The sequence below is a fragment of the Sulfitobacter noctilucae genome (assembly GCF_000622365.1).
GTDB lineage: Bacteria > Pseudomonadota > Alphaproteobacteria > Rhodobacterales > Rhodobacteraceae > Sulfitobacter > Sulfitobacter noctilucae.
On the sequence record NZ_JASC01000013.1, the window covers coordinates 394,400 to 452,070 of the forward strand.

General features: G+C 56.6%; 50 protein-coding genes and 1 tRNA gene (1 of these 51 cut by a window edge). 34 read left to right on the top strand and 17 right to left on the bottom strand.

Annotation, left to right across the window (positions count from 1 at the left end; translation table 11 throughout):
* The first annotated feature begins 782 nt into the window (after positions 1–782).
* From Z945_RS0108670 to Z945_RS20945, 9 genes are all read left to right on the top strand, one after another.
* Entirely contained in the window at positions 783–1,367 is a 585-nt protein-coding gene (locus tag Z945_RS0108670; protein WP_025051711.1) for a recombinase family protein, read from the top strand.
* 492 nt (positions 1,368–1,859) lie between these two features.
* Positions 1,860–3,440: a DUF4214 domain-containing protein gene (locus Z945_RS0108675; protein ID WP_152541094.1), complete on the top strand. Its 1,581-nt coding sequence runs from the start codon at positions 1,860–1,862 to the stop codon at positions 3,438–3,440.
* Between the two features lie 787 nt (positions 3,441–4,227).
* Entirely contained in the window at positions 4,228–5,388 is a 1,161-nt protein-coding gene (locus tag Z945_RS0108680; RefSeq protein ID WP_025051713.1) for a TAXI family TRAP transporter solute-binding subunit, read from the top strand.
* Positions 5,389–5,476: 88 nt separating this feature from the next.
* Positions 5,477–7,477 (top strand): TRAP transporter permease, encoded by a 2,001-nt coding sequence (locus Z945_RS0108685; protein ID WP_025051714.1) that lies wholly within the window; start codon positions 5,477–5,479, stop codon positions 7,475–7,477.
* Positions 7,478–7,502: 25 nt separating this feature from the next.
* Positions 7,503–8,894: an L-seryl-tRNA(Sec) selenium transferase gene (gene selA / locus Z945_RS0108690; RefSeq protein WP_025051715.1), complete on the top strand. Its 1,392-nt coding sequence runs from the start codon at positions 7,503–7,505 to the stop codon at positions 8,892–8,894.
* Positions 8,891–10,759 carry a selenocysteine-specific translation elongation factor gene (gene selB, locus Z945_RS0108695; protein WP_025051716.1) on the top strand — a complete coding sequence of 623 codons (1,869 nt, stop codon included), beginning with the start codon at positions 8,891–8,893 and terminating at the stop codon, positions 10,757–10,759. Before selA ends, selB begins: the two co-directional genes overlap by 4 nt.
* A gap of 42 nt (positions 10,760–10,801) precedes the next feature.
* Positions 10,802–10,893 (top strand) — tRNA-Sec (locus Z945_RS20475).
* A 70-nt stretch (positions 10,894–10,963) separates the two neighbouring features.
* Positions 10,964–12,553, top strand: coding sequence for a TlpA family protein disulfide reductase (locus Z945_RS0108700; RefSeq protein ID WP_025051717.1), 1,590 nt, complete (start codon positions 10,964–10,966; stop codon positions 12,551–12,553).
* 24 nt (positions 12,554–12,577) lie between these two features.
* Entirely contained in the window at positions 12,578–13,102 is a 525-nt protein-coding gene (locus tag Z945_RS20945) for a UGSC family (seleno)protein (protein ID WP_273701373.1), read from the top strand.
* 55 nt (positions 13,103–13,157) lie between these two features.
* Here the strand turns inward: Z945_RS20945 and Z945_RS0108715 are convergent, their stop codons facing one another.
* On the bottom strand, positions 13,158–13,928 hold the full coding sequence (locus Z945_RS0108715; protein WP_025051720.1) for an SDR family oxidoreductase: 771 nt from the start codon (positions 13,926–13,928) through the stop codon (positions 13,158–13,160).
* A 198-nt stretch (positions 13,929–14,126) separates the two neighbouring features.
* Between Z945_RS0108715 and Z945_RS0108720 the strand changes: the two genes are divergently transcribed.
* From Z945_RS0108720 to Z945_RS0108805, 17 genes are all read left to right on the top strand, one after another.
* On the top strand, positions 14,127–15,233 hold the full coding sequence (locus Z945_RS0108720; protein WP_025051721.1) for a cupin domain-containing protein: 1,107 nt from the start codon (positions 14,127–14,129) through the stop codon (positions 15,231–15,233).
* A gap of 451 nt (positions 15,234–15,684) precedes the next feature.
* Positions 15,685–16,395, top strand: a complete 711-nt coding sequence (locus Z945_RS0108730) for a hypothetical protein (RefSeq protein ID WP_025051722.1) — start codon at positions 15,685–15,687, stop codon at positions 16,393–16,395.
* 116 nt (positions 16,396–16,511) lie between these two features.
* Complete coding sequence (gene pcaF, locus Z945_RS0108735; RefSeq protein WP_025051723.1) at positions 16,512–17,714, top strand: 3-oxoadipyl-CoA thiolase; 1,203 nt, start codon at positions 16,512–16,514, stop codon at positions 17,712–17,714.
* A 32-nt stretch (positions 17,715–17,746) separates the two neighbouring features.
* A complete protein-coding gene (gene paaA, locus Z945_RS0108740) occupies positions 17,747–18,739 on the top strand; it encodes a 1,2-phenylacetyl-CoA epoxidase subunit PaaA (RefSeq protein WP_025051724.1) in 993 nt (330 codons plus the stop codon).
* A gap of 4 nt (positions 18,740–18,743) precedes the next feature.
* Positions 18,744–19,088: a 1,2-phenylacetyl-CoA epoxidase subunit PaaB gene (gene paaB, locus Z945_RS19550; RefSeq protein ID WP_025051725.1), complete on the top strand. Its 345-nt coding sequence runs from the start codon at positions 18,744–18,746 to the stop codon at positions 19,086–19,088.
* On the top strand, positions 19,085–19,840 hold the full coding sequence (paaC, locus tag Z945_RS0108750; protein WP_037970816.1) for a 1,2-phenylacetyl-CoA epoxidase subunit PaaC: 756 nt from the start codon (positions 19,085–19,087) through the stop codon (positions 19,838–19,840). Before paaB ends, paaC begins: the two co-directional genes overlap by 4 nt.
* Positions 19,834–20,301, top strand: a complete 468-nt coding sequence (gene paaD / locus Z945_RS0108755; protein WP_025051727.1) for a 1,2-phenylacetyl-CoA epoxidase subunit PaaD — start codon at positions 19,834–19,836, stop codon at positions 20,299–20,301. Before paaC ends, paaD begins: the two co-directional genes overlap by 7 nt.
* Positions 20,302–20,308: 7 nt before the next feature.
* Positions 20,309–21,373, top strand: coding sequence for a 2Fe-2S iron-sulfur cluster-binding protein (locus tag Z945_RS0108760; RefSeq protein ID WP_025051728.1), 1,065 nt, complete (start codon positions 20,309–20,311; stop codon positions 21,371–21,373).
* Between the two features lie 9 nt (positions 21,374–21,382).
* Entirely contained in the window at positions 21,383–23,407 is a 2,025-nt protein-coding gene (paaZ, locus tag Z945_RS0108765; protein WP_025051729.1) for a phenylacetic acid degradation bifunctional protein PaaZ, read from the top strand.
* A complete protein-coding gene (locus tag Z945_RS0108770) occupies positions 23,397–24,173 on the top strand; it encodes a PaaX family transcriptional regulator C-terminal domain-containing protein (protein ID WP_025051730.1) in 777 nt (258 codons plus the stop codon). Before paaZ ends, Z945_RS0108770 begins: the two co-directional genes overlap by 11 nt.
* Positions 24,174–24,215: 42 nt before the next feature.
* Complete coding sequence (locus tag Z945_RS0108775) at positions 24,216–24,830, top strand: ribonuclease D (RefSeq protein ID WP_025051731.1); 615 nt, start codon at positions 24,216–24,218, stop codon at positions 24,828–24,830.
* On the top strand, positions 24,827–25,789 hold the full coding sequence (locus tag Z945_RS0108780) for a KpsF/GutQ family sugar-phosphate isomerase (protein WP_025051732.1): 963 nt from the start codon (positions 24,827–24,829) through the stop codon (positions 25,787–25,789). The genes Z945_RS0108775 and Z945_RS0108780 overlap by 4 nt, the downstream gene beginning before the upstream one ends.
* 3 nt (positions 25,790–25,792) lie before the next feature.
* A complete protein-coding gene (gene lptC / locus Z945_RS0108785) occupies positions 25,793–26,401 on the top strand; it encodes an LPS export ABC transporter periplasmic protein LptC (RefSeq protein ID WP_025051733.1) in 609 nt (202 codons plus the stop codon).
* Positions 26,402–26,405: 4 nt separating this feature from the next.
* The gene (gene lptA / locus Z945_RS0108790; RefSeq protein WP_025051734.1) at positions 26,406–26,900 is read left to right on the top strand and encodes a lipopolysaccharide transport periplasmic protein LptA; all 495 of its coding nucleotides are present in this window, start codon (positions 26,406–26,408) and stop codon (positions 26,898–26,900) included.
* Positions 26,900–27,658, top strand: a complete 759-nt coding sequence (gene lptB, locus Z945_RS0108795) for an LPS export ABC transporter ATP-binding protein (protein ID WP_025051735.1) — start codon at positions 26,900–26,902, stop codon at positions 27,656–27,658. Before lptA ends, lptB begins: the two co-directional genes overlap by 1 nt.
* A gap of 247 nt (positions 27,659–27,905) precedes the next feature.
* A complete protein-coding gene (hpf, locus tag Z945_RS0108800) occupies positions 27,906–28,469 on the top strand; it encodes a ribosome hibernation-promoting factor, HPF/YfiA family (protein WP_025051736.1) in 564 nt (187 codons plus the stop codon).
* A 46-nt stretch (positions 28,470–28,515) separates the two neighbouring features.
* Positions 28,516–28,980 carry a PTS sugar transporter subunit IIA gene (locus Z945_RS0108805; RefSeq protein WP_025051737.1) on the top strand — a complete coding sequence of 155 codons (465 nt, stop codon included), beginning with the start codon at positions 28,516–28,518 and terminating at the stop codon, positions 28,978–28,980.
* 4 nt (positions 28,981–28,984) lie between these two features.
* Here Z945_RS0108805 and Z945_RS0108810 read toward each other — a convergent pair whose 3' ends face one another.
* From Z945_RS0108810 to cysQ, 9 genes are all read right to left on the bottom strand, one after another.
* Positions 28,985–30,415 (bottom strand): nodulation protein NodH, encoded by a 1,431-nt coding sequence (locus Z945_RS0108810; RefSeq protein ID WP_025051738.1) that lies wholly within the window; start codon positions 30,413–30,415, stop codon positions 28,985–28,987.
* The gene (locus Z945_RS0108815) at positions 30,416–32,113 is read right to left on the bottom strand and encodes a DUF5927 domain-containing protein (protein ID WP_025051739.1); all 1,698 of its coding nucleotides are present in this window, start codon (positions 32,111–32,113) and stop codon (positions 30,416–30,418) included.
* Positions 32,110–33,120 carry a glycosyltransferase family 2 protein gene (locus Z945_RS0108820; protein WP_037970820.1) on the bottom strand — a complete coding sequence of 337 codons (1,011 nt, stop codon included), beginning with the start codon at positions 33,118–33,120 and terminating at the stop codon, positions 32,110–32,112. The genes Z945_RS0108815 and Z945_RS0108820 overlap by 4 nt, the downstream gene beginning before the upstream one ends.
* A 43-nt stretch (positions 33,121–33,163) precedes the next feature.
* A complete protein-coding gene (locus Z945_RS0108825) occupies positions 33,164–34,204 on the bottom strand; it encodes a glycosyltransferase (protein WP_161634085.1) in 1,041 nt (346 codons plus the stop codon).
* A 159-nt stretch (positions 34,205–34,363) separates the two neighbouring features.
* Positions 34,364–35,347: a UDP-glucose 4-epimerase GalE gene (galE, locus tag Z945_RS0108830; protein WP_025051742.1), complete on the bottom strand. Its 984-nt coding sequence runs from the start codon at positions 35,345–35,347 to the stop codon at positions 34,364–34,366.
* A gap of 29 nt (positions 35,348–35,376) precedes the next feature.
* Positions 35,377–36,264: a UTP--glucose-1-phosphate uridylyltransferase GalU gene (galU, locus tag Z945_RS0108835; RefSeq protein WP_025051743.1), complete on the bottom strand. Its 888-nt coding sequence runs from the start codon at positions 36,262–36,264 to the stop codon at positions 35,377–35,379.
* Positions 36,265–36,338: 74 nt separating this feature from the next.
* Positions 36,339–37,574 carry a glycosyltransferase family 2 protein gene (locus Z945_RS0108840; protein WP_025051744.1) on the bottom strand — a complete coding sequence of 412 codons (1,236 nt, stop codon included), beginning with the start codon at positions 37,572–37,574 and terminating at the stop codon, positions 36,339–36,341.
* Complete coding sequence (locus Z945_RS0108845) at positions 37,571–38,371, bottom strand: 3-deoxy-manno-octulosonate cytidylyltransferase (RefSeq protein ID WP_025051745.1); 801 nt, start codon at positions 38,369–38,371, stop codon at positions 37,571–37,573. The genes Z945_RS0108840 and Z945_RS0108845 overlap by 4 nt, the downstream gene beginning before the upstream one ends.
* Positions 38,371–39,168 (bottom strand): 3'(2'),5'-bisphosphate nucleotidase CysQ, encoded by a 798-nt coding sequence (gene cysQ / locus Z945_RS0108850; protein ID WP_025051746.1) that lies wholly within the window; start codon positions 39,166–39,168, stop codon positions 38,371–38,373. Before cysQ ends, Z945_RS0108845 begins: the two co-directional genes overlap by 1 nt.
* A 115-nt stretch (positions 39,169–39,283) precedes the next feature.
* On the opposite strand from cysQ, the gene Z945_RS0108855 reads away from it, so the two are divergent.
* Positions 39,284–40,108, top strand: a complete 825-nt coding sequence (locus tag Z945_RS0108855; RefSeq protein ID WP_025051747.1) for an ABC transporter permease — start codon at positions 39,284–39,286, stop codon at positions 40,106–40,108.
* 6 nt (positions 40,109–40,114) lie between these two features.
* Here Z945_RS0108855 and Z945_RS0108860 read toward each other — a convergent pair whose 3' ends face one another.
* A complete protein-coding gene (locus Z945_RS0108860) occupies positions 40,115–40,714 on the bottom strand; it encodes an alpha-ketoglutarate-dependent dioxygenase AlkB family protein (protein WP_025051748.1) in 600 nt (199 codons plus the stop codon).
* Positions 40,715–40,927: 213 nt separating this feature from the next.
* Here Z945_RS0108860 and dnaK point away from each other — a divergent pair, with 213 nt between their 5' ends.
* From dnaK to radC, 3 genes are all read left to right on the top strand, one after another.
* Positions 40,928–42,847, top strand: a complete 1,920-nt coding sequence (dnaK, locus tag Z945_RS0108865) for a molecular chaperone DnaK (RefSeq protein ID WP_025051749.1) — start codon at positions 40,928–40,930, stop codon at positions 42,845–42,847.
* A gap of 83 nt (positions 42,848–42,930) precedes the next feature.
* Complete coding sequence (gene dnaJ, locus Z945_RS0108870) at positions 42,931–44,082, top strand: molecular chaperone DnaJ (protein WP_025051750.1); 1,152 nt, start codon at positions 42,931–42,933, stop codon at positions 44,080–44,082.
* Positions 44,083–44,161: 79 nt separating this feature from the next.
* The gene (gene radC, locus Z945_RS0108875) at positions 44,162–44,917 is read left to right on the top strand and encodes a RadC family protein (protein WP_025051751.1); all 756 of its coding nucleotides are present in this window, start codon (positions 44,162–44,164) and stop codon (positions 44,915–44,917) included.
* On the opposite strand, the gene Z945_RS0108880 is transcribed toward radC, so the two are convergent.
* From Z945_RS0108880 to secA, 3 genes are all read right to left on the bottom strand, one after another.
* The gene (locus Z945_RS0108880) at positions 44,914–46,473 is read right to left on the bottom strand and encodes a substrate-binding domain-containing protein (protein ID WP_081780981.1); all 1,560 of its coding nucleotides are present in this window, start codon (positions 46,471–46,473) and stop codon (positions 44,914–44,916) included. The two genes, radC and Z945_RS0108880, sit on opposite strands and share 4 nt — an antisense overlap.
* 17 nt (positions 46,474–46,490) lie before the next feature.
* A complete protein-coding gene (locus tag Z945_RS0108885; protein WP_025051753.1) occupies positions 46,491–47,489 on the bottom strand; it encodes a hypothetical protein in 999 nt (332 codons plus the stop codon).
* A gap of 102 nt (positions 47,490–47,591) precedes the next feature.
* On the bottom strand, positions 47,592–50,294 hold the full coding sequence (gene secA / locus Z945_RS0108890) for a preprotein translocase subunit SecA (protein ID WP_025051754.1): 2,703 nt from the start codon (positions 50,292–50,294) through the stop codon (positions 47,592–47,594).
* A 175-nt stretch (positions 50,295–50,469) separates the two neighbouring features.
* On the opposite strand from secA, the gene Z945_RS0108895 reads away from it, so the two are divergent.
* The 4 genes from Z945_RS0108895 to Z945_RS20950 all read left to right on the top strand — a co-directional run bounded on the left by Z945_RS0108895 (position 50,470) and on the right by Z945_RS20950 (position 53,180).
* Positions 50,470–51,318 (top strand): peptidylprolyl isomerase, encoded by an 849-nt coding sequence (locus Z945_RS0108895; RefSeq protein ID WP_025051755.1) that lies wholly within the window; start codon positions 50,470–50,472, stop codon positions 51,316–51,318.
* A gap of 5 nt (positions 51,319–51,323) precedes the next feature.
* Positions 51,324–52,550 carry a bifunctional glutamate N-acetyltransferase/amino-acid acetyltransferase ArgJ gene (gene argJ / locus Z945_RS0108900; RefSeq protein ID WP_025051756.1) on the top strand — a complete coding sequence of 409 codons (1,227 nt, stop codon included), beginning with the start codon at positions 51,324–51,326 and terminating at the stop codon, positions 52,548–52,550.
* Positions 52,547–52,945 carry a (deoxy)nucleoside triphosphate pyrophosphohydrolase gene (locus tag Z945_RS0108905; RefSeq protein WP_025051757.1) on the top strand — a complete coding sequence of 133 codons (399 nt, stop codon included), beginning with the start codon at positions 52,547–52,549 and terminating at the stop codon, positions 52,943–52,945. Before argJ ends, Z945_RS0108905 begins: the two co-directional genes overlap by 4 nt.
* Before the next feature lie 103 nt (positions 52,946–53,048).
* Entirely contained in the window at positions 53,049–53,180 is a 132-nt protein-coding gene (locus Z945_RS20950; RefSeq protein WP_277618917.1) for a hypothetical protein, read from the top strand.
* Positions 53,181–53,274: 94 nt separating this feature from the next.
* On the opposite strand, the gene infB is transcribed toward Z945_RS20950, so the two are convergent.
* The 3 genes in view from infB to nusA are tightly spaced (at most 22 nt apart) and all read right to left on the bottom strand, a layout consistent with a single transcriptional unit that may run on beyond the window.
* Positions 53,275–55,755, bottom strand: a complete 2,481-nt coding sequence (gene infB, locus Z945_RS0108915) for a translation initiation factor IF-2 (RefSeq protein ID WP_025051758.1) — start codon at positions 55,753–55,755, stop codon at positions 53,275–53,277.
* Between the two features lie 9 nt (positions 55,756–55,764).
* Positions 55,765–56,385, bottom strand: coding sequence for an RNA-binding protein (locus Z945_RS0108920; RefSeq protein ID WP_025051759.1), 621 nt, complete (start codon positions 56,383–56,385; stop codon positions 55,765–55,767).
* Positions 56,386–56,407: 22 nt separating this feature from the next.
* Positions 56,408–57,671, bottom strand: partial view of a transcription termination factor NusA gene (gene nusA, locus Z945_RS0108925; RefSeq protein ID WP_025051760.1) — the 3' portion only. 353 nt of this gene lie beyond the right edge of the window; only the last 1,264 of its 1,617 coding nucleotides appear in the window; its start codon lies beyond the right edge, outside the window; it ends in the stop codon at positions 56,408–56,410.

A 57,671-nucleotide genomic window follows, 5' to 3' on the forward strand; every position in this document is an offset into this window, starting at 1 on the left:
GCCAGAAGATCGCTCCGTCGGGTTCCTTGCTCGGCGCGTTGATACTGCCACATGCAATTTCATCCTCGAGAGTGTTGCATGACCCTTTTGGCCGATCCAGATATCAACTATCTTTGAGCGTCGCTACAGAACGACGGCGCCCGTTCAGCTTGGCAATCGCCCGCTGCCGGAGTTGGCCGAGGAGTTGATCGGAGCTGCGGGTGAAACGTCCGGCCTCGCGCTCGCAGAAAAAACCCTATCTCGGTTCGAGTCCCTTGGCGATGATCAGAAGCGAGAATTCTTCCGACAAATCGCGACTGCGATGGATATCACCCCCATGCCGTGAGGAAAACGCTCGATACATATGAACACGATCCATCGGAAAATACCTATCGAGCTTTACGGCGCTATGGGAAAAAAACTTGGTTAATAGGCACCCGAATGACAGCTTTCAACTTTTCATCAAGGATGACATGCACCCGCAGCGAAAGTCCGCTTTCCGCCCTTCTTTCGTTAGGTCTCCCTGATCAAGCAGATCGCTGACGGTCTTTTCGATGCGAACAACAACACTAACAATAACCCCCGTTTTTTGAAGTGCGTTTTCTCAACCTCGGCCCCCTTTATATGAGAAACTAAAGCTGTCTTGGTCTCGCCCAGCGCCTGACTGCCTGACAATAGGCCTTGGCCATGTGTCATGCCCTGATCTGTGGCGCTTTGTGCTGACTATGAAGTGGGTTTCAGCTTTTGGCAGACACCCTGCCACCACTTCTTAAACGTCAATGTCAGTAACGGAGAACATCACTATGATGATTGGATACGCACGCACTTCAACACTGGAACAGAAGGCGTCCATAGAGGCGCAGAGAGAGGCTCTGAGGGCCATCGGCTGTGAACGTCTGTATGATGAACAAATTTCATCCGTGGCCACCAGAGAGGCTCTCTTGGCCGCTATGGACTACGCACGGGACGGGGACACCATCATCGTGACCAAGCTGGATCGACTAGCCAGATCGGTACGCCATTTGGGAGAGATTGTGGACGAACTGGAAGGCAAGAACGTTGACCTTCGCATTCTTGATCTTGGCTTGGACACATCCAACGCGACGGGAAAGCTGATGCTAAACGTCTTGGGGTCAGTAGCCCAGTTTGAGCGTGAGATGATGCTTGAGCGCCAACGGGAAGGCATCGCCAAGGCAAAGGAAGCTGGGCGATATAAAGGCCGGAAGCCCACAGCGAGGATGCAAGTAGGCGAAATCAGAGGGTTACTTGCTCAGGGATTGACCAAAAGGGCAGTAGCGGCCCAGTTGGGCTTGTCAGAAAGGTCTATCTACAGAGTGGCAAATGGAAAAGGCACACCACATTGTGTCTCTCTAAGAATCAACCACTAGATATAGAAGAAGGTGCAAATTACCTACCTCAGCAAAGTGGTGGAGTGGGTGGTTTCCCAAGCAAGCCCCATCTGGAAACTCTAGAAGCTTACAATGAGGGCTAGCGTGTTCGGTGAGCCCCGCCAAGCAGGCAATAAGGACAACTTTCGGGAACTAAGTCGGAGAATGGTTGTATCCTGATGCATCAAGGACAGGGTTTGGGAGGCCATACATGTGTCCAATTCATTAACCAAAAAGGAAAGAGACTTGGGGGTCCGACTTCGCACTGCCTCAGGCACTACATGAGAGACCGCCTTATGTAGTTGAATACCTTGATAATATGATTGATCAAATTTTAGGGTGGAAACCTGTCGGGGATGTGGTTGTTAACTATGGGCAGGCTGTTCAGGGCAACATTCTTCGCTTGGCAGGTCAATTGTTATATGAAATCAATATCGGGCAGCATCCGCTTGTATCGTCAGTTTGAGCTTACTCCCCCTTTGGAGAATCCCCATGCCAAGTTTAAGTATTACTTTCGAAGATCAATTCGATAGACATCAATCGAAATTCTCTAGGGTATCAGCGGATCCCAATGGTGATGCAAATTTTGATTATTCAGCAGCTGGCATCGAAGAATATATGAGGGACGGTTGGCAGCAATGGTTCGACTTGATGCCAAACGTCCTGTTCGCAGCCGAAGCCGAAATCGATATCCTGGTTGTATACGAGCCCAACGGTGGCTCCAGTGTTGCTTTCATTGACGTGCCAACAACCGAAGGCTCCTCTAACGGAGGACCACGCTATACTGTGGTTTCCAATGAACTGGTAACTGGCATTGATAGTAATATGGATGAATATGATGCCGTCATCTCGGTGGGCCCGGATTTGGGCACTCGTTATGGCGGCATCTCAGGCGTAATGGCACACGAATTTGGGCATGCGTTGGGATTCATCACTTTTGGCGAAACTCTCTTTGATGAGCTGAGTTCAGATGGGCTTTTCTACGGTGAAAATGCTTCAGCGGTGCACGGTGCACCAGTTCCCCTACAAGGAGGCTCTTCACATGTAGCTTCTCCAGCGGTATCGATCATGGGTGGAAACTCCACTGTTGTTTCGGAACTCGATATTGCTTTTCTTGAAGATCTTGGACTGTTTAGAAATGGTGTTGTGACCAATTTTGATGACCGTCTTGAAGGTACAAATTTTGCTGACACGATAAGCGCGCTTGGCGGAAGTGATGTTATTTTTGGTGATGGCGGAAACGATCTTCTTTCAGGTGGCCGAGGTGACGATTTGGTTCTTGGCGGATCTGGAGCCGACACTGCTGTTCTGTCCGGAATGCAGACATCATACTCTTTGCAATTTTCCGCAGACAAAACCATTATTATAGACCGACGTCCTTCACAGGATGGGGCGGATACTCTTGTAGACGTCGAGTATCTACAGTTTGCAGACGGAACTTTCGACATCGACATTCGGTCAGGAGCGACCGGACTTTCTGCTAGCGACTTTGCGGCGATTGTTGAGCTCTACATTGCCTATTTTGATCGTGCTCCAGCGTCCAAAGGATTGCTATATTGGGGAACACGCCTTGACGATGGAATGACCCTTCCAGAGATCGCAAACAGCTTCTTTGTACAGCCAGAAACCCAAAAAACCTATGAGGCTTTCCTGAATGACGATGGCAGCCTGAACAATACCGAAGCCTTTGTATCTGCCGTCTTCAACAATGTCCTTGGGCGTGATCCATCTGGCCCCTACTGGGAGAATGAACTCAACATCAACCCTGATATCACACCAGCCATCTTCATACTTGCAGTGCTCAACGGCGCTAAGGCTGAATCAGGCGGTGCCGCAGACCGAGACTATCTCTCAAGCAAGACGGACATCGGCGTCTACTTCTCGGCAATCAAGGGCTTGTCAGACTATGACGATACAGTTGCTGTAATGAACATCTTTGATGGGAGCGTTGCCAGTGTGAATGCTGCTGTGTCTGCAATTGACCAAATTCATGCGGACGCTTTGGACCCTATCAACGGAGCATTTCTGATGCCTTTGGTTGGCGTGATAGATGATCCCTTTGCTGTAGCCTAAATTGCAGACCATTTTACTTGAACGTCGCAGGGTACTGATTGCGTTTCTCGACAAGCCGGGGGCGAGAGCGTTCAACAGTGTCAACCATTCAAAAATGGGTCCACAATCGGGTCCACATTGACAATTTACATTCTTCTAACCTATTGATATTAATAGCACAGTTATAAGTACTTGCACCTCTCCTGGGCACCAAATTCTCCCTAATAGGTGAATAAACTCCGCCAAGAAGATAGTTTTCCGGCTGCGAATCGCAGTTCGTGGGTTGCGTGTGTCGAACTTTGCAAGCGAAGAGTGGGACGTCGTTACACCCTACTTCCTATCGCAGTTCAGCGACGGGAAACTGACCTTCCTAAAGAAGGTCTACGCGGTGGCGAAGACCAAGACGCCTCTAGTCTCCCAGCGGCCTGCTTTAATCATTTTTCTGTTCTGCTTCATACCCGATTGGCGACAACGTACCATAACCCCATCAGTACATCGTGCTCCCTTATTCCGAACCCGATCTCTTTGATTTCAAAATCACCAAGCACAGCATCTAGACTTAGCGGCGTCCCATCCGAGTTGCGCCGCCCCTCCGCACACTTTCCCCAAATGAATTTTCCGTGAGCGTCAGACTAGACATCCAGCGACACATGCTTGTTCCTCAATAATTTTATTGAACTATGACGCTACGTTAGCCAACTCTCTGATTTGCTGGAATTGACTTCCCACCGCCATCCGCTGTTCACTCACCACATCAATAGGGGCTGCGATCAAAGACAGGCCCGCAATCACCTTGGGAGGAAGAACAATGCGTATTTTCACGTTAACAGCTGCGGCATGTCTCGCGGCAAGTCCGATTCTGGCACAAGAGGTCTCTTTGCCGGATCAGGTCACCTGGACCGCCTATGGCACCGGATCAGCGGGCTACAACCAGTCTGTCGCGATTGGTGCGGCTTTGCAGGAGGCAAGTGGCGTCAACCTGCGGGTTCTGCCTGGCAAGAATGACATTGCCCGCACGGAACCTGTCCGTCAGGGCAAGGTGCAATTTTCCGCAAATGGCGTTGGCGGTTCGTTCATGGCGCAAGAAGGCGTGTTCCAGTTCGGTGCCGAGAACTGGGGTCCACAGCCGGTGCGCGTGCTTTCTGCCAACAACGGCGGCACCGTGGGTCTGTCCTTGGCAGTCGCGGCGGAAGCCTGCGAAAAAGCGGGCAAGCCCGCGTGCGAAGGCTTTGAATATGCCGACCTGAAAGGCATGCGCGTTGCCTTTGTCAAAGGTGCGCCGGCGCTGAACGTCAACAACGAAGCCTATCTCGCCTATGGCGGCCTGACATGGGACGATGTCGAGGTCGTCGAATTCGGCGGCTTTGGTGACAGCTGGGCAGGCATGATCGACGGCAGCGTGGACGCGGCGTTTGCCTCCACCAACTCCGGTCGCGCTTATGAAGCGGCGTCCAGCCCGCGCGGAGTCTACTGGCCTCCGATCGACGCGAACAACGCCGAAGGTCTTGAGCGGATGCAAGCTGTGGCACCTTTCTTCACTCCGATGGTTGCCAAGGTCGGTGCCACGATTGACGGCACAGACGGTTCCCCGACTGCCGGTTACGCCTACCCGGTTCTGATGAGCTATGCCGATCAGGACGAAGAGCTGACCTACAACATGACCAAGGCGATGCATGTCTACTTTGACAGCTACAAAGACAACGCGCCGGGCATCAACGGTTGGGCGCTCGACAAGCAGAACTTCCAGTGGGTTGCGCCCTATCACGAAGGTGCGGTGCGCTATTACAAGGAAATCGGCTCCTGGAGCGACGAAGATCAGGCGCATAACGACAATCTGGTCGCCCGTCAGGCTGCACTGATGGCCGCCTGGGAAGAGCTGAAGGCAGAAGGCCCCGACAACTGGGCAGAAGCATGGGACGCCAAGCGTCGCGAAGCCCTTGAAGCTGGCGGTTTTGACGTCGTTTTCTAAACGAAACGCAAGATATAGCGGGTGGGCCCTCGGGCCTGCCTGAACCCTTTCGCCTGACTTCGGTCGGGTCAATTGCATTGAGAATGACATGACAGAGCAAGACAGCGCAAAAGACCGCGGCAGCTCAGCCCTTGAGGCAGAGCGGATGGTGGAACGGATGACATTCAGCGGCGCTGCGCGTTGGGTGATCATCGTATTCACGCTCATTGCAATCGGCTTTGCCATCAACCAGCTCTTCAATCTGCGGCTGGGCGGGTATTCTTTGCTCGAAGGCATGTATTTATATGTATTGGCTGCCCTCTTTCTTAGCCTCACATTTATCACCTTTCGCGCCTGGGGTCCGCCCTCGTCAAAGGTGCCTTGGTACGACTGGCTGTTGGCGCTCGCCACGCTGGTTGTGGCCGGATATTTCGTTGTCACCGCGGGGGCGAGCCTTGACGGTGGCTGGGAATACGCGCCACCGGACAATGCAATTTGGGCCTCTATCGCGCTTTATGTGCTGATTCTCGAAGGCACGCGGCGGGCCGGTGGTCTGGTTCTGTTCGCTATCGTGTTTGTCTTTTCGCTCTATCCGACTTTCGCCGAACATGTGCCGGATCCGCTCAATGGTTTCACACAGCCCTTTACCGATGTGATTCCCTTCTTCATGATCTCGTCAGAGGCTTCCTTTGGCATCCCGATGAAAGCCTTCGGTAATCTGGTCATCGGCTTCATTCTGTTCGGTGCGGTCCTACAGTTCACCGGTGGTGGCAAATTCTTCAACAACCTCGCCATGTCTCTTGTCGGAGGCTATCGCGGCGGTGCGGCCAAAGTATCGATCTTTGCGTCGGGTTTCATGGGGTCGATGTCCGGTTCTGTCATTTCGAACGTGCTCACCACTGGTGCGGTCTCTATCCCCGCAATGAAAAAGACCGGTTTCTCGTCACGCTATGCAGCTGCGACCGAGGCCTGTGCATCGACAGGTGGCGTTCTGATGCCGCCGATCATGGGGGCTACGGCCTTTGTGATCGCCTCATGGCTCAGCCGTCCCTACGTCGAAATTATGCTCGCTGCGGCGATCCCTTCCCTGCTCTACTTCTTCGGACTTTTTGTTCAGGTCGATTCTTACTCCGCACGGCGCGGCCTCAAGGGCCTGCCCAAAGCGGATCGTCCGGCCGTCCTGCAAACACTGCGCGAAGGCTGGCTATACATCGCGGTCTTCGGCTTGTTGATCTTTCTGATGGTTGCCTTCCGCTGGGAGACGACAGCCCCCTTCTATGCCGTGGCGCTATTGCTGGTGGTGAACCAGTTCAACCGCAATGACCGCGTGTCCTGGGACGGATTTCTGAACATCATCGTCTCGGTCGGGCGCACCCTGTCTGAACTGGTCGCCGTCCTGCTGGGCATCGGTATGATCGTCGGTGCGTTTCAGGCAACGGGCCTGACCGGACCACTCGCCAATGAACTGGTGTTCATGGCGGGCAACTCTGTTCCAATGCTTTTGCTGATGGGTGCTGTGACCTCCTTCATCTTTGGCATGGGGATGACGGTGACCGCGTGTTACATCTTCCTCGCCGTGGTTCTGGCACCGGCATTGGTGCAGGCGGGATTGAACGAGCTCGCTGTGCACCTCTTCATCCTTTACTGGGGCATGGTCAGCTTTATCACGCCACCCGTGGCACTGGGCGCTTTTGCCGCGGCGTCGATGGCGGGGGCCAATGCGTTCAAAACAGGGTTCGAGGCGATGCGCCTTGGTGGCGTGATCTACTTCGTGCCGTTCTTCTTCGTGCTGAACCCTGCGTTGATCGGTCAAGGACCTGCGCTTGAAGTCATCACTGTGCTAATATGCGCCTTGATCGGCGTATGGTTCATTTCTTCCGCGCTGCAAGGCTACGTCAGCTTTGTCGGCCCGCTTCATACAGGCCCCGTTACTCTGGTCATGCGTTTTGTGCTGTTCTTTGCCGGGCTTCTGATCGCGGCGCCGGCGGGCGGTGTGGCGGGACTAAGCCATCTGGCGCTGACCTTGGCTGGCTTCGTGATCGCGATGCTGCCGATGGCAGTGGCGTGGCGGGCGGGCCAGCTTGAGAAGACAGGCGCGGTCCAAGCCTGAACCGCGCCATTGGGGTTGATAACACATGGCCAACATCCTCAGGGATTTGCCGCAAATCCAGTCTCTGCTGGAACGGCCTGCGATTGCGCAGATTGCAGGCCGGTTTTCGCGTGATGAGGCGACCGATGCGTTGCGGCGCATCACGGCCCGTTTGCGGTCCGAATCATTGGCCGCGAAACGCGACAGTCTGCCCAACTTTGACAGTGACGCCTTTGCGCAAGATCTGGTTCGAGAGATTGAAACGGCCCGCAAGCCATCCTTGCGGCCCGTCATCAACGCCACCGGCATCCTGATCCATACCAACCTGGGCCGCGCCCGGCTGGCCCCCTCTGCCCTGGACGCGATGCAGAACATCGGTGGCGGCCCCTCAAATCTGGAACTGACACTGGAGACCGGCAAACGCGGCTCGCGACATGATCATGTCGAAAGACAGATTTGTGATCTGACCGGTGCCGAAGCAGCGGTGGTCGTCAACAATTGTGCCGCTGCCGTTTTGCTGGCGCTAATGGCCACAGCAAACGGGCGCAGCGTGGTGGCATCGCGTGGTGAGTTGATCGAGATCGGCGGTGCCTTTCGCCTGCCCGACGTGATTGCGCAAAGCGGCGCGACCCTGCGCGAAGTGGGTGCCACCAACAAGACCCGGATCAGCGACTACGAGGCTGCGATTGACGCAGACACCGCTGTTCTCCTGAAAAGCCATACCAGCAATTTCCGCATCATCGGCTTTACCGCCGCGGCGGACCGGCGCGATCTGGCAAAGCTGTCTGCAGAGAGACAGGTGATCCTAATGGAAGACCTTGGCAGCGGTGTTTTGATTGACCTGTCTCCTTTCGGACTAGGCGATGAACCTGTTGTCGCGGACATCCTGAAAACCGGGGTCGATCTGGTCATGTTCTCCGGTGATAAACTGCTTGGCGGGCCGCAGGCGGGCATTCTGGCCGGGCGCAAGGACATCATCGCCAGACTGAAATCGCATCCCCTGATGCGGGCAGTGCGCATCGACAAGCTATCGCTTGCAGCTCTGGAAGCGACACTACGTTTGTATACTGCACCACATGACCCTCTGGTCGACGTTCCTGTATTGCGGATGCTGGCAGAGCCGGCAGCGCAGGTGCTACACCGTGCTGAACGCCTCCGCGACAGCTTGCTCGGGATCGGCGTCGCGGATGTCGACGTGCAGCCCTGTGCCGCCTTTGTCGGCGCAGGATCCTTGCCGTTGCAGGATCTGGAAAGTCACGCTGTGACCATCCGGCTGCCGGACCATTCCGCCGATAATCTCTGCACAGCGCTGCGCGAACATGAGACCCCGATCATTGGCAGGATCGAAAAGGACCGCGTGATGCTGGACATGCGTACCGTAGACGAGGATGAGCTGCCGATTATCGAGCGCGCATTTTCACTGCTCTTGAGCCAATGACCACCTGTTGTACGGTTGTGATTGGCCATGTGGACCACGGCAAAACTGCCTTGGTGCGTGCCCTGACCGGCGCTGACACCGACCAATTGGCTGAAGAAAAAGCCCGTGGCCTTTCGATCGTGCCGGGCTTTGCCCATCGCACCTATGCCAGTGGCACGTTAGATTTCATCGACGCTCCCGGACACGCCGATTTTGTGCAAGCCATGATCCGTGCGGCCACCGGAGCGCGCGCAGCTTTGCTCGTCATCTCTGCGACCGAAGGGATCGCGGAACAGACCCGCGAGCATCTGTCGATCGCTGCGCTGCTGGCCATCACCACGGGTGTTATAGCGGTGACAAAGTCCGATCTGCTGGATTCGGCTGACCAAGCCCCCTGCCTTGACGCGCTGCGCAGCCAACTGGCCGAAACCGGATTTGCATCCAGCCCCATGGTCCTGTGTTCCGCGCAATCGGGGGATGGCATTGATCAGCTCCATGCCGCACTTGAGACGCTAATTCAAACGGCTCCGCAAACTGGGCCACAGCACAGCTTCCTTCCCATCGACCGCGCCTTTTCGATGTCCGGTCTGGGCACCATCGTAACCGGCACCTTGCAAGGGGCGGCAATCAGTATTGATGATGCGATGCAGCTTCATCCGTCCGGAAAAGCGACCTCTGTGCGTGGCCTGCAAAGCCGTGGCACCCTACGTCAGCGTATAGAACCCGGTGAGCGTATCGCGGCCAATCTGCGCGGCGTGGCAGTGACCGAGATCGCGAGCGGGGCAGTGCTTTGTTCTCCAACCCATTTTGCGCCATCGCGGTGTGTCGACATTACGCTGACATTGCTGCCCGGCGTCACCGTCAAGCATATGCAAAACCTGCGCGCGCATATCGGCACGACCAGCGAAGTCGCCACACTACGTCTGTTCGGGGGCGGCAAGGCAAACTCCGAGCAGGGTGTTCTGGCGCAACTACGCTTTGGCAAACCTGTCGCGGCGTTCGCTGGCCAACGCGCCATTCTGCGCCAGTTGTCACCTGCAAAAACGCTGGGCGGGGTGACGGTTCTTGACCCGCTCGCAAAACCCACCGTGGCAGGAGACAAAGACCGGCAGCGCGTCCTGAATGGCGCCCTTCAGGGGGATCTTGATCAAATTGCCTTGGCACTTTGTGAGGCAAATGATGGTGTGGCAGACCGGGATGATATCGCCCGCCTATCGCGGCTGACCGAAGGAGATCTCGGCAAAAAGCTGAAGCAGGACTTCCAAGAACTGAGCCCCACCCTGATCGCGCCCCGCAGTCGGATAGCTCTGACCGAGACCGCATTGCTGGCGGGTCTGAAAGCCCACCACGACGCGCATCCTCTCCGCAGTGCGGCACCGGCTTCTGCCCTCAATCTTCCTGCTACGGCCGCCGAATTGATTGCCTTTGTCAAAGCTGACCTGAACAAACGCGGGGTGATCCGGCTTGCCGATAATGCTGCCGCGCTGGTGGATCATGACCCCCTCGCAAACCTTGACGCAAATGGTCACGACCGACTGATACAGATAGAAAGCGCATATCAGCAGGCAGGACTTCAACCAATTACACCGGAAAGCATCATCCAAGACCAACTGGACCGGGATATTTTCGACCTGCTAACTGACCTCGACCGGCTCGTCCCGTTGCGCAATGTCGCTCTTGGCCAGACACTTATCTTTCACACCGACGCGCTGACGGAAGCTGCTGAAATCCTGCGGCAGGGCTTTCCAACAGATGATCCTTTCACAACATCACAAGCACGCACAACTCTGTCTACCAGTCGCCGCATTATTGTGCCCGTCCTCGAATATTTTGACGCACAAGGCTGGACGGGACGCAACGGCAATACGCGCCATTTCGACCGTTAATCGGTTCCCCCACCCACCGCCGCTTGCTAGACTACACCATACGGAGGTGACTGGAGTCTGGTGGCTTCCCTGGTCTTCAAAACCACGGACGCGTCGTTTCGTCGTGTGGTGGGTTCGATTCCCATCCACCTCCGCCCCATGACAGGCTGGACATTACGGTTCAATCCTTCGAAGTATGGGCCATCACGGGGGGAAGAGACCAAAATGAGCGATACACAACCAGCATTTTCACTGACGGACCTGGCAGGCAAAGCGCATGACTTTCCAACCGGTCGTCCGAGCCTGATTTGCTTTGTCAAAGAAGACTGTGAGACCTGCAACACGGCCGCCCCGGTGCTGGATGCCTTCAACAAAGCTTACGGCAGCGAGATTGACGTCCTGTTGATCGCCCAATCGGGGGACGAGAACGCGACCTTCGCTGCGCGCCACAGCCTGTCGATGCCGGTGCTGGACGACACGTCCTGCAAGATTGCCTTTGCATGGGACATCGAGAGCGTTCCTTCCGTCTTCTGGACCGATGCGAAAGGCCAGGCAAAGACAACATTCGAAGGGTTCATCCGCGCGGATTGGGAAGCGCTAAGCGCCGATATCAGCGATCAAACCGGTCAGCCCGCCGCCCAGATTGATTGGGAAAGCCTGCCCGCTTGGCGCCCCGGATGCGGGTCCAAACACCTTGATCCGGCGATCTATGACAAGTTGAAAGCCGAAGCCGAAGACAGCCCGATCCGCGCCAGAAAGATCGACATCGCCAGCAGCGATGATGAGGCGGAGTTCATGTTCGATCAAGGGTTCTCGGACGGACTGCCGCTGGTCCCGCCCACGCCCGAACGGGTGATGCGGATGCTTGCGGGTACCCACCGCGATCCACAGGAACTGGTTGCTACGGTGCCACCGAACATGGGCGAAGCCACCGTCGAGAAGATTGCGATAAACGCCGTCATGGCGGGGTGCAAACCCGAGTACCTGCCCGTTGTCATCGCCGCGGTCGAAGCGGTCTGCACCGACGCATTCAATATTCACGGGGTTACCGCGACAACCATGGGGGCAGCACCCGTGATGATCGTCAACGGACCGATCAGAGCGCAAATCGGCATGAATGCGGGACTTGGTGCCTTGGGTGCCGGCAACCGGGCCAATGCCACGATAGGCCGCGCCTTGCGGCTGGTGGTGCGCAATGTCGGCGGGGCGTCGACCGGCGGGGTCGAACGCTCAACCATGGGCAACCCAATGAAATTCACAATGTGCTTTGCGGAAAACGAAGAGCGCTCGCCCTGGGAACCGCTGCATGTAGAGCGGGGGTTCAAGGCAGAGGATTCGGTTGTGACGGTCTTTGCCATGACAAGCGGCCCTACGCTGATCGTCGACCAGACCTCGCGCACACCGGACGCGATTTCCGGCTCCCTTGGACGGGGGCTTGAGGGGGTATTCCTACCGACCTTCCGCAACCTGCCGGTCGATGCCGTGCTTGTGGTGTGCCCTGAACACCTTGATACGCTCACGCGCGACGGCATGTATTCCAAACAACAACTGCGGGACCGCATCCAAGAAGTTACCGCCGGTACCGGAGGCGAAGTGAAGTCAGACGGTGCTTTGCGACAGGATGCCAAACCAGGTGCCGCGACCGGTACAGGCGTCACTCCCGCCTCTGGACAAAATCCCAAGTTCGCCAGCACCGACTATATTCACATCGTCGTCGCGGGATCGGATGCAGGCAAATTTTCGTCCGCGTTCCACGGCTGGGCAACCGGGGAAGTGGGCTCCATATCCGTTTCCAAAAAGATTGATCTGGGCTAGGCTTAAGCAGAAAGGAGCACCTATATGACAATAATCCTCGACCCGACGGACGAACGCGTCCCGGTGGAGCGGCAAATCACGCCGCGCCCCGATACGCTTTCGGGCGTTGTCGGTCTACTGGACATAAGCAAACCCCGTGGCAGCGTGATGCTGGACGAATTGGAACGCCTGTTGGCCGAACGTGCACCGGGCGTTGATGTTCGGCGCTACAAAAAGCCGACATTCGCCAAACCTTGTCCTGATGCTTTGCGCATCGAGATCCGCGATGCTTGCGATCTGGTTGTTGAAGGGCTGGCTGACTGAGGTTCCTGTACGACGTGCAGTATGCACGACACAGTCTGGTTTGAAATCCAGGGAATCCCGTCAGTTTCCGTCGCCTCCAGCGAGTTTGGCGAAGCTGCCAAAGCACAGCGCAAAGCGCTTGGCATGAACAGCGCACGTTATGTCCTTGTCCCGCATCCCATTCAGGATGCAACGGACGACGAAATGCGCACCAAGGCGGCTGAAGCCTTGGAACAGATCGTCGCCGCGTTGACGAAAGACGATTAGAATACGGCGCAGCCCTCGTTTATCCGGGGGCTGCGCTTTTCTTTGAGCGTCGACGCTACAGCTTCATACCGCCCAGTTCGGCCACACCCACAAAACTGCGGTTCCAGGTCGGGCTGATCAGCACCTCGTTGATACAAACATGTGGCGGCGCTTCGGCGATGTACCGCACCATCGCACCCAGATCATCTGATTGCAGCATCTTGGCCATGTCCTCGGCCGAAGGCGGCTTAGGCCGCGATTTCATGATTGGCGTCGCCACTTCGCCGGGCATCAGCGCGGTGCAGCGGATGCCATTCACACCCTCATCCTGATTGATCGAATGGCTTAGCGCCACAACCGCATGTTTTGACGCGCTATAGGCTGGTCCGGTCAACCGCGAAGGATGCCGCCCCGCCCAGGACGAGGTCAGGATCAGCGTGCCCATCCCCTTGTCCCGCATCTGCGGCAACACGGCGAGGATCCCGTTCATCACGCCGTTCAGGTTGATGTCGACAACCTTTGCGAAATCCGCTGCCGTCACTGCTGCCACCGAACGATTGGGCACATTAATACCGGCATTGGCCAGCATGATATCCACGCCACCCAAGCGGGCCAGCAAATCATCCGCGATGGCCTGTGTCGCCTCTGCATCCACTACATCCAGCTGCGCCACTTCAGCCGCACCACCCGCTTCCGTAATCTCTTGCGCGACGCGCTCGATCTCGGCCAGCCGCCGCCCCGACAGCACCACATGCGCGCCGCTTTGCGACAAGGCCTTGGCCGATGCTTCGCCGATGCCGCCCCCCGCGCCCGTCACCCAGGCTATTTTTCCATTTAGCTGTCCCATAACTCTCTCCCTATTTGTGCAGTTGGCACAAAGGTCCACAGTTCACGTGCAAAGTCTACAGAGCCTGGTGCAGGCAACCATGTTTTGACCCTCACCCAAAGACTGCCATTGATGTGCAACGCGGCAAAGTCCGCGCAACAGTTGATGCGCCCCGTGAAACCGCTACAAGATGTCTGACGAATTGAAGGGACATACCTCATGACACAGACACATGAACCTAGCGATCTGCTGGCCGAAGTTTTGCTGCCCACGCAGGAACTTCGCGAAGATCTCCCCTTCTTTACCAAGGTTCTGGGAATGCGGTTGGACAGCATATTCCCCGCCGATGACCCATCGGTCGCCAGTTTTTCCGGCCACGGTCTGCGCCTGCGCATCGAAAAAGGGGCCGATGTGCCACCGGGCAAGATTCGTATCCTGACCGATCAGCCGATGCAGTTTGCCGAAGGCCAACGCAGCCTGACTGCCCCTAACGGGACGCAGATCGAAGTTGTGCCGCGTACACCAGTTGTCGACCAACCCCAGACACAGCATGAATTTGTTGTACGCCGCCTCGCGGACGAAGCGCCCTGGGTCATAGGTCGGGCGGGCATGCATTACCGTGATCTGATTGCCTCGCGGCTGGGCGGGTCCATTATCGCCAGCCACATCCGCATTCCCGATGGCGGGCCGGTGCCGGATATGGTGCACTACCATACCGTCGGGTTTCAGCTGATCTTTTGCTACAAGGGTTGGGTCGATGTGCTGTACGAGGATCAGGGGGACGTGATCCGCCTGCATGCGGGCGATTGCGTGACCCAGCCGCCGGGCATCCGCCACCGCGTGGTCGAAGCATCGCCGAATATCGAAGTGATCGAGATCGGCGTTCCGGCGGAGCATGTCACCACCATCGACCATGACTTTACCCTGCCGAACGGCACCGGCGATCCGGCCCGCGAATGGGACGGACAACGCTTTGTGCATCACATGAAGGACAAGGCTATCTGGAAGCCCTTCCGCATCCCCGGCTTTACCATGCGTGATACCGGCATCAACGATGGGACGAAAGGCGTGGCCGGTATTCAGGTGGCACGGTTTGACAATGGCACCACGGCACCCGCCAAACATGATGCCGACATCCACTTCACCTTTGTCATGGAAGGCACGATGACCCTGACCGCCGAGGGGCAGGACCCGCGCGAGCTGACAGCGGGAGATGCCTTTGTCATTCCGCCGGGTATGATCTCGCAATATGTCGCCTGTTCGGATGATCTTGAACTGCTCGAAGTCGCTCTGCGCGGTGATTTCTCAACTCAGATTGTGGCGTAGGGCTTCCCAGTTCATCCTGGCATCGACCAAGGGTTTCTTTGGTCTCAAAGCCCATGCCGATCTGTACTTGATCAAGCACGGCGCGGTTTTCCTCGAACGCCTTTCGCTCGTCTTTTGGCATCGTCGCCGAGAGTGCCTCATCCTCGGGGTGTCGGTTGCGGTGCGGGCGCGCATCTTCAAGCGCGACTACCACGCCTGGCGATGTCCGGAACACACAAATTCTCCCAACTAAAACAGCACTTTATTGCAAGCAGTTATGAGCTCGAGACCCCAAGCGGCAACATACCGAGCGTTCTGGCCAGAACAATTCGGCTGCCTTCAGCACTGAGAAATATCAGATTATTCATAAGGTTATCATAAAAGACCGCGTACCCCCTCAAATCGAGGAAGCTCGGCAAAACTTTCTTTACCATTGTTTTCTAGATTTTCCTTTATCAACAAGGATAAATCGATGTTTAACTCTCTTACCAACGGGCAATTAGAAGCGCTTATCGAGCAATTTTTGCTCCCTATGTTTATTATCCAGCGGCGCCGCGCAGGCACTGATTTCGAGATGGTCGGCATGAACAGCGCGTTGGAGCGATTGGCCCGTCAACCGCGTCAGGCGATCATGGGGCAGTCTGTTTCCGATATGGCGATTTCTGGCGTCAACAATGATGCGGGCTTCCATTTTCTCCAATGTGCCACATCTCGGAAACCAGTCCGCTTCACCTATGCCTTCGAACACGACGACCATAAGGATCGGTGGGATATGATTTTGCAATACGGTCAAAGTCCGGAAGGCTACGACCGAATCATTTCAACAGCCAATCAGCTGACACCCGATACCTCCGCTCTCCAGGACAAGGTCGCCTTTGAGGATGTCAGCTATTTTTCTTCTATCGCCGATCTTCAGTTGGAAAACCTCAGCAACGCGTTTTCGAATGTGACGCAGGGCGCGTCGATGACCGTGATGGAAGAGGAAAGAATGATGCGTCTGCATGCGGTATGCCGCACAATCCAACGCAGCGTATCGGACATTAAGGATATTGTCAGGCGTGCGCAGGCACGTCATTGTGAACAGCAACAGCATCCCCACTTCCCAAGCATGAACCCACGCATGGATCGCGCGGGCTGCATGGATACGGTGCGGGCGCTATCGGATGCTTGGGTGGAGCGCTGACCAGCAGCAACGCTCAAAGCGTTACCAACTTTTCTTGAATAAGTACTTTTTGTAACATTAAACTTGTTTTCAGCGTCTCTTTCCCCTAGGATCAACTGATCTATTGGGAGGAATTGATGACTGCTTTTATCTGCGATGCACAACGCACGCCTATTGGACGTTTTGGTGGGGCGCTTGCGAAGGTGCGGGCCGATGATCTGGCCGCGATCCCTATTGCCGCTCTGATGGAACGCAATCCGGATGTGGACTGGTCCCGAGTGGATGATGTGGTGTTTGGATGTGCCAATCAGGCAGGTGAAGACAACCGTAATGTCGCCCGTATGGCTGCGCTTCTGGCCGGGCTGCCGGTTGATGTGCCGGGGGCCACGATCAACCGTTTGTGCGCATCTGGAATGGACGCCCTAGGGGCCGCCGCACGCGCGATCCGCGCCGGTGATATGGATCTGGCAATTGCCGGCGGTGTCGAAAGTATGACACGCGCGCCTTTCGTTATGCCGAAAGCCGACACGGCTTTCTCTCGCAACAATGCAGTCTATGACACCACCATCGGCTGGCGCTTTGTGAACCCTGTGATGAAGTCCAAATACGGCGTCGATTCAATGCCGCAAACCGCCGACAACGTCGCCGCAGACTATGACGTCAGCCGCGCGGATCAGGATGCCTTTGCCCTGCGCAGCCAGGAGCGCTGGGCGGCTGCCGACAAGGCAGGTATCTTTGCCGAAGAGATCACTCCCGTCACCATCCCCCAGCGCAAGGGCGACCCGGTGATCGTGGACCGCGACGAACATCCGCGCCCCGATACACAGGCCGACAAATTGGCCAAGCTGCGCGGCATCAACGGCCCCGATCTGACCGTCACTGCCGGCAATGCCTCCGGTGTGAATGACGGTGCCGCGGCGATGCTGATCGCCTCTGAACAGGGAATGAAGGATCACGGCCTATCACCGATTGCGCGTGTTGTGGCCATGTCCGCCGCCGGGGTCGAGCCGCGTGTGATGGGCATCGGCCCGATTCCCGCCTGCCAGAAGGTGCTGAAACGCGCCGGTCTTACCATCGATCAGATGGATGTGATCGAACTGAACGAAGCCTTTGCGAGCCAGGGTCTCGCGACTTTGCGCGCGCTGGGCGTCGCCGACGATGCGCCTCACGTCAACGCAAACGGCGGTGCCATCGCCATCGGCCATCCTCTCGGTATGTCCGGTGCCCGTCTGGTGATGACGGCCGCGCTGCAACTCAAACGTACCGGCGGACGTTATGCCCTGTGTACGATGTGCGTTGGCGTGGGCCAGGGCGTCGCACTTATTCTAGAGCGCACTTAAACTGAATGCTTGTTCTTGAAAGGACCTGAACGATGTATGCACAGATGATCAAGTCTACCGGTCAAGGCGTGAAATCCCTTGATGAAATGGAACCACAAGAACGGGCTTTTCAAGAACGGATCGATGCCGGTGGCAAGATCGAACCGAAAGACTGGATGCCCGATGGCTACCGCAAGAACCTGATCCGCCAGATCGGGCAGCATGCCCATTCAGAGATTGTTGGCCAACTGCCCGAGGGCAACTGGATCACCCGCGCCCCCACGCTGGAACGCAAGGCCATCTTGCTGGCCAAGGTGCAGGACGAAGCAGGGCATGGGCTTTATCTTTATTGCGCCGCCGAAACGCTTGGCGTGACGCGCGACGACCTGACGCGAGACCTGCTTTCGGGCAAGATGAAGTATTCGTCGATCTTCAATTATCCGACCCTGACATGGGCCGATATGGGTGCTGTGGGCTGGCTGGTTGATGGTGCCGCGATCATGAATCAGGTGCCATTGCAGCGTACATCCTATGGGCCATATGCCCGCGCGATGGTGCGGATCTGCAAAGAAGAGTCCTTTCACCAGCGTCAGGGCTTTGACATCATGATGAAGATGGCGAAAGGCACAGACGCCCAGCGCAAGATGGCGCAGGATGCACTGAACCGGTTCTGGGGTCCGGCACTGATGATGTTCGGCCCATCCGACGCTGAATCGGTACATTCCGCACAGTCGATGGCGTGGAAGATCAAGATGAACAGCAACGACGAACTGCGTCAGAAGTTCGTCGACCAGACCGCACCCCAGGCGGAATACCTTGGCCTCACCATCCCGGACGAAACCTGCAAGCTGAACGAGGAAACCGGTCACTACGATTTTGCCCAGCCGGATTGGGACGAATTCTTTGATGTGCTCAAGGGCAATGGCCCCTGCAACACCGAACGGCTGGAGGCCCGCAACAAAGCCTGGGATGACGGTCGTTGGGTCCGCGAAGGTCTGCTTGCCCATGCCGCCAAGAAACGCAGTGCGAAAATGGCGGCGGAGTAGACCTATGAGCAGCCCTGAATCCAGTCCCTATAAAGCCACCGAAGCCGCAGAGCATACGGAAACCCGCAAGACAGAATGGCCCCTATGGGAAATATTTATCCGCGGTCAACACGGGCTAAGCCACCGTCACGTTGGTAGCCTTCACGCAGCTGACGCAGAGATGGCGATCAAGAACGCCCGCGACGTCTACACCCGCCGGAACGAAGGTGTCAGCATTTGGGCCGTTGAGGCCTCTGCTATTGCGGCCTCTTCGCCCGAGGAAAAAGGCGCGCTTTACGAACCTGCGAACGACAAAGTGTACCGCCATCCGACGTTCTTCGACATCCCTGACGAAGTGGGTGCAATGTGAGCGACCCTTTGTTCGAATACCTGTGCCGCTTGGGCGACAACACTCTGGTTCTGGGGCACCGTGTCTCTGAATGGTGCGGTGTGGCTCCGGTATTAGAAGAAGATATTGCGCTGGCCAATGTGGCGCTTGACCTGATTGGTCAGACCCAGTTGTGGCTGGGATTGGCCGGAGAGGTTGAGGGCGACGGCCGCGATGCCGACCGGCTCGCGTTTCACCGCGACGTCTGGGATTTTCGCAATGTGCTTTTGGTCGAACAGCCGAATGGTGACTTTGGCCAAACAATGATGCGGCAGTTCCTTTTTGACACTTGGCATCTGTCGATGCTCAAGGCGTTGGCAGGGTCATCGCATGAACAGATTGCAGCGATTGCCGAGAAGTCGGTGAAGGAAGTGACCTATCATTTGGAACGTTCTACCGACACGGTGATCGGACTGGGCGATGGTACGGAGGAAAGCCACGATCGCATGCAAAAGGCCCTTGATAGGCTCTATCCTTTTGTGGGCGAAATGTTCTTGTCTGATGACATAGACGCCGCGATGGTGACGCAAGGGATAGCGCCTGATCCCGCAAGCCTTCGCAAGGCCTTCGACGCGCAGCTTGATGCAGTACTGGCAGAAGCAACACTCACTAAACCCGCCGATGATTTCGCCCACAAAGGTGGAAAGACAGGCGCACGGCACACCGAACACCTGGGTCATATGCTGACGCAAATGCAATGGTTGCAACGCGCCTATCCGGATGCATCATGGTAACCGATCAGCCCGCGTTAGAGACTGTTTGGGCATGGCTTTCCGCCGTGCCTGACCCAGAGATACCGGTGATTTCGCTGACCGATCTGGGCATCATCCGTGACGTGGCATGGGACGATGATACGTTAGTTGTCACGGTCACCCCAACCTATTCGGGCTGCCCCGCGACCAGCATCATCAACCTTGATATAGAAACCGCCTTGCGTGCCAAGGGAATCGAAAAACTGTCTCTAAAAAGGCAGTTATCTCCTGCATGGACGACCGATTGGTTGACCGACACGGGTCGCGCCAAACTAGAAGAATACGGCATCGCGCCCCCTCAACCAGCGGGCGGGCCCAAGCAGTGCCCACTTTGCAAATCCACTCAGGTTGAGAAGATCAGCCAATTCGGATCGACCCCCTGCAAGGCGCAATGGCGGTGCCAATCCTGCCTTGAACCCTTCGACTATTTCAAATGTATCTGAGGCCCGCATGAGCCAGTTTCACCCTGTCACAGTGACTGATATCCACCACACGATCCGTGATGCGGTCGTGCTGACGCTACAACCTGAAAATCCAGAAGCTTTCGATTTCAAACAGGGCCAATACCTGACCTTTAAGCAGGATTTCGATGGTACCGAGCTGCGGCGCAACTATTCCATCTGCGCCGGGCTGGACGACGGCAAGTTGCAGGTGGGGATCAAACGTGTCGATGGCGGCGCGTTTTCGACCTTTGCCAATACAGAGTTGCAAGTCGGCGATACACTGCAAGTCATGCCTCCGCAGGGGAAGTTTTTCACTGCATTAGAGCCTGATAAGACGAAGAACTACCTTGGGTTCGCGGGCGGGTCTGGCATTACGCCTGTTCTATCGATCCTCAAAACTGTTCTGAAACGGGAACCGCTGTCCACATTTACACTGGTCTATGCCAATCGTGCTGTGAACACGATCATGTTCCGGGAGGAACTGGAGGATCTCAAGAACCGTTACATGGGGCGACTAACGATCATCCATATGCTTGAATCCGGGCAGGATATTGATTTGTTCACCGGCCGTGTTGATCAGGGGAAATGTGAAGCGCTTTTCAAACAGTGGATCGACGTCAGCGCCATTACGACTGCGTTCATCTGTGGTCCTGAACCCATGATGCTTGCCATCGCTGACAGCCTAAAAACCCACGGTTTAGAGCCTGATCAGATTAAGTTTGAACTGTTCAGCGAAAGCCAGCAAGGTCAGCTTGCCAAGCAAGAGATGGCGAAACGTGCCGAGGGGCAGACCGGGACCAATCTGACGGTGATCATTGAAGGCGCCGAGCGGTCCTTCGAGATGTCGAAGGGGCAATCAGTGCTTGAAGCGGCGCTGGCCAACGGACAGGACGCGCCCTTTGCCTGCAAGGCCGGTGTCTGTTCGACCTGCATGTGCAAGGTGATCGAGGGCGAGGTCGAGATGATCAGCAACCATGCCCTCGAAGATTACGAAGTTGAGCGGGGGTATGTGCTGTCTTGCCAGTCCTATCCGCTGACCGAAAAACTGGTTGTGGATTACGACACCCATTAAGGAGAGCCGATGCTGGACGTATCAAGTTTCGCTGCAGGTCAATGGATCGCGCCCGGCACAGGTGCCCGATCTATAGAAAGCGCCATCACCGGCGAGGCTCTGGCACAGGCTGGCAATGCTGCATTACCCATTCAGGATATGCTGGGCTATGCCCGCGAAATTGGCGGCACAAACCTGCGCAGGATGACGTTTCACGACCGCGCCAAGATGCTTAAGGCGCTGGCGTTGTTTCTGATGGAGCGCAAGCAGACGCTTTACGATCTAAGCTATGATACCGGTGCGACCCTGTCCGATCACAAGATCGACGTGGACGGCGGCATCGGCACAATGCTGGTTTTCGCCGCCAAGGGCCGCCGTGAAATGCCGGATGGGCATGTCTATCTTGACGGACCACCAGAACAATTGGGCAAGACCGGTGCCTTCATGGGGCGGCATATTTGCACGCCGCTGCTAGGTGTCGCCGTTCATATCAATGCGTTCAACTTCCCCGTCTGGGGCGTGCTAGAAAAACTCGCGCCAACTCTTTTAGCGGGCGTGCCTGCAATCGTAAAACCGGCCACGGCGACCTGCTATGTCACAGAGGCCTGCGTGCGCATGATGTTGGACAGCGGGCTGTTACCCGAAGGCGCGGTTCAGTTGGTGACCGGCGGTTTGGGCGATATGCTGGATCATCTGGAATGTCAGGACGCCGTAGCATTCACCGGATCAGCCCAAACCGCACTCAAGCTGCGCGGCACGCCAAACCTCATGGAAAACTCTGTCCGCTTCGCCTCCGAGCAGGACAGCCTGAATGCATCGGTACTCGGGCCGGACGCGGAACCCGGCACGCCGGAGTTCGATCTGTTCGTCAAGGAAGTTCAGCGCGAGATGACCGCCAAGGCCGGGCAAAAGTGCACTGCGATCCGCCGTATCATGGTGCCCCACGCGCATATTGATGCAGTGATAACCGCGATCAGCGACCGGTTGGCGAAGATACAGATTGGCGATCCACGGCTCGAAAGCACTCGGATGGGTGCACTGGTATCCGCAAGTCAGAAACGTGACGTGCTTGAAAAAGCGGCTCTAATACAGGCGGAATCCGAACTTGTATTCGGTGCCCCCGATGCGTTCAGCGTGACAGGCGCAGACAAGGAAAAAGGCGCTTTTGTGCCGCCTATGCTGTTTCACTGCAGCGATCCTGACATCGCCCGCCGCGTCCACGACACCGAAGCTTTCGGTCCCGTCTCAACGATCATGCCCTATCGCGACTTGCCCCATGCCATCGACCTGCTGAACAAGGGCAAGGGGTCGCTGGTGGCTTCTGTCATCACCAATGATGGGGATGTGGCCCGCGACATCACATTGGGCAGTGCGGCCTTCCACGGCAGGCTTTACTTCAACAACCGTACCTCGATGGGCGAAGCCTCAGGTCACGGCGCGCCGCTTCCCCATATGGTACATGGCGGTCCGGGCCGCGCAGGCGGCGGTGAAGAGTTGGGCGGCATACGCGGTGTGATGCATTATATGCAGCGCACCGCCATTCAGGGCAGCCCGGATATTCTGACCGCCATCGGCGAACAATGGGTACCCGGCGGCACGGAAACCACCCATCAGGATCATCCCTTCACGCGGACTTTCTCCCAGATCACGCTGGGCGAGACGTTCAATTCGCCCTCCCGCACCATCACGCTGGAGGATATCGAAACTTTCGCGCATTTCACCGGTGATACGTTCTACGCCCATATGGACGACGCCGCAGCCAAGGCGAACCCGTTCTTTCCGGGGCGCGTTGCGCATGGCTATTTGCTGCTGAGCTTTGCGGCGGGCCTCTTTGTGCAACCAGACCCCGGTCCGGTGCTCGCCAACACGGGTCTGGATAATCTGCGCTTTATGGCACCCGTTGCCGCCGGTGACAGCATTCGCGTGCGGCTGACGGTAAAACACAAGACACCGCGCAATGACGAATACGGCGAAGTGCGTTGGCATGTGACCCTATACAACCAGAATGATGACGTGGCAGCGGAATATGAACTGCTGACGATGAATGGATATTGAGGAGTTTGCATCTCTGACGGCGGGGTTGCGAAGCTTGGGGGGGCAGCGGGTTTGGTCGCTGGTGATCAGCCTTTTTGGTGATCTTGCGCAAGAACCGGGACAGGCGATTGATGGGCCAGTCCTGTCGACCATCATGGCTGGTCTGGACGTAAAACCAGAAGCGGCGCGCGTGGCACTGCACCGTTTGCGCAACGACGGTTGGATCACATCCGAGAAATCGGGGCGCATCAGACGTCACAGTCTGACCGCGCAAGGGCGCAGGGAATCGGCAGCGGCAAGCCCGCGCATCTATGCCGATGCGACCCTAACCAACGGAAAATGGCAGATCGTCCTTACCGAACATGCCGCTGATTTGTCCCAGCTGGGTTTTACGCAGATAACGCCGCGCATCTTTGCAGGCCCCAGGTCAGCCAAGGCACCAGCCGAGGCGATGATCTTGTGCGCCGGCGCAGCGCCCGACTGGCTGCGCGCGCAAATTGCCGACCAAAGGCAGCAAAGCGGGTACGCGGACCTGTTGACGGCTCTGACCGCGTTACGCGGAAATTTGCCGTCACCCACCGAACTACCCGCGCTTCATACCGCTGTGTTGCGGTGCTTGGTCGTTCACAACTGGCGACGCCTTGTGTTGCGTCACCCTACGCTCCCCGCTGCCTTGATCGATCCCGAAGGCGCGCCCCATCGCTGCCACGTCGCTGTCGCTGATTTGCTGGCACGCTATCCGCGCCCCTCAATCACCGAGGTTGAGCAGTCCTGCGCCACTGTGTAACAGCCGCTTTCCCAAAGGCGAGATGCAGGGTATAGCGATGCCATGACAAATTATCTCTATCAGAATGATCTGCCCGACGACCTTGATCTGGGTCCTGAAGTTGCCATTGATTGCGAGACGATGGGCCTGCATCCACACCGCGACCGTCTATGTGTTGTGCAGCTTTCGGGCGGTGATGGGAACGCGCATCTTGTGCAGATCGCCAAAGGCCAGACAGAGGCACCGAACCTGTGCCGCTTGATCGAAAACCCCGATGTGCTCAAGCTGTTTCACTTTGGCCGTTTTGACATTGCCGCGATGCTGAACACTTTTGGCTCTACTACTGCACCCGTCTATTGCACCAAGATCGCGAGCCGTCTGATCCGCACCTATACGGACCGGCACGGATTGGCGAAGCTGCTTCAAGAATTGCTTAGCATCGACATCTCTAAACAGCAGCAATCCAGTGATTGGGGCGCTGCCAAACTGACGCAGGCGCAGATCGACTATGCCGCGTCTGACGTGCTCTACCTCCATCAATTGCGCGACAAGCTGAACGAGATGTTGCAGCGTGAAGGACGGATGGAGATCGCGCAGGCCTGTTTCGATTTCCTGCCCATGCGCGCACGTCTTGATCTGGAAGGCTGGCCGGAAACAGATATCTTTGCCCACGCATGAGCACGCCATACCTTGATACCGCCGCACGGGTGATCCGCGCCGAAGCGGACGCGCTTCATGTCTTGGCGAACGCGCTTGATGATCGGTTCCGTGCCGCCATCGACCTGATGCGCAATACCAAAGGGCGCGTGATCGTATCGGGCATCGGCAAATCCGGCCATATCGCCAATAAAATTGCGGCGACATTGGCCAGCACGGGCACACCTGCCCAATTTGTACATCCGGCAGAGGCAAGTCACGGTGATCTGGGCATGATTACTACCGATGATGTGGTCCTCGCAATTTCCAATTCCGGCGAAGCGCCGGAGTTGGGCAACCTGATCGCCTATTCCCGCCGCTACGATATTCCGCTGATCGGGCTGACCAGCCGTGCGGCAAGCACGTTGGGTCGTCAGTCCGATGTAGTGCTGTTGCTGCCAAAGGTTGCCGAAGCTTGCGGCACCGGGGTCGTGCCCACCACTTCCACCACGATGACCCTTGCCATGGGCGATGCCTTGGCCGTGGCGCTGATGGAAAACCGCGCCTTTACCGCAGAGCATTTTCGCAACTTCCATCCGGGTGGTAAACTTGGTGCACAGCTGAGTCTTGTGCGTGACCTGATGCATACCGGCGAAGCGATGCCATTGGTCACCGAGGATACCGAGATGTCGAAAGTGCTGACCGAGATCGGCAGCAAAGGGTTTGGCGTTGCAGGTGTTACGGACAAGACAGGCAAACTAGCCGGGATCATCACCACCGGCGATCTGGGGCGTCATATGGAAGGGCTTTTCACGATGAAGGCCGCCGACGTGATGACGAAAAACCCCGTGACCATCGCGCCCGATGCCCTTGCAGAAAAGGCCGTTGGCGTGATGAACGCCCGCAAGATCACATGCCTATTGGTGATCGACCCAGCAGCGCCGGACCATCCTGCCGGATTACTGCACATTCATGACTGCCTGCGCGTCGGTCTGGGGTAACCCATGCAAACAGACCGCTATACCCAGCTGGTCGGTTGGCTCAAAGTGGTTCTGCCGCTTCTGGCATTGGGGCTTCTATCGACGCTTTTTCTGATCAGCCGCGCGATTGACCCTGAAACCGCGATTCCCTTTGCCGACAAGGAAATACAGGAGCGGCTGCGTGATCAGCAGGTGACGGGCCCGATCTATTACGCCGTGACGGCCGATGGCGATCAGATTTCGTTTGCTGCCGACAAGCTGACCACGCCCGAAGGTATGACCGGAAGCAATGCGGCTGAATCTGTCGAAGTGACGATGGACCTGATCGGCGGCACGCAAGTCACGCTGAATGCTCTGCACGGGAACTTCAACATCGAGCAAGACAACGCCGATCTGCAAGGCGATGTCGTCATCCGGACCTCGACCGGTTACCGACTTGAAAGCGAACGGATGATTACCCAGATGTCTTCACTGGATGTTACGTCGCCGGGACGGGTGCAGGGCGATGGCCCCGTCGGCACATTGGACGCCGGCGCAATGACGCTGAGCGCAGGCAAACAGGGCGCACCCGCCCAATTGGTTTTCACAAAAGGTGTGAAGCTGGTATATGTCCCGAATATCGAGGAAGAATGACCCTGTGAAAACTCTACGCACCCTTCTTATACCCCTGTTTCTCGGATGTGCCGCCGCCCCTGTTGCGGCGCAAGGCACCAACGTTGCTTTTGGCACGTTACGACAGGACACTACCCTGCCGGTTGAAGTGACCGCCGATAACCTTTCGGTCGATCAAGACACCGGAGTGGCAATTTTCACCGGGAATGTGCTGATCGGTCAGGGTGAGATGCGGCTGTCTGCGCCCCGCGTGCTGGTTGTCTATCGGGAGGAAAACAAGGGCATTGAACGGATGGAGGCGACCGGCGGTGTGACTCTGGTTTCCGGGCCGGATGCAGCCGAATCGGATCGGGCGGATTACACCATTGGTGACGGGGTGATCGTGATGACGGGCAATGTGCTGCTGGACCAAGGACCGAATGCGCTAAGCTCAGACCGCATGACCGTGCAGCTGGAAGACGGTACCGCACAGATGGCGGGACGGGTCAAGACCATCATCCAGACCGGCGATGACAACTAATGACGACACCTGAGTTAAGCATAGCAGGAGGCAGTGCCGGTTTGCGCATTGACCATTTGCGCAAATCCTACCGCAAAAAGACAGTGATCCGCGATTTCTCCATGCATCTGGATCGCGGAGAGGTTGTCGCTCTTTTGGGTCCGAACGGGTCGGGTAAGACCACAACATTCTATGCGGTTGCCGGGCTCGTCACCCCCGAAGGCGGATCCGTGACAGTGGACGGCAAGGATGTGACCTTGCTACCCATGTACCGCCGGGCGCAGCTTGGCATCGGCTATCTGCCGCAGGAAATGAGCATTTTTCGCGGATTGAGCGTTCAGGACAATATCTCGGCCATTCTTGATATTTCCGTACCGATCAGACACCAGCGGCGCGAGCGGCTGGAAGAGCTGCTGTCGGAGTTTTCGATCGAACACCTCCGCCGTGCGCCGGCCCTGGCGCTGTCAGGCGGCGAACGTCGCAGGGTCGAGATTGCACGCTGTTTGGCTGCAAACCCGAACTACCTGCTGCTCGATGAACCCTTTGCAGGGGTCGATCCAATCTCCGTCGGTGACATTCGGCATCTGGTTGCCGATCTGAAGAATCGCGGTATCGGCGTGTTGATCACCGACCATAATGTCCGCGAAACACTAGATATTGTCGATCGCGCCTACATCCTGCACGAAGGCAAGGTATTGATGTCTGGCACACCCGAAGAGGTGGTGCAAAACGAAAACGTGCGCCGTGTCTATCTGGGCGATAATTTTCGCATTTCTTAATATCTGGCAAAGAGCTGCCAGATTTATTTGGCTGTACAGGATGTGCGGACCATTGACTTGCAACGGCTTTTCGCGCCTCATTGTGGCATGGCAACACCGAGTTCCCGTTTGATCCTGCACAGGCCTTATCGCCAAGGCACGGACCTGAACAATCTGAACACGGGGCCACTTACCCGCATCTGATACCGCATTGCTCCCGAATGAATAGGGGGCGGGCGATATGAGATGACACGTACAAGGAGACGATATGCGGTACCAAATCAGCGGCAAACAAATCGACATCGGCGAGGCGCTCCAAACTCATGTAGAGCATGAATTAGGCGCAGCCGTGCAAAAATATGCGGAGCGGCCCACGGACGCTTTGGTCATTTTCTCGAAGTCCGGCCATGAGTTTGTCTGTGAAGCGACCGTTCATCTTTCGACCGGTTTGACCGCCGCCGCCAAGGCCCATAGCACCGAAATTTATGGTGCATTTGATGCCTGTAACGAAAAGATGGAAAAGCAACTGCGCCGCTACAAGCGACGGTTGAAAGATCATCATAAAGACCGTGCAGAACCTGTTGAAATGCTCGGCGCTTCCTCATATATCCTCGCCTCAGATGGCGGAACAGACGAAGTGGAACCCGACAGCCTGCAGCCCATGATCATCGCAGAGATGCAGACCAAGATTGCGACCTTGTCTGTTGGTGAAGCGGTGATGCAAATGGAATTGGCAGGTGCTCCGGTTCTGGTGTTCCGCAAAGAGGGAAAAGAAGGTTTGAATGTCGTGTACCGTCGTGATGATGGTAATATTGGCTGGATCGACCCATAGGACATATCTGCGAGGGTGACCTCGCACAAAAAGCAAAGCAGGCTGGATGCAATTTTCTAAGCTCCTCACACCGGAGGCCGTTAAGGTTTTGACCTCCGCCTCCAGTAAGAAGCGGTTGATGCAAGACATCGCTGATTTGGTGCAGACGGCCTATGGCTTGGATGCGGACGACGTGGTCGATGCGCTTAATACCCGAGAGGCGCTTGGCCCGACGGGTGTCGGCCACGGCGTTGCTTTGCCTCATGCGCGGATCGAAGGCATCAGCCACGTTGTTGGTGCCTTCGTGCTTCTGGACAAGCCGATTGATTTCTCGTCCGTTGACCGCCAGCCCGTCGATCTTGCGTTCGCGCTCTTCGCACCAGACGATGCCGGAGTGGAGCATTTGAAAGCGCTGGCGCTTGTATCGCGCACCCTGCGGAACGCGTCGATTTGCAACAAGTTGCGTGCAAATCTGAACGCGTCAACGCTTTATACGATCCTGACCGAAGACACGGCAGAGCAAGCCGCGTAAGGGCTTACCGCCAGCGACCGAATCCAAAGGTAACGTAGTCGCGCTGGTACGCGGAAGCGGCAAGCTGCTCTATCTCGTCGTCATAGATATCGCTTAAGGCGAAGGGTTGGTCATCCGGCGCGTCGGGCACAGCTGGCACATCTGTTTTACCAACAATTTGGGCCAACTCCGGTAACTCATGCGGCAGGTCGGCTTCGCGGATGATGCGATCAGGCAGACTAATTTCGCCAAATCCCATGATTGCCTGCGCCTGCGTGCACCACGCCGGGTCAACGCGGATTGCCGTCTGACCGGACAGGTTCCCCTTGAGAAACATCAGGAACGCCGCGAATGCCGTGCGATGCGCCGACACATCATAAGTATGATCCGGTCCGTTTTCAGGCAGCGGCATCTTATAGCGCCGGATCATCGTTTTGCGCAGCTGCACATAGCTGCCTTTGTCCACCGGCAGGATATGGCGACAAAACGCATCATGGGCACGCTGAACCGGGTGGCGCAGAACCGTAAAGCTGCGATGACCCACATGCTTGCGCTTCCACTGACGCAGGTCTTTTTGCGTCATCTTGGTCAGCAAATCAGAGCGCGTGCCACCATCCAGATCAGCCAACCAGCGCATAACCTGCGCCTGCGGCCCGCTGCGTAGTGGCAAATACAGCAAAGCAGATGTGGGTGCCGCCACATAAGAAGGTACGTTTGGTCCGCGACGTGGTTCAAAATTTGGCGTTCGCGTCAGATCAAAACGGTCCAGCTGCGCCAAGGATTTTAGCATTTCGTCATAATTGCTGACTTTGGCTGAGACCGGACTGGGGTTTTGTTTTTTCAGGCTCTTGTCCAGCCCGTCCAGTTGTTCATCAACACCCAGATATTTCGCCAGACCGTTCATCACCTCAACGCTTTGCAGGTCTTCATAGGCCACGTAGAAAGCCGTCTGCCCACTAGTCTGCAGCCGGTTCATCAACTCAATCTGGAATGCTTGCAACGCCTCCAGATGCGCGGCGAATTCGCGGGGATCGAATTTAGCCTGCGCCACTTTGTGCGCTTTTACATCGGTCAGTTTCCATTGACCGGTCTCTTGCGCGATTTTCCAACTGACATAGCTTTCGACCGGATTGCGCGTCAAAATTACCTTCGCACAGGTGACATCGTCCATAATAGGGTCGAAAACCCGCGGATCGTGATCATGGAAATAGCGAAACCCGGTAAGCCGCGCGGTGTTGTTCCGGATCGCCGTCAACAGCACCTTAGGATCTGCATCGCGTGTTTTCAGATCAACACCAAGAATCGGGTCACTTTTCGGGTAGCCCATGAAATGCGGATTGAAAGCCTCGCCCGTGCAATTGATCCCTTCGAACGCGTTCAGGTTCGCCTCAAGAAAGTTCGAGCCGGTGCGCATCTCAGCAAAAACAACAAAGCTCTGGAATTTCGTGCTTTTCATCTATTGCACCAGATAAGGTTTGCGCTGTGCTTTAGGGGCATTTTCAACACCACGTTCAACCGGGAAATCACCCATCAGATAGGGATGCATGCCTTGGTTCTTGAGGTTCTGCAGGAACTGACCAAAACCAGACAGATCAACCATTTTGGGCGCTTCGGACAGGCGACGCAGCTTGGTACGCCCAATCTCGTCCAGGATACCTTGCAGCGGCTCCATCGGCGCTTCGATAAACTCGGCCATCGTCCAGATACGCACCCGCGCTTTGGTATAGGGTGAGCGCAGGATATCCATATGTTCGCTTTCGACCTTTTGCAGGTTAGCAGCAATCGCCCTGATCTCGGCGAAATCCAGATTTGACCGGAAGAGCGGCACAGCCCAAGCCCCCGTAATCACCGAAACCTGCGCATTAGGGTCTTTTGCGACACGCCAGCATACATCCTGATTGTCCGCCGGGCCAAACTGGAAGCATTGCCGTTCACCACGTGTGTTCCAAATCAAATTGGTCAGAAACCCCTTACCGTTGTAATCCCGCAGGATCGGACTGTCAGACAGCGCACCGTTGATCGCCGTATGACCATCTGCGTAATGCACACGGTCTTTCGCAAAGATATGACCATGCACCCGCGCACCGGTAGCCGATGCCAGCCAAGGCTCGAAATTCTCGAACAGTTCTGCAAAGCCCTGGAACATGGAATAGGGTGCCGCCGTAACGCCATTCTCCCAATCTTCGTTTGGAAAGCGGCTTTGCATATACAAACCCGACCGGCCCCGCGTCCGACGTTCGACCGCCTTTGAGAAGATACGGTCGATTTTGCCCGGATTAGGCTCTGTTTTCTTCATCGCGCCCGCGGCATCGGTCAAAAACGCCTCGTACAGCCGATCTGCATAGGGCCAGATTTTGCGTGCGACAAAACAATCGGACCGCCGTAGCAATTGCAGGTGGTCGTCGTAGAAAATATGCGGCTTGCCCTGAAAGTCGAACTTGGACAGGGTCAGTGACCGGCTTTCAATCTTGCTGGAGTACTGCCGCGCAAGGGTCTGGAAGTAGGACTCATCGGGAATCCAGACATGGCGGAAGAAACGATCATAGGTCCGTCGCTCCGGATCTTGCAAGATTGCCGAAAGGGTCCGGCGCGAGAGGCACCACCATTGCGACCCCATATGCGGGGTGATCCCGTTTGGCATCTTGCGCTTCATGCCAAAGCGGCGCTGAATGTTCACGAAGAAATCAAAGAGGTAGCGATTACGCTTCCAGGAAACAGGGAAACGCAGGGTAAACCGCTCCGCATCCAGCCCACCCACGGTCCAGGGCACTTCGGAAGTGGTGGCGCTTTCAATGAAATCTGTGTGGGGGCGGTCTTCGAGATAATCCAACAGCTCTTGCACCGGACGCAGCGGCAAACAGGAACCGGAGGCCAAATAAACGTGTCTAATCTTGGGGTATTTGGCCAACATCAGTTCTGATGCGGTTTGGGTTGCCTGCACGATCCCCCAAGTGCCCCACTCACAGCGGAACCTGTTGCTGAAAATTACGTCTGGCAGATCACTCAGCGCGAGGACAAAGGTTTCGTAGGTTTTGCGCGATACCTGGCTGTCGACGTGAATGACAACGGGACAGCCTGCTGCAGACCAATGGCGTGCCACCTGCTCTGCCCGGCCCAGAGCAGTATGGACCAACATGACGATCCCGACGGTCATGCCCAGTTTCCTTTGGACATGAGCCCCAGAATCTCAAGCTGTCGCCAGTTGATGTACCGCTCTGACCACTTGCACCATAGCTGCGGATCGTCTTTCAAACGCTCTGCATAGGCTTTGTATTCAACCGAACCCGCGTAGTGCTGATTGCGCTCTAGCTCCTCGGAAGCTTTGGTGCCAAAGGTATCCAGGAATTTTGCATGCAGCAGCACACCTGATGCTTTTTCGCCGCCCCATTCGTCATAGACCTGATTCAAGCCCCGCGGCAGCAGCATATGGGTGGAGCTGACATAGGCATAACGCCTGTCCCATTTGACCAAGGGCACTTTGTTCAGCGCCGGCGCCTTTTCCGGCGCATCAGCAAAGAACACACGGCTGCGCGGCCCACCTTGGATCCAAAGATTGGTAAACCGATGGTTGCGCGAGATCGTGTAGTTGCCGCTGTCAAACCAACAAGCAATGTCGATCGGGTTCTGGCCTGCCTGATAGGGCTGATCATCCAACCGGCCCTTGGGATACATATCCAAAAGCATCGCGGAAAAGGATTTGATCGAAGACGCATCAAGCCAGTCGGTCAAGGCACGCAGCGGCCTTGTATCGCAGAACGGAAACACCAAAAACTCATCCGGATCAACCGTTAGCGCCCAATGGCCGTGGGCATATTTCATTTGCAGCCAGTTCAGCCAATCCACACCGAAACGCGCACGTTTATAGCTCGACCGTGTGCTCCAAACCGAAACATCAGGTTGGTCGGCCAGATACGCGAGGGAGCCATCGTCGCTATCATTGTCCACAAAAAAGAAATGACCGATGCCCATGCGGCGGTAGTATTCCAGAAAATATGGCAAGCGGATTTTCTCATTGCGCTGGGTACAGAACAGCAAAAGGTCGTCCGAACGGATCTGTCCCGTTCGGTTCGCCACCCGCTTGAGTTCACGTCGCTTACGGAAAGCCCGTATGCGCCAACGCTTCCGTTGGAGCCTCAGCCCATATGACCGAAAAATGCCCAAACACCACCTTCTACCCTAGGGATTACACCGCTCATTATGTGCACTAACAACTTAACCTTAACACGGTCTTGAAGTGAGTAGACCAATCAGGTGCAACGAATTTCTGCTTTTCGTCGATGTTCGGCGGCGTATTTTCCCAGCACTTAATAGTGTTTAGCCAAGTTTCCTTATCAAAAACAGGGGAAAAAGTGCCGTATTCCCTGAGAATCTCGTGCAACACCCGTAAATCGTTGCACAAAACACGCGTTCCCAACATCAGCGCTTCAACAGGAGGCAAACCAAAGCCTTCTGCGTGGCTGGGGAAAAGCAAGCCCGCACTGCCCTTGATAAGCGCATTCAACGCCGGATCTGTTAACCCGGATATCTCTTGAACGGGGCCATCCGGCGGTAAGGCGTCGAGGCGGGCAAAAACTGTTTCGTTGTTCCAGCCGCGGCTGCCACAGATCAGAAGCGGCGGTGCATCTGCCCCCATTTCATCCCATAAATCTAGCAGGAATGCGTGGTTCTTGCGCGGTTCGATTGTACCGACTGTTACGAAATAGGGCCGGTTCGGCAGCAACCCTTCAGGCAAGGCAGAGACATCCGCGACAGGATCGATTGTTCCCAGATGCGCAACAATTGACGGCGGCATCGGCCCCTGCGCCTGTAGCACCGCCTGGGTGCGAACGCGGGTGTCTTCGGAGTTGTAAATGATCCGGTCTGCATAACGCCGTACCCGATCAAGCTTGTCGGCAAACGGCTTCACGGTACCGGGTCTTTGGTACTCAGGAAACTCCAGCGGAATGACATCATGGATCAGGACCTCAACCCGGCCTCCCGCGGCCTTGGTGCTGCGCATCACCCGCTGGGTAAGGTTGCTGTGCCCGACATTGTAGTAGGTAAAACCAGAACCCAGATTTGCCGCCAACATGCGACGCAAACCAATTGGCAAAGACCGGGCGAGGCTCGTTTGCCGTATCTCCGTTTCGGCCTGAGTTAGAGCCTTGTTTCTCCCTCGAGAGACTTTCGAAAGGCGGTCCGGCACCGGCCATTCGCGCAACCCCATGAGCGCGCCACGAAACCCGCGCAGACCGGTCTTGTCCAAAAGAACGTAACCCAGTGACGTGCGCATCAGCCCGTAGGCCGGAACCTCATCTGCAATGAAGTGATCAAGATAGGCCCGTTCAACCCGATCCACCCCCGTCGCCATACGACCAGCGCGGCGCAGGCTGCGGGTCAGGTCAAGAAGGCGGGGAGGTGTCATTTAATCCTCGTAATGGCCTGACTGATGCCATCTCCAAGCATCGGTGATCATTTGCTTCATGGTCGACCGCTGCGGGTTCCAACCAAGCTCTTTGACCGCGCGTTGTGACCCAGACACAAGCTTGGTGCAGTCACCCGCACGGCGCGGACCTTCGGTATAGGGGACGGCACGGTTGGTCACCGCGTGGCTTTGCTCCAACACCTCGAGAACAGAAAAACCATCACCCGTGCCCAGATTGAACACCCGACTGTCCTTGCCGTCCTGCAGCCATTTCAGACCCAATATATGGGCATCGACCAGATCGCAGACGTGAACATAGTCTCTGATACAGGTGCCGTCAGGTGTATCATAATCGGTGCCAAAGATTGCAAGCGCCTCGCGCTTGCCGTCCAACGCATCCAGCATCAGCGGCACGAGATGTGTTTCGGGGCGGTGAAACTCGCCCACTTCGCCTTCAGGATCGGCACCGGCAACATTGAAGTAGCGAAAGATCACATGCCGTAATCCATGCGCGACCTCGAAATCGCGCAGCATATCCTCGATCGCGCGCTTCGAAGCTCCGTAGGCGTTGATGGGCTGTTGTGGACTGTTCTCATCCAACACCACGTTGTCTTGGTCGCCATAAGTCGCACAGGTCGATGAGAAGACGAAATTCATGCAGCCTGATGCGACAGCCGCTTCAATCAAGTTCAGCGATCCTGCGACGTTATTGCGCCAATACAGACCCGGATCCTGCATGCACTCACCCACAAGGCTCAGCGCTGCAAAATGCACCACGGCGACGGGTTCATATTGGGCAAAAACAGTCTCTAGTCGGGCTCTATCAAGCAGATCCCCCTTTTCAAAGGGTCCGAACTTGACCGCATCCCGCCACCCCGTGACGAGGCTGTCATAGGTAACGGGCGTATACCCGGCCGCGCGCAGGGCTTTACAGGCGTGTGACCCGATATACCCCGCACCGCCTGTGACCAGAACATTACTCATCGCTTACCCCGGTGTGCGCTGGCGGCACATTAACCCGCATCATCCAGCATCAGGCCTTGCAGGTAGGTCTTCAAATCGTCCCGAAGCTCTTCCCGCGCCAAACCAAATGAGACGGTTGCCTGCAAAAACCCCGATTTAGAGCCGCAATCAAACCGCTGACCACGGAAACGGTAGCCATAGACGTTGTCTTCTTTCTCGATGTCCTGCGCAATAGCATCGGTCAACTGGATCTCGCCGCCCGAACCGGACTTCATCTTGTTCAGGTTCTGCAGAACGCTGGGCGACAGGATATAGCGCCCGATCACCGCAAGGTTTGATGGCGCATCTTCCATCTTGGGTTTTTCAACCATACCCTTGATCCGGGCCAACTGACCATTCTGTTCAGAAATATCGAGCATACCGTAGGCCGAGGCACGCTCAGGCGCGACCTCCATCGCGGCGACCATATTGCCACCGGTTTCGGCATAAGCCTCGACCATCTGCTGCAAGCATGGTTTCTCGGCGGCGATCACATCGTCAGGCAGGATCACGGCGAATGGCTCATTGCCAATCAATCTCCGCGCGCACCATACCGCGTGACCCAAGCCCAGCGCCTTGTGCTGGCGGATATAGGCAATGGCACCGCTGTCCATGTTCGTGCTTTTGAGAATATTCAAAAGCTCTTTTTTACCCTTCTTGCGCAGCTCTTGTTCCAATTGCGGCGCGAGGTCAAAGTAATCCTCAAGCGCGCCTTTGCCCCGCGACGTGACAAATATGAACTCTTTGATTCCTGCTGCACGGGCCTCATCAATCGCATATTGGATCAAAGGGCGATCCACGAGCGTCATGATTTCCTTGGGTACTGACTTGGTCGCAGGCAAAAATCGCGTGCCCATGCCGGCCACCGGAAAAATCGCTTTGGTTACTTTTTTGCGCATCTGTTGTCTCAATCCTGCCTGTTACATGCGTTAGCCGCACGTTCTTACTTATGTCTTATCCCACATCGTCAATGTTAGTCTTTAATAAAACCGCGCTGTCTGGCAACGCGCCTTCGTTCCTTTTCAACGCGCCGTGACCTTGTTGTCATACGTAACAAACGCCCCGACCTGTCTGACCGACCAAACAGGCCACCGCGCTGGATCCATAGGCCATCCTGGGTAAAACTTACCTGATGATACATACCCGTGAAGGAAAGCGATAGCAGGGTGAGAATTGCACCGTTTTTCACCCTTTCGCGTGCCGCCTCGCGATCCGCTTTGAACTTCCAGGGACGAGACGTGATAAGTTCGGAATTGCGCGGCCTGTACGGGAATGGTTTGAAACCTTCCGCCGGATGCTGCGCCAGCCGCGAAACCGGCATCGGGCGCAGCTGTCCTTCTGCATATCCGGCATCTAAACGCCCTAACAAATATCGCACGGAATGCGGCTCTAACCCGCCTGAAACCATATGTTTCAGTAGACGTATCCGCTCCGACGCACGCAACCGTTTCCAGTGGTGCACCCGCTCTGCGTCGATAACATGTTTGCGCTGGAACACAGCCCAACTGGCCCCGATATCATAGAGATCACGGGGCACCCTGTTTTCCCCCCGCATGCGGTTGGCAGCGAAACCGTGATGGACCTCTGCCAAGGGGACAAGTGCAGTAGCATAGCCCGCGCGCGCCAACCGGACGTTCAGATCGGTTTCGTCGAGATAATAGTGGAACGCAGGATCAAAGCCGCCCAGCTCTATAAGAACAGACCGGCGAAATGCCATGTTTGTCCCTTCCGTCTTAATCGCACGCCCTTTCGGCGGGTGCAGGACCGTGGCGCGGTTTGCATCCAGGTCTAAAGGATGACTGTCACCAAACCGGTCAATACTGCGCGCCTTCCACTGATAGGAGATCCCGTTGCGCCCACGAACATATCCCCCCATCGCAGCAACATCGCTTTGAAGGGCCGGAGCCGTGAGGTAGCGTAACCACGTCGGTTCCGGCACGGCGTCATCGTCAATAAAGGCAATAATATCACCGGCGGCCTGAACAATTCCCAGATTCCGCGCTGCGGAAATGTTTGGCAGATTGAACAGCACCAGTTTGAGGTCCGCCGAGAACGGCAAGGTTTTCGCCGCCGCGATCCCGTCAGGATCCGCGACGATGATAATTTCGAAATCAGGGTATTGAAGCTGAGACAGGCCAAAAAGACAGCGTTTCAGCGCATCGGCCCGTCCGCGGCTGACAACGACAACGCTGACCGTAAGATTCGTCATTCAATGCCCATTTGCCCCATCATAGTCTCTATTTTCGGCACATCTTCCGGGTTGTTCATTTCCCAGAACGCGCGGCCCCGCGCCTGGACCTCGACACAAAGAACAGAACGACCATTCTCCATGAACCGCAACTGCTCAAGCCCCTCCAACTGCTCCAACGGGCCGGTGGGCCATTCAGGATAGGCCGCGAGCGCATCCGGACGGTAGGCATAAACACCCACATGATGGAAAACCGGGGTCATATCAGTGTCTGCATAATGCTTTGACGTAAAGGGCACCACTTCCTTGGAGAAGTACATCGCATGCTGGTTCACATCGAAAACTGCGGTCGTTCCGCCCACGCGGCCCGCTTTGCGATCGGCCAGCAGCCCGTTCAACGCCTCACCGTCACACCGCAAGACAGGGGTCGCGATCTGCGCCTCGGGCGCTGAGATTAGACCCTGTACAAGGCTTTCAACGAACCAATGAGGTGTAAGGGGCGCGTCACCTTGCAGGTTCACGACGACGTCAAAACCACCACCCAGAATCGCATGTGCCTCGGCACAGCGTTCCGTGCCATTGGCGCAGGACGTAGAGGTCATCACAACCTCCGCGCCGAATGCCTCGGCAGCGTGTTTGATCCGGTCATCATCGGTTGCAACGACCACGCGGTCCACGCCTGTAACATCGCTTGCGGCCATCCAGGACCGTTCGATCAAACTGCGGCTTTGCCCGGTGGCACCCTTCAACTCGGCTAGAGGTTTGCCCGGATAGCGGGTCGAGGCGAAGCGCGCCGGTATGACGATCAGAACTGACATCAGGCAGGCTTCAGCGCGACAGAGGGCGCATAGGCAATGAAGAAGGGATTGGCGAAATCAGCTTTGCCATAGGCAAGTGGCGTATGATTATCAAAGCGCACCACTTCACCGCCAGCACCGCGCAGAACCGCGTGCCCCGCTGCGGTATCCCATTCCATCGTGCGGCCCAGTCGTGGATAAATATCTGCCTCGCCTGTGGCAATCAGGCAAAACTTGAGCGACGAACCGGCGCTTTTCATATCCTCTACCTGATATTTGGCGATGTAATCATCGGTTGCCTGATCCCGGTGCGATTTGGAGGCGACGACCATCAAAGCGGAATTATCCGCATCAGAGACTGTTATCGTCTTCGTTTCGCCCATCTTCTCCTTATCAAGCGCACCGGTTTCCTCGACCGAAGTGCCATCGGCGAGAGTGAAGAACATACGCCCCTTGGCGGGCGCATAGACGATACCGCGCGTTGGTTGGCCGCGCTCGACCAAAGCGATGTTCACCGTGAAGTCGCCACGCCGGTGGATAAATTCCTTGGTTCCATCGAGCGGGTCGACGATTAGAAAAGTATCGCCTTTCGCCTCATGGGTCGCGGATTGCTCTTCGGTGACCAGCATCACATCCGGAAAAGCCGCACGCAAACCGGCGCTGATGATCGCATCTGCTGCTTCATCTGCGGCGGTCACCGGGCTGTCGTCGGACTTGGATTTCACGTCAAAATCATCGCGGCCATAGACCTCCATGATCTTGTCACCGGCCTCCAATGATAGCCTGCGCATCACACTCATCAGTTTTTCATAGTCCATACGCCGCAATCCTTCGTCTTTCATTGATCCGTCAGTTTGGCATCCTTATGCTGCCCAGATAACGGAACAGCAAGAATTCCGTGCAAAGGTCAGGTTTGTCAAAGGGCAGCACGCGATGTTTCAATCTTCACGAAAGCCAAAAGGCGGCATAGCGTCTGCTCTCTCGATTGCTGAGCTTGTCTATCATTCTGTCGTGCGCAGCGTGCGCAAGCAGCATAACAATGCGCTGGTCGCTTTGGCGATGAACATCATGCAGACCGTGCTGTTTCTGGGCGCTTTCTATCTGATGTTTTCGATCCTCGGAATGCGCGGTGCTGCCGTGCGCGGGGATTTCGTGATCTATCTGATGACTGGCATCTTTCTGTACCTGTCTCATATCAAGGCGCTCGGCGCGGTTATGGGTGCGGATGGCCCGGCCAGCCCGATGATGCAGCACGCGCCGATGAACACCATCATCGCCATTCTCTCTTCCGCAATGGGTGCGCTCTATATCCAAGTGCTATCGCTTGTCATCGTCCTGTTCACCTACCACGTCGCCTGGACCCCGGTCGAGATTGAGCAACCTGCTCAAGCCTTTGGCATGGTGTTGCTTGCATGGTTCACCGGCTGCGCTTTGGGTCTGCTGCTGCTGGCGTTGAAGCCGTGGTTCCCCTCCATCGTGTCCTTGCTAGCGATGGTGTATCAACGGGCCAATATGATTGCCTCGGGCAAGATGTTCGTGGCGAACACGCTGCCGGGGTATATGCTGGCCATGTTCGACTGGAACCCGCTGTTCCACATTATTGACCAGGCGCGTGGTTTTGCTTTCATCAACTACAATCCGCGCTATTCAAACTGGGAATACGCATTCTGGGTCGGTGTTGTCTTTATTGTGCTAGGGCTGATGGGCGAATTCTACACACGCCGCCATGCCTCACTCAGCTGGAATGCACGGCGCTAAGCACGATCACTTCACAACACGCAATGTCAGATTGATCCGTCCGCCCTTGGGCAGCAGCGTAGATGTGTCAGGCTTGATCCGATCCACTCCGTGATAGGTCAGACGCGCCGCGCCGCCCATCACGACGACGTCGCCTGACTGCAGCCAGATTGACTCGGTCTTGCCGCCGCGGGTGATATTGCCGATGCGAAACAACGCATCATCGCCCAGCGATACTGACACAACCGGCCAGTTGAAATCGGCTTCGTCGCGGTCTTGATGCAGTCCCATCCGGGCATCAGGCGCATAGTAATTGACCAGACAACACTCCGGCTTGCGAGCAAGACCGGTCGCACGGTCCCAGATCTCAAGCACCTCCTCCGGTATCGCGGGCCACGGGCGCCCGTTCGGATGCGCTTTGACATACCGATAGCCCTTTTTGTCAGCGTACCATCCATAGATCCCGGCCGCTGTCATCCGAACCGACATGGGTTTACCATAGGGGGTATCTGGCCGAAACAGCGGTGCCTTTCGCACCACATCGCGTACCGTATCTGCCAATTTTTCCTGCGCGGTCCGGTCCAGAAACTCCTTGTAAATATCAAAGCCTCGCAGTGTCAAAGCCATACTTAACCCCTCCAATCACGCGCAATATAGAAAAATCCATGCAGATTCTCCGATTCATCCCCGTTCCAGTGGTTGCGAGGGCGATACCCCCCCACTATATACCCTCCGAACCGCTGAACGCACACCGCGTTTGGTGATACCGGATCGGGGCAAAGGTGCCGGAATGGGCCTTATGTCTCGTGTCATCGCCTTGATTAAAATGAGGGATCAAAAATGTCTAAAGTAATCGGAATTGACCTTGGTACGACCAACAGCTGTATCGCCATCATGGACGGTAGCCAGCCCCGCGTGATCGAAAACGCCGAGGGCGCACGCACAACACCTTCTATCGTCGCCTTCACGGAAGACGAGCGTCTGGTAGGCCAGCCCGCAAAGCGGCAGGCCGTGACCAACCCTGACAACACAATTTTCGGCGTTAAGCGCCTGATCGGCCGCCGCAACGACGATGCGGATCTGGCAAAAGATAAAAAGAACCTGCCCTTCAACGTGATTGATGGCGGCAACGGCGATGCTTGGGTCGAAGCCCGTGGAGACAAATACTCCCCATCGCAGATTTCTGCCTTCATTCTAGGTAAGATGAAAGAAACCGCCGAGAGCTATCTTGGCGAGGAAGTCACGCAAGCGGTTATTACCGTTCCTGCCTACTTCAACGACGCACAGCGTCAGGCCACCAAAGACGCGGGCAAGATTGCCGGCCTCGAAGTGCTCCGTATCATCAACGAGCCGACAGCCGCCGCGCTGGCCTATGGACTGGACAAAGAGAACACGCAAACCATCGCGGTCTATGACCTTGGTGGTGGTACATTCGACGTGACCATTCTTGAGATCGACGATGGCTTGTTCGAAGTGAAATCGACAAACGGTGACACCTTCCTTGGTGGTGAAGACTTTGACATGCGCATCGTCAACTACCTTGCGGAAGAGTTCAAAAAGACCAACGGCGTTGATCTGACCAAAGACAAGATGGCGCTGCAGCGTCTGAAAGAAGCTGCGGAAAAGGCCAAGATCGAACTGTCCTCTTCATCCCAGACGGAGATCAACCAGCCGTTCATCTCGATGGGCAAGGACGGTTCGCCGCTGCATATGGTCATGAAACTGACCCGTGCCAAGCTGGAGAGCCTGGTTGGCGATCTGATCAAGGCTTCCATGAAGCCATGTAAAGACGCGCTGAAAGACGCCGGTCTATCTGCCTCTGACATCGACGAAATCGTTCTGGTCGGTGGTATGACCCGGATGCCGAAAGTCGTGGAAGAAGTGACAAAGTTCTTCGGCAAAGAGCCGCACAAGGGCGTGAACCCTGATGAAGTTGTTGCCTTGGGTGCCGCCATTCAGGCCGGTGTTCTGCAAGGCGACGTCAAAGACGTGGTTCTGCTGGATGTAACACCGCTGTCGCTTGGCATCGAGACGCTTGGTGGTGTCTTCACCCGTCTGATCGACCGCAACACCACGATCCCGACGAAGAAGTCTCAGGTCTTCTCGACCGCCGAAGACAACCAGAACGCTGTGACGATCCGGGTTTTCCAGGGCGAGCGTGAGATGGCTGCCGACAACAAGATCCTCGGCGCCTTTAACCTCGAGAACATCCCTCCTGCCCCACGTGGCATGCCGCAGATCGAAGTGACCTTCGACATCGATGCCAACGGCATCGTGTCGGTTGGGGCTTTGGACAAAGGCACCATGAAAGAGCAGAAGATCACGATCCAGGCTTCGGGCGGCTTGTCGGATGCGGACATCGACCAGATGGTCAAGGACGCGGAAGAAAACGCCGAGGCGGATAAGGAACGTCGCGAGTTGGTGGATGCCAAGAACCAGGCGGAAAGCCTGATCCACTCGACCGAGAAGTCTGTGGAAGAGCATTCTGACAAGGTCGACCCAACCACCGTGGAAGCCATCGAACTGGCAATTGCTGCCTTGAAAGACGATCTGGAAACAGAAGACGCTGGCAAGATCAAAGCCGGCATCCAGAACGTCACCGAAGCCGCGATGAAGCTGGGTGAGGCGATTTACAAGGCCTCTGCCGAAGCGGGCGATGATGACATGGCTGCTGCCGCTGACGAAGCGGGCGGACCAGTAGACGATGACATCGTCGATGCCGAGTTCGAAGACCTCGACGACGACAAGCGCGCATCGTAAGTCGCCATCAGGAACCAATGACAGGGCCGGTCCGATCCAGACGGGCCGGCCCTTTACGTTCCAGCGAAAGGATATGATCCATCATGGCTAAACGTGACTATTACGAGGTGCTTGGCGTCGCAAAGGGCGCGTCGGCAGACGAAATCAAAAAGGGCTATCGCACCAAAGCCAAAGAGCTGCACCCGGACCGGAACGCAGACAACCCCCAGGCGGAATCGCAGTTCAAAGAGGCCAACGAGGCTTATGAAGTGTTGAAGGACGCTGAGAAAAAAGCTGCCTATGACCGCTATGGCCATGCGGCATTCGAGGGTGGCATGGGCGGCGGCGGTGGTCGCAGACCGGGTGGCCCCGGGCAAGGTGATTTCTCATCCGCCTTCTCGGACGTCTTCGACGATCTGTTCGGTGACTTCATGGGCCAGCGCGGCGGGCAGGGCGGCGGCCGTCGTGCTGCGCGCGGGGCAGACCTGCGCTATAACTTGCGCGTCACTCTGGAAGAGGCCTACGCAGGGCTGCAGAAGTCGATCAACGTACCGACGTCCGTGCAATGCGACAGCTGTTCCGGCTCCGGTGCCGAGGGTGGTGCAGAACCCACAACCTGCCCCACTTGCTCCGGCATGGGGAAAGTGCGGGCGCAGCAAGGGTTCTTTACGGTTGAACGCACCTGTCCGACCTGTTCGGGCATGGGCCAGATCGTCAAGAACCCCTGCAAGACCTGTCATGGCGCGGGCCGCATAGAAAAAGAGCGCTCTTTGAGCGTGAACATACCAGCGGGTGTTGAAACCGGTACGCGTATTCGCCTGTCTGGCGAAGGCGAGGCCGGGATGCGCGGCGGACCTTCGGGTGATCTGTATATCTTTATCGAAGTGACCGAACACGACCTGTTTGATCGCGAAGGGCCGAACCTTTTCTGTCGCGTTCCGGTGTCGATGAGCACAGCTGCCCTTGGCGGTAACATCGAAGTGCCGACGATTGATGGTGGGCGGGGTCGCGTACAGATCCCGGCAGGCAGCCAATCCGGTCGCCAGATGCGGCTGCGTGGCAAGGGAATGCCACCGCTACGGGGCGGCGGCGTGGGTGACATGATCATCGAGCTTGCCGTGGAAACGCCGGTCAAGCTGACGTCACGCCAGAAGGAATTGCTGAAAGAGTTCGAAGATCTGTCGTCCGAGAACAATCCGGAAAGCAGCAGCTTTTTCTCCAGCGTGAAGTCCTTTTGGGATTCGATGAAAGGCTAGGGCGCGCCAAAGAGCGTTTTTCTTCAAGACTCCGACACAATTAACCGAATCCTAACCATGCCCGCAGCATTCTGCGGGCATGTCTCATTTTGCCGAACACCCTTCGCCCTATTTGCTGGATGAAGCCCCTGAGGCTCTTGTAGCCTCCCCTAACGCGGGACAGCCCTCTTACATCAAGGATCACCGTCAACGTCTGCGCTCCCGATTCCGGCAGGGTGGTGCAGAACCGATGCCAGATTACGAACTCCTCGAATTGCTTCTGTTCCGCGCCATTCCCCGGCGGGACGTCAAGCCGCTCGCCCGTGCCCTTTTGGACAGGTTCGGCGATTTCAATCGCGTAATTTCCGCTTCTGATACGCGGCTCAAAGACATCGATGGAGTCGGTGAGGCTGTTGTAACCGAACTCAAGATCGTCGAAGCGGCCGCGCAACGGTTGGCCCGTGCCAAAGTGATGCAACGCCATGTCGTGTCGAGTTGGGATGCGCTGCTGGACTATTGCCACACCACGATGGCACATCGCGAAACCGAAGAATTCCGCGTGCTGTATCTTGATCGAAAAAACGTTCTGATCGCGGATGAGGCGCAGGGCAAAGGCACCGTGGATCATGTGCCGGTCTATCCCCGCGAGGTGGCCAAACGGGCGCTGGAACTGAATGCCTCCGCTATGATCCTTGTGCATAATCATCCGTCGGGCGACCCGACGCCATCCGGCGCTGATATAGATATGACAAATCAAATCGCTGCGGCATGCGGTGCTTTGGGTTTAACCCTGCATGACCATCTGATCATCGGCAAATCTGCTGAACTCAGCTTTCGCGCTGAAGGATACCTTTAGCGCACCCAAACCTCGACGCGACGGTTCGCCTGTCTGCCCCAAGCGGTATCATCACAGGCCATCGGCATCGCCTCGCCAAAGGCATCCACGCCAAGGGTCAGACGATCCGGATTGGCCGTTACCGCTGCCGCTGTGACAGCGCGCAAAACCGCTTCCGCACGGCGCAGGGCGATCTCCCGGTTTGGTTTGGGCGCGCCTTCGCCATCGCTGAACCCGACAAACAGCAATTGCCGCGCATCGTATCGTCCCTGTTCCAACGCGCGGGCAAGCTGTTGCACATTGGACCGCGATTGGGCGTCGAGGCGAATTGACCCGGTTTCAAAGCGAAAGGTTGTCGTCAGCCGCGCCATCGGGGTGAGTGTCGCGGTCATACGTTGCAGTTCTTGAAGCGGTATTTCCGGACCGGCAACGGTGATTGCATTGGCAAACCGGTTACCCTGCTGCTCGATCGCGATTTCCTCTGGCGCCTGATCCACAAAACCAGCTCGGCGGATCACATTCTGTGCGCCTGCCCCCCGGGTAAAGGCCAGAAATTCCCGCGCGACTTGCGGCAATCGGCGTGCAGGAAAGTAAAGAAACATCGGTGCGGTCAGCGGATAATCCTCTGTCTTGATGGTCCGCCGTGCGGCATCCAGCGAAAAGCCGCAGCTTCCCCCAAGTGTCAGCACGCGCGTCGTGCGCCGCTCTGCATAGCTGGTGAGCCCGAGGGCCAGAATGTCTTTATTGACGGCGTCAGCGATCTGTTCCGGCAGATTATGCTGGATCGTATTCTCCGAAAGACGCATGTTTTCCGGTGACATCACCCGGTCTTCGATCACTTGCGCCAGACCGCTGCCTGCCATCGGCACATGCAGTTCAATCGGCGCGTCAGGGCCGCCCAGTGCCTGCCAGTTCGTGATCTGACCGGCAAAAACCTGCGCCAGTGTCAGTGGCGCGATATTCTTGATCGGATTGCCGGCCGCGACAACAGGCACCAGCGCATCCAGCGCCAGAACACGGCTTCGGTTCGGGCCAGTCAGGTCGCCCATGCCCGCATCGCGCGCCAATTTACGTTCTTCTGGCCTGATCTCGCGTAGAGCCATCACAATGTCAGCCTCATTCGCCAAAAGGTCGGCAAAGCCCTCGTCCGTATTGCTGGCATGAAAGCCAAAACGGGCGGCTAGTTTGCCCGTATCACGCCGCGTCAACAGAAGGGCAAAGCGCGTCGCATCGATTTGTTCTCGTTCCATCACATAGCCGTTGCGCTGCGCGTAGGCTTCGACCAGCGCAGGCATCAACACAGCACCCATCGTGGCAGAACCGGACATCTCAACCTCGGCCACAAACTCCGTCAGATTGGGACAGCCTGGTCCGATACAGGATACGCCGGATCCGTCGACCGTGAGTTCACCGAATTCCGTGGCGACACGATAGAATTCACCGTCAAATCCCAACAAGGTTCCGCTCAGTTCAACCTTGCCATCCCTTGATGTGAGGGTGACATCCTGCGCGGCGGCACAGGTGACGGAAAAAAGAAAAAGTGCGGCGAAAACCGCCGCACGTTTCAGACTGATCATGTGACCTCTGGCGTAGACTATTTGCCAGCGACTTTCAGGTCTTGGAGCAAATTATTCAACACAAGAAAATCACCTTCTGCTTCGCATTCCGGAACAGAGAGCGTGAGGTTCTGCGTTTTAATCTGTCCCTTGCTGCCAATTTCGAGCGATTGCGCCTCGATCTCTAGGCCACAGTTCGCCTGAGTCACGGCCGCTTCGACACTCAGCGCAATGTTACCTGCGCGGTCGTTGTACGCCTTAGGAAAACTGTAGACTTCGGCCAGCAACGGTTCTGGCGCGCTGGTATCGCCATGCAGTGTCAGCACGCCACTGGCACCCGAAACAGCATCTGCAATGCTTCCCGGCGCATCGCTCCAGATATGTCCTTTGCTACCGTAGTTGGCACCGAATTCGCGCGCGTGAATCTGAAAACCGGTGTTGCCCTTCCACTGAAGAACGGCGCGGTCATAGTCAGCAAGCTCTTCGACGGTGGTCTGCGCAACGGCACCTTCGCCATTCGAGAACGCAAGGATATACACCGCGTCGATAGACAGCGCCGGTACTTTGATTTCAAGCGCGCCAGCGTCGGACGTGGTTTCGGTAAAGATCATGCCGTTGTGGTGCACTGTCACGCGTTCGTTCGGAAGACAGGACGCGTTCAGTGTCAAGTCGACCATCGCGCCGGCAATGGGACGGGCGGAAGCAGATACTTCGCATGCGGGTGCGACAGTTGCTTCTGGCGAAACAGGCTCGGGCAGGACACTGCTTGGGGCCGCCACAGTCACGACCTCGTCGACAGGGTCGGGCAAGGCGATGCCGGTATCGAACTCGGCTGAAGTCAGTGTAATTTCTTGGACATCCAACAGACTGTCCGTGGTGCTTGAGGCAGTCAGAATGGAGCCCTCGGCCGCATTGATCTGTGCGGACGTTTCACCATAGCGCTCCTGCGCCGTGTCAGAGCTTTGCATGAAAAAACCGATACCAGCAGCACAAGCCAATGCGCCCACTCCGGTTAGAATCTCTTTCGTGCGTACCATCTTGGTCCCCTTCGAACGGATGTTTCCAAGATCGTGATGCCGCAACATCAGGGCCGGGATATGACAGCCGTTAGGGGAATTTAAGGCAAAAGCTGGGCGACGTCAGGAGAGCCGCCCATGGCAATGCTTGAACTTCTTTCCCGAACCGCACGGACAAGGATCGTTCCGACCCGGAGTACCCCAAGTGGTCGGATCGTCTTCATCAAACCCTTCTGCCACAGCTGTGGGGGAGGGTGCTGGCGGCGTATCTTCGCGTTCTCCGGCTGCCTGCATTGCGGCTTGCTGTGCGCGCATCTCTTCGATCATCGCAGCGCGCTCTTCTTCCGACATCGGCTGCACCTGACCCAATTTCTGGGTCACATCCTGACGCAGGCTGTCCAACATCTGTTCAAACAGCTGGAAGGATTCATTCTTGTATTCGTTCAGCGGATCACGCTGGGCATAGCCACGGAAGCCGACAACCGACCGCAGGTGCTCTAGCGTCATCAAATGCTCGCGCCATTTCCCGTCAATCGCCTGAAGCAGCAGTTGCTTCTCGATGTTGCGCATGTTGTCGGGGCCAAAGGCTTCGGCTTTGTCAGCCATCATCTTGTCCATCGCCTCGACCATCCGCTCGCGGATTACTTCATCGTCGACGCCTTCTTCCTCGCACCAATCAACAATGGGGAGGTTGATGTTCAACTGCTCTATCACGGCGTCGTTAAAGCCTTTGGTATCCCATTGATCCGCGTAGGTCTTCGGCGGCATATAGGTGTCGATCAGATCGTCAATCACTTGATGGCGCATGTCCGTTGTGATCTCGGACAAGTCCTGGCTTTCCATGATATCCCGGCGCTGGCCAAAGATCACTTTGCGCTGCTCGTTCATCACGTCGTCAAATTTCAGCAATTGCTTGCGGGTGTCAAAGTTGCGTCCTTCGACTTTGGCCTGCGCACGCTCCAACGACTTGTTCACCCAAGGGTGCACAATCGCTTCGCCTTCTTTCAATCCGAGCGTTGTCAGCACTTTCTCCAGCCGTTCGGAGCCGAAGATACGCATCAGGTCGTCTTCCAATGATAGGAAGAAAGACGTGCGACCCGGATCGCCCTGACGGCCCGAACGGCCCCGCAACTGGTTGTCGATGCGGCGGCTTTCGTGACGTTCCGACGCTAACACATAGAGACCACCGGCCTCCAGCACCTTTTTCTTCTCGTCCGCATGTTCTGCTTCGATTTTGGCGCGGATCGCTTCGGGATCTGCATCGGGGTCGGCGTCCAGCGCTTCAAGTACCTTCAGCTCGACATTGCCGCCCAGCTGAATATCGGTGCCGCGCCCGGCCATGTTCGTCGCGATTGTGACGGCACCGAATTTACCGGCATCGGCAATGATCTGGGCTTCCTGTTCATGCTGGCGGGCGTTCAGCACGTTGTGCTGGATGCCTGCGGCGGTCAGCATCTGGCTCAATTGCTCCGATTTTTCGATCGAGGTCGTACCGACAAGGCAGGGCTGGCCCTTTGCATTGGCCTCCTGCACCTTTTCGATCATCGCCTGATATTTCTCGCCCACGGTGCGGTACACCGCATCGTCTTCGTCCACGCGGGCAATAGGCACGTTCGTTGGGATTTCGACCACGCCAAGACCATATATCTCGGCGAATTCTTCGGCTTCGGTCAGGGCGGTGCCCGTCATTCCGGCCAGTTTGTCATACAGACGGAAGTAGTTCTGGAACGTCACGGATGCGAGCGTGACGTTTTCGGACATGATGTTTGTGCCCTCTTTCGCCTCGATCGCCTGATGCAGGCCGTCCGACAAACGACGCCCCTGCATCATACGGCCCGTGAATTCGTCGATCAGCATGACCTCGCCATCGCGGACGATGTAGTCCTTGTCCTTCTGGAACAGTGTATGCGCGCGCAAACCCTGATTGACGTGGTGCACAATGGTCGTGCTTTCCGGGTCGTAAAGTGATTGGCCTTCTTCCATCAGACCATTCTTGCGCAGTAGGTCCTCCAGAAACTCGTTGCCGTCATCCGTGAACGTCACGTTGCGGGTTTTCTCGTCCAGCTCGTAATGCTCTGGCGACAGTTCGGGGATCAGCTTGTTGATCGTCACATACATATCGGACCGGTCTTGCGCAGGACCGGAGATGATCAGCGGCGTTCGCGCTTCGTCGATGAGGATACTGTCAACCTCATCCACGATGGCGAAAAAGTGATGCCTTTGCAGAATCTCGTCCAGGTTCGACTTCATATTGTCGCGTAGGTAATCGAACCCGAGCTCGTTGTTGGTGGCATAGGTGATGTCGCAACGATAGGCATCGCGTTTGGCTTCGTTGCTCATCCCTGAAATGGCGGCACCCGTGGTCAGGCCAAGGGTGGCAAACACTTTGCCCATCCAGTCCGCGTCACGCTGCACCAGGTATTCGTTCACGGTCACGATGTGCACGCCCTTGCCGGGCAGCGCATTCAGATAGGCCGCCAAGGCCGCGGTCAGCGTTTTGCCTTCACCCGTCTTCTGTTCGGAGATATTGCCCTGATGCAGGAAAATGGCCGCCATCACCTGCGTATCAAACGCCCGCAAGCCCAGTGTACGTCGGGCCGCCTCGCGACAGTTGGCGAAAGCTTCGGGCAGAAGATCGTCAAGGCTTTCTCCGGCCATGGCGCGTTTGGCCAAGGTCTCCGTGCGGTCCTTGATTCCGGCGTCCGTCAGTTTTTCAAACTCAGGCTCCAGCGCATTGACCTTCTCCACCAATGGGCGCACGGCCTTGATCCGACGATCGTTTGGCGTGCCAAAGACCTTTTTGGCGATTGTTCCGAAACCCAGCATGTGTTCTCCAACAGGCGAAAAAACTATGCGCAGCGATGTGCTTGCCCAAGCCTGTGTCAGCCCATAGATAGATGGGGAACCCGGCCTGCATCTGCGCCCTTTAGGGCGATGTAAGGGCCGCACCATAGGCTGTCAATGTGGCAGCCTTCCTCAGGGCTTAACGATAGGACGATCCATGCAAAAACCTCTCACTTTTCTGGCGTCGATAGCGCTTGCCGCGACTTTGACGCTGCCTGCCACCGCTCAGGACGAACCTGGCATCGATACGGTTGTGGCAACTGTTAACGGGACCGATATTACTCTCGGCCACATGATCATCGCACGCGCCACTCTGCCGGAGCAGTATCAGCAGCTCCCGGATGAGGTGCTTTTCACCGGTATCCTGGATCAACTGGTCCAGCAAAGCGCGCTCGCGGACACATTTGACGGCGAACTGCCCGACCGAGTCACCCTTTCCTTGCAGAACGAGGAACGCTCGCTCACCGCAGGCGAAGTGATCGAACAGGTGATGGCCGCCGATGTCGACGAAGCCGAGATCAAAGCCGCGTATGAGGAAACCTATGCCAATCAGGAAGCGGGCGATGAATACAACGCCTCGCATATTCTGGTCGAAACCGAGGAAGAAGCCGCAGCTTTGAAAGTGCAACTGGATGAAGGTGCCGATTTTGCGGAGCTTGCCCGCGAAAAATCCACCGGTCCTTCCGGCCCGAGTGGCGGATCGCTGGGTTGGTTTGGCCCCGGCATGATGGTGCCGTCCTTTGAAGAAGCCGTCGCGGCGATGGAGGCGGGTGCGGTTTCCGATCCAGTCCAGACGCAATTCGGCTGGCATGTGATCAAGCTGAACGAAACCCGCAAGACCGAAGCGCCAGAGCTTGACGCGGTGCGCGAAGAGCTGGAAATGCAGCTGCGTCAGACACGGGTGCAGGCCCGGATCGAAGAGATCACAGCCGAAGCAGACGTGGACCGCAGTGCCTCGGAAGGCATTGATCCGACGTTGATTAAGAACCTCGATTGGCTGGAGTAACCTCGTTGGGTCAAGTCATCAAAGTATCCCCGCTGGCACCTGTTGCGTTTCCTGAACTGCCGGTCATTGACGGCGTGCGTTTTGCCACGGCGTCAGCCGGCGTAAAGTATCAGGGGCGCACAGATGTCATGCTCACCCTGCTTGACCCGGGTACCAGCATCGCTGGCGTCTTTACCCGGTCCAAGACGCGGGCCGCGCCGGTGTTGGACTGTCAGGCCAAGATCGGTGGCGCGTCGACAGAGGGTGCCGCGATATTGGTGAACTCAGGCAATGCAAACGCTTTTACCGGACGCAGCGGTGTCGAAGCGGTTGAGGCTATTACTGCCTCCGTTTCTGACATTTGCGGCCTGCCGCAGTCGCGCGTCTTCACCTCTTCGACCGGCGTTATCGGGGAGCCGTTGCCCTTTGATCGGGTGACTTCGGTGATCGCTGATACCTTTGGTCGATTGGAAAGCACCAGCATCGCTGCTGCGGCCAAAGCGATCATGACCACTGACACCTATCCCAAAGGCGCTACCGCGTCTGCTCAGATTGACGGGAAAACTGTCAGCATCGCTGGCATCGCAAAAGGCTCTGGCATGATCGCGCCCGATATGGCGACGATGCTGGTGTATATTTTCACTGACGCTGTGGTCGACCAAAAGGCGCTGCAACAGTTGGTGTCTGAGCAAGCCGACAAAACGTTCAATTGCATCACCGTTGACAGCGATACCTCCACCTCGGACAGTCTGCTCGTTGCGGCCACCGGCGCGTCAGGCGTTGACGCCACTGACAGCACCGCATTCGCAAAGGCTTTGCATGGCGTGATGCTGGATCTCGCGCATCAGGTTGTGCGCGATGGCGAGGGCGCAACCAAGTTTGTTGAGATTGCGGTGACAGGTGCCCAAAGCGATGCAGATGCCAAGACCCACGCTATGGCCATTGCCAATTCACCGCTGATCAAAACCGCGATTGCAGGGCAGGATCCGAACTGGGGTCGTATTGTGATGGCCATTGGCAAGTCCGGTGCAGAAGCGGACCGTGATCGTCTCTCCATCTGCTTCGGTGAGATCGAAGTGGCTAAGGACGGGTGGCGCAGCCCAGACTATTCAGAGGAAGACGCCGCCGCGCATATGAAAAACGCCAATATTCAGATTGGTGTAGATCTGGGACTTGGGAACGGGACAGCTACGGTTTGGACCTGCGATCTGACCCATGGATATATCGAAATCAATGCGGATTATCGGTCTTGAAGACTGTTCTCGTCTCTGCGGTCGCCTTGATTGACGTAGACGGGCGCGTGTTGCTGGGCCAGCGTCCCGAAGGCAAATCCATGGCGGGGCTGTGGGAATTTCCCGGTGGCAAGGTTGAGCAGGGGGAAACGCCGGAAGTCGCGCTGATCCGGGAGTTGGAAGAGGAGTTGGGCATCAACACATGGGCCTCCTGCCTCGCCCCGCTGACCTTTGCCAGCCATTCCTATGATGACTTTCATTTGCTAATGCCCCTCTTCGCCTGCCGAAAGTGGGAAGGCACGCCCATGTCGCGGGAAAACCAAGCGTTGAAGTGGGTACACGCCAGGGATTTGCGGAACTATCCAATGCCAGCCGCTGACATTCCCCTGATTCCGATCATCAGAGATTGGTTATAAAACTGATTAAAATTTGGAACTATTTTCCCGGAAGCGGAAACAATGGGCTGGCTTAGTCACATTTGGTTTACTATGATGCATATACTGTCTGGGGAGAGAGAATATGCTGCGCACTATTACGCTTGGATCCTGTGTGTCCGTTCAGGGCATTTTCGTCAAAGACTTGGCCGATGGCCGGGTCGCTGTCAAAGTTGACGAAACCGTCTATGCCGGGACACCTGTTCGCAAGAACTGATCCTATCGCCAAATAAACAAAAGGGGCCGCATTCGCAGCCCCTTTTTTCATGTCTGACGATCAAAAAGGCGGGCGTTTCCGCCCTGCCCTGATCTTAGCTCAACGTCCGCGTGACTTCTTCGCGCTCGAAAATCTCGATCACGTCATCGGGGCGGATATCGTCGTAGTTCTCGAACGCCATGCCGCATTCCTGACCGGACTGCACCTCTGGTACCTCGTCCTTGAAACGCTTGAGCGTCTTGAGCGTGCCTTCGTGGATCACCACGTTGTCGCGCAGCAGACGTACACCAGCGGACCTGCGCGCCACACCTTCGGTAACCAAGCAACCGGCAACTTTACCAACACCGGTAACCTTGAACACCTCTTTGATGTTCGCGTAGCCGATGAAGGTTTCCTTGATCTCGTTGCTGAGAAGGCCGGAAGCGGCCGCTTTCACATCGTCCACCAGATCGTAGATGACGGAGTAATAGCGAATCTCCACACCCTTCTGGTTCGCAGTGTTCCGCGCAGAGGCATTGGCACGAACGTTAAAGCCCATAATCGGCGCGCCTGACGCTTCGGCCAGACCGACGTCCGTCTCGGTAATGGCACCCACACCGGAGTGCAACACGCGCACGCGCACCTCATCGTTGCCAATTTTCTCCATCGCCTGAACGATGGCTTCGGCCGACCCCTGCACATCTGCTTTGACCAGGATTGGCAGTTCGGAAACGTCCTCATCCGCTTTGGCGTTCGCCATCAACTGTTCAAGCGTTGTCGCCGCACCAGCCGCTGCACGTTTGTCTTTGGCCGCGTTTGCACGGTAATCCGCAATCTCACGCGCCTGCGCTTCGGTGTCTGTTACGTTCAACACATCGCCCGCTTCGGGTGTGCCGTTCAGGCCCAGAACCTCGACCGGAACCGATGGCCCGGCTTCTTTCACGCGGTTGCCCTGATCGTCGATCAGCGCACGGACCTTACCGTACTGCTCACCCACAACAAAGATATCACCCTGACGCAGCGTACCGTTCTGAACCAGAACAGTCGCGACGGGGCCACGGCCCACGTCAAGCTGCGCTTCGATCACGGCACCAACGGCGGCACGGTTCGGGTTCGCCTTGAGTTCAAGCAATTCGGACTGCAACGCAATGGCCTCAAGCAATTCGTCCAGACCTTTGCCTGTGGTTGCCGAAACCTCGACATCCTGCACATCGCCCGACATCTTTTCGACGATAACTTCGTGCTGCAAAAGGTCAGTCCGCACCTTGTCGGCGTTGGCCGCTGGCTTGTCGATCTTGTTGATCGCCACGATCATCGGCACCTCGGCCGCCTTGGCGTGGGCAATCGCCTCAATCGTCTGGGGCATCACAGCGTCATCCGCCGCAACCACCAGAACAACAATATCCGTTACCTGAGCACCACGAGAGCGCATGGAGGTAAAGGCCGCGTGGCCGGGTGTATCGAGGAACGACAAGATCTGGCCGCCATCGGTTTTCACCTGATAGGCACCGATGTGTTGCGTGATGCCGCCAGCCTCGCCCGCGACAACCTTCGCGTTGCGAATGGCGTCGAGCAGCGATGTCTTACCGTGGTCAACGTGACCCATGATGGTGATCACAGGGGGGCGACCAACCAGATCTTTCGGATCGTCCTCAATCTCTTTGATCACGTCCTCAACATCGGCATCGGAAACGCGCACGACCTTGTGGCCAAATTCCTCGATGATCAGTTCGGCGGTATCGGCGTCGATGGTTTCGTTCTGCGTAACCATCATACCGTTCTGCATCAGTGCTTTAACCACCGCGCCGGTTTTCTCCGCCATGCGCGCGGCCAGCTCTGACACCATGATGGCCGGGGGCAGGTTCACATTGCGAATGATCTTTTCGCGCTCGACCGTGCCGCCCATCGCTTTCTGCCGGGCCCGCTCTTGCTTGCGCTTCATTTGCGCCATGGAACGTTGACGTCCGCCTTCGCGACCGGCAAGCGCCTGGTTCACTGTCAGTTTGCCGGAACGGCGGTCATCGGTGCGGTTCTTTTTGTTGGTCTCCTCGCGGTCACGCTCCGTTTTGCGCGCAGCAGGGCCAGGTGCGGCCTTGTTCGGCGTTGCGCGCGCGGCAACAGGTTCGGCAGGGGCGGCGGCGGCTTGCGCTGCGGCAACGGCTTCCTGCTTTGCACGCTCTTCCTCGTCAGCTTTCGCCTTGAGGCTCTCTTCGCGTTCGCGGTCTGCCTGTTCTTTGGCTTCGATCTCGGCGCGGCGGCGCTCGCGGTCTTCTGCCCGCGCCTTTTCTTCCGCTTCACGCGCGGCTGCTTCTTCGGTCTCACGGGCCTTGGCAGCCTGAACCGCCTTCAACCGGCGCTCCATCTCGGCATCGGTGATGCCGGCGGGACGTTTGGAGGGATCGCCTACGGGTCCGGCACCCGGTCCTGTTGGCTTTTGGCCACCAGGCTTGGGCACCACAACGCGCTTGCGTTTGGTTTCGACCACGACATTCTTGGTCCGCCCGTGGCTAAAGCTTTGCTTTACATTGCCCGGACGTGCGCCGCTGCGCAGACCCAGTGTTTTCTTGCCGTCGGTGTTGCCGTCACTATCGCTCATTTAGCTCGTCTATCCTTTCGACTGGCCCTTGCCAGTCTCGTTTACGCGCACGCCTTTAAGTCGTTGGGCTTCCTCTACAACACGCAGAGTGAGTCCACCAGAGGCGAGCGCCCCATGTATCACAGTTTGGCGTCCGAATGCCAAACCCAATTCATCCGCCGTCAGCCAGCCAATGTATTGACCATAATGCGGCGTGCTCAGTTTCGTTTTGCCGCGCTCAGAACCATCGGTGGCCTGAATAAGAACTTCGGCTTCCTCATTTTGAAGCCAGCTTTTCACTTTCTCGTATCCCGCAACAGCGCGCCCGCCCTTGCGTTGTAGCGAAATCAGATCAACGACGCGCCGTGCCAATTGCTTTTCGACTTCGTCGATCAGGTCGTCCGGCACGTTGACCTGCCGTTTCGCCGCCCGTGTAAACAGCTTTTTCTTAACCGCTTGTTCAAGCGCCGCACGGTCTGCTGCCACATACATGCCCCGACCGGGCAATTTGCCCAGAATATCGGGAAAGACCTGATCATCCGGCCCGATGACAAAGCGGATCAACCCAAATTTAGGTTGCACTTCGCCCGTGGCAATACACTTGCGATCAGGACCGTCCGACCGGTCTTTTGAGGCACCACCGCGACTCATAAGGTACGACCGAGGCCTGAGATCAGGCCTCGACCTCCACTTCTTCTGCGCCATCTTCGTCGGCTGTTTCCGCTTCAAGCTCTGCCGGATCGACCCAACCCAGCATCACGCGGGCTGTCATAATCATATCCTGCGCTTCTTCCAGCGTAATTTCAAAGCTTTCGAGCGATCCGTCATCCTTTACGCGTTCGCCGTCAACAGTGGTCCAACCGCCTGCCAGTTCCCAGTCCGCACAGGTGGCGAAGTCTTCCAGCGTTTTCACGCCATCCTTTGCCAGTGCCTCAAGCATTTGGGGTGTCAGACCTTCAAATTCAACCAGGCTGTCTTCGACACCCATGGCGCGGGCCGCTTCCAGCGCCGCTTTGTTCTGCGCTTCCAGCACATCACGGGCACGGGCCTGCAGTTCGCCAGCGGTGTCTTCGTCGACGCCATCAATGACCAACAGCTCGTCTACCTCGACGTAAGCCACCTCTTCGAGGTTGGTGAAGCCTTCGGAAACCAGAAGCTGGGCAAAGAATTCGTCCAGATCAAGGTTGTCCATGAACAACTTGGTACGCAGTTCAAACTCGGCCTGACGGCGCTGGCTTTCCTGCTCCTCGGTCATGATGTCGATATCAAGGCCGGTCAACTGCGAAGCCAGACGCACGTTCTGGCCACGGCGGCCGATGGCCAACGAAAGCTGCTCTTCCGGCACCACCACTTCGATTTTGCCAGCTTCTTCGTCCAGAACAACCTTGGACACCTCGGCAGGCTGAAGTGCGTTAACCAGGAATGTGGGCTGGTCTTCATTCCACGGGATAATGTCGATCTTTTCACCCTGAAGCTCGTTCACGACGGCTTGCACACGGCTGCCGCGCATACCGACGCAGGCACCGACAGGATCAATTGACCCGTCATAGCTGATGACAGCAATCTTGGCGCGCGAACCTGGGTCGCGGGCAACGGCCTTGATTTCGATAATGCCATCATAAATCTCGGGCACTTCCATCTTGAACAACTCGGCCATGAACTCAGGCGCGGTGCGGCTCAGGAAAATCTGCGGGCCACGCTGCTCGCGTCGCACGTCTTTGATGTAGACGCGGATGCGGTCATTCGGGCGATACGATTCGCGGCCAATCTTTTCGTTGCGACGCAGGATCGCCTCACCGGCACCCACATCAACAATAACGTTGCCGTATTCTTCGCGCTTGACCAGACCGTTGATGATTGTACCGGCGCGATCTTTGAATTCTTCGAACTGGCGATCACGCTCGGCTTCGCGGACCTTTTGCAAAATCACCTGTTTG

What these genes read in the sequence shown, in the direction of transcription:
- secA (WP_025051754.1), bottom strand. Translation starts at nt 50,294, where the DNA reads ATGCTGGGTTTCGGAACAATCGCCAAAAAGGTCTTTGGCACGCCAAAC.
- Z945_RS0108885 (WP_025051753.1), bottom strand. Translation starts at nt 47,489, where the DNA reads ATGGTACGCACGAAAGAGATTCTAACCGGAGTGGGCGCATTGGCTTGT.
- Z945_RS0108760 (WP_025051728.1), top strand. Translation starts at nt 20,309, where the DNA reads ATGAGCCAGTTTCACCCTGTCACAGTGACTGATATCCACCACACGATC.
- paaB (WP_025051725.1), top strand. Translation starts at nt 18,744, where the DNA reads ATGAGCAGCCCTGAATCCAGTCCCTATAAAGCCACCGAAGCCGCAGAG.
- infB (WP_025051758.1), bottom strand. Translation starts at nt 55,755, where the DNA reads ATGAGCGATAGTGACGGCAACACCGACGGCAAGAAAACACTGGGTCTG.
- Z945_RS0108680 (WP_025051713.1), top strand. Translation starts at nt 4,228, where the DNA reads ATGCGTATTTTCACGTTAACAGCTGCGGCATGTCTCGCGGCAAGTCCG.
- Z945_RS0108700 (WP_025051717.1), top strand. Translation starts at nt 10,964, where the DNA reads ATGAGCGATACACAACCAGCATTTTCACTGACGGACCTGGCAGGCAAA.
- Z945_RS0108730 (WP_025051722.1), top strand. Translation starts at nt 15,685, where the DNA reads ATGTTTAACTCTCTTACCAACGGGCAATTAGAAGCGCTTATCGAGCAA.
- Z945_RS0108855 (WP_025051747.1), top strand. Translation starts at nt 39,284, where the DNA reads ATGTTTCAATCTTCACGAAAGCCAAAAGGCGGCATAGCGTCTGCTCTC.
- pcaF (WP_025051723.1), top strand. Translation starts at nt 16,512, where the DNA reads ATGACTGCTTTTATCTGCGATGCACAACGCACGCCTATTGGACGTTTT.
- Z945_RS0108845 (WP_025051745.1), bottom strand. Translation starts at nt 38,371, where the DNA reads ATGTCAGTTCTGATCGTCATACCGGCGCGCTTCGCCTCGACCCGCTAT.
- radC (WP_025051751.1), top strand. Translation starts at nt 44,162, where the DNA reads ATGTCTCATTTTGCCGAACACCCTTCGCCCTATTTGCTGGATGAAGCC.
- selB (WP_025051716.1), top strand. Translation starts at nt 8,891, where the DNA reads ATGACCACCTGTTGTACGGTTGTGATTGGCCATGTGGACCACGGCAAA.
- Z945_RS0108880 (WP_081780981.1), bottom strand. Translation starts at nt 46,473, where the DNA reads ATGATCAGTCTGAAACGTGCGGCGGTTTTCGCCGCACTTTTTCTTTTT.
- Z945_RS0108770 (WP_025051730.1), top strand. Translation starts at nt 23,397, where the DNA reads ATGGATATTGAGGAGTTTGCATCTCTGACGGCGGGGTTGCGAAGCTTG.
- paaD (WP_025051727.1), top strand. Translation starts at nt 19,834, where the DNA reads ATGGTAACCGATCAGCCCGCGTTAGAGACTGTTTGGGCATGGCTTTCC.
- dnaK (WP_025051749.1), top strand. Translation starts at nt 40,928, where the DNA reads ATGTCTAAAGTAATCGGAATTGACCTTGGTACGACCAACAGCTGTATC.
- Z945_RS0108810 (WP_025051738.1), bottom strand. Translation starts at nt 30,415, where the DNA reads ATGAAAAGCACGAAATTCCAGAGCTTTGTTGTTTTTGCTGAGATGCGC.
- Z945_RS0108860 (WP_025051748.1), bottom strand. Translation starts at nt 40,714, where the DNA reads ATGGCTTTGACACTGCGAGGCTTTGATATTTACAAGGAGTTTCTGGAC.
- Z945_RS0108920 (WP_025051759.1), bottom strand. Translation starts at nt 56,385, where the DNA reads ATGAGTCGCGGTGGTGCCTCAAAAGACCGGTCGGACGGTCCTGATCGC.
- Z945_RS0108780 (WP_025051732.1), top strand. Translation starts at nt 24,827, where the DNA reads ATGAGCACGCCATACCTTGATACCGCCGCACGGGTGATCCGCGCCGAA.
- Z945_RS0108895 (WP_025051755.1), top strand. Translation starts at nt 50,470, where the DNA reads ATGCAAAAACCTCTCACTTTTCTGGCGTCGATAGCGCTTGCCGCGACT.
- paaZ (WP_025051729.1), top strand. Translation starts at nt 21,383, where the DNA reads ATGCTGGACGTATCAAGTTTCGCTGCAGGTCAATGGATCGCGCCCGGC.
- Z945_RS0108815 (WP_025051739.1), bottom strand. Translation starts at nt 32,113, where the DNA reads ATGACCGTCGGGATCGTCATGTTGGTCCATACTGCTCTGGGCCGGGCA.
- paaA (WP_025051724.1), top strand. Translation starts at nt 17,747, where the DNA reads ATGTATGCACAGATGATCAAGTCTACCGGTCAAGGCGTGAAATCCCTT.
- Z945_RS0108775 (WP_025051731.1), top strand. Translation starts at nt 24,216, where the DNA reads ATGACAAATTATCTCTATCAGAATGATCTGCCCGACGACCTTGATCTG.
- Z945_RS20950 (WP_277618917.1), top strand. Translation starts at nt 53,049, where the DNA reads ATGCTGCGCACTATTACGCTTGGATCCTGTGTGTCCGTTCAGGGCATT.
- selA (WP_025051715.1), top strand. Translation starts at nt 7,503, where the DNA reads ATGGCCAACATCCTCAGGGATTTGCCGCAAATCCAGTCTCTGCTGGAA.
- dnaJ (WP_025051750.1), top strand. Translation starts at nt 42,931, where the DNA reads ATGGCTAAACGTGACTATTACGAGGTGCTTGGCGTCGCAAAGGGCGCG.
- Z945_RS0108670 (WP_025051711.1), top strand. Translation starts at nt 783, where the DNA reads ATGATGATTGGATACGCACGCACTTCAACACTGGAACAGAAGGCGTCC.
- hpf (WP_025051736.1), top strand. Translation starts at nt 27,906, where the DNA reads ATGCGGTACCAAATCAGCGGCAAACAAATCGACATCGGCGAGGCGCTC.
- Z945_RS0108840 (WP_025051744.1), bottom strand. Translation starts at nt 37,574, where the DNA reads ATGACGAATCTTACGGTCAGCGTTGTCGTTGTCAGCCGCGGACGGGCC.
- Z945_RS0108675 (WP_152541094.1), top strand. Translation starts at nt 1,860, where the DNA reads ATGCCAAGTTTAAGTATTACTTTCGAAGATCAATTCGATAGACATCAA.
- Z945_RS0108720 (WP_025051721.1), top strand. Translation starts at nt 14,127, where the DNA reads ATGACACAGACACATGAACCTAGCGATCTGCTGGCCGAAGTTTTGCTG.
- galU (WP_025051743.1), bottom strand. Translation starts at nt 36,264, where the DNA reads ATGCGCAAAAAAGTAACCAAAGCGATTTTTCCGGTGGCCGGCATGGGC.
- Z945_RS0108805 (WP_025051737.1), top strand. Translation starts at nt 28,516, where the DNA reads ATGCAATTTTCTAAGCTCCTCACACCGGAGGCCGTTAAGGTTTTGACC.
- lptB (WP_025051735.1), top strand. Translation starts at nt 26,900, where the DNA reads ATGACGACACCTGAGTTAAGCATAGCAGGAGGCAGTGCCGGTTTGCGC.
- lptC (WP_025051733.1), top strand. Translation starts at nt 25,793, where the DNA reads ATGCAAACAGACCGCTATACCCAGCTGGTCGGTTGGCTCAAAGTGGTT.
- galE (WP_025051742.1), bottom strand. Translation starts at nt 35,347, where the DNA reads ATGAGTAATGTTCTGGTCACAGGCGGTGCGGGGTATATCGGGTCACAC.
- Z945_RS0108715 (WP_025051720.1), bottom strand. Translation starts at nt 13,928, where the DNA reads ATGGGACAGCTAAATGGAAAAATAGCCTGGGTGACGGGCGCGGGGGGC.
- Z945_RS0108685 (WP_025051714.1), top strand. Translation starts at nt 5,477, where the DNA reads ATGACAGAGCAAGACAGCGCAAAAGACCGCGGCAGCTCAGCCCTTGAG.
- cysQ (WP_025051746.1), bottom strand. Translation starts at nt 39,168, where the DNA reads ATGGACTATGAAAAACTGATGAGTGTGATGCGCAGGCTATCATTGGAG.